The 41,683-nt window shown below is 55.0% G+C and carries 30 protein-coding genes and 1 CRISPR repeat array; of the genes, 3 read left to right on the forward strand and 27 right to left on the reverse strand.

Features of this window, described 5'->3' with window-relative positions; translation table 11 throughout:
- Nucleotides 1-502 precede the first annotated feature (502 nt).
- The 14 genes from A0U42_RS11285 to A0U42_RS11350 form a co-directional block, all read right to left on the reverse strand.
- Nucleotides 503-2,455 (reverse strand): TonB-dependent siderophore receptor, encoded by a 1,953-nt coding sequence (locus tag A0U42_RS11285; protein WP_065361063.1) that lies wholly within the window; start codon nucleotides 2,453-2,455, stop codon nucleotides 503-505.
- A gap of 175 nt (nucleotides 2,456-2,630) precedes the next feature.
- Nucleotides 2,631-3,593 (reverse strand): AraC family transcriptional regulator, encoded by a 963-nt coding sequence (locus A0U42_RS11290; RefSeq protein ID WP_049917261.1) that lies wholly within the window; start codon nucleotides 3,591-3,593, stop codon nucleotides 2,631-2,633.
- A gap of 10 nt (nucleotides 3,594-3,603) precedes the next feature.
- Nucleotides 3,604-4,419, reverse strand: a complete 816-nt coding sequence (locus A0U42_RS11295; protein WP_065361064.1) for a pyridoxamine 5'-phosphate oxidase family protein — start codon at nucleotides 4,417-4,419, stop codon at nucleotides 3,604-3,606.
- A 159-nt stretch (nucleotides 4,420-4,578) separates the two neighbouring features.
- On the reverse strand, nucleotides 4,579-6,129 hold the full coding sequence (hutW, locus tag A0U42_RS11300; RefSeq protein WP_065361065.1) for a heme anaerobic degradation radical SAM methyltransferase ChuW/HutW: 1,551 nt from the start codon (nucleotides 6,127-6,129) through the stop codon (nucleotides 4,579-4,581).
- Nucleotides 6,126-6,653: a flavodoxin family protein gene (locus tag A0U42_RS11305; protein WP_065361066.1), complete on the reverse strand. Its 528-nt coding sequence runs from the start codon at nucleotides 6,651-6,653 to the stop codon at nucleotides 6,126-6,128. Before A0U42_RS11305 ends, hutW begins: the two co-directional genes overlap by 4 nt.
- An 11-nt stretch (nucleotides 6,654-6,664) precedes the next feature.
- The gene (locus A0U42_RS11310) at nucleotides 6,665-7,483 is read right to left on the reverse strand and encodes an energy transducer TonB (protein ID WP_065361067.1); all 819 of its coding nucleotides are present in this window, start codon (nucleotides 7,481-7,483) and stop codon (nucleotides 6,665-6,667) included.
- A gap of 5 nt (nucleotides 7,484-7,488) precedes the next feature.
- On the reverse strand, nucleotides 7,489-7,893 hold the full coding sequence (locus A0U42_RS11315) for a biopolymer transporter ExbD (RefSeq protein ID WP_065361068.1): 405 nt from the start codon (nucleotides 7,891-7,893) through the stop codon (nucleotides 7,489-7,491).
- A gap of 12 nt (nucleotides 7,894-7,905) precedes the next feature.
- Nucleotides 7,906-8,517 carry a MotA/TolQ/ExbB proton channel family protein gene (locus tag A0U42_RS11320; protein WP_044503044.1) on the reverse strand — a complete coding sequence of 204 codons (612 nt, stop codon included), beginning with the start codon at nucleotides 8,515-8,517 and terminating at the stop codon, nucleotides 7,906-7,908.
- Nucleotides 8,518-8,676: 159 nt separating this feature from the next.
- Nucleotides 8,677-10,398, reverse strand: coding sequence for an ABC transporter ATP-binding protein (locus A0U42_RS11325; RefSeq protein ID WP_065361069.1), 1,722 nt, complete (start codon nucleotides 10,396-10,398; stop codon nucleotides 8,677-8,679).
- On the reverse strand, nucleotides 10,395-11,315 hold the full coding sequence (locus A0U42_RS11330; RefSeq protein ID WP_176698873.1) for a ChaN family lipoprotein: 921 nt from the start codon (nucleotides 11,313-11,315) through the stop codon (nucleotides 10,395-10,397). Before A0U42_RS11330 ends, A0U42_RS11325 begins: the two co-directional genes overlap by 4 nt.
- A gap of 10 nt (nucleotides 11,316-11,325) precedes the next feature.
- Nucleotides 11,326-13,356 carry a TonB-dependent siderophore receptor gene (locus A0U42_RS11335; RefSeq protein ID WP_065361071.1) on the reverse strand — a complete coding sequence of 677 codons (2,031 nt, stop codon included), beginning with the start codon at nucleotides 13,354-13,356 and terminating at the stop codon, nucleotides 11,326-11,328.
- A gap of 21 nt (nucleotides 13,357-13,377) precedes the next feature.
- Nucleotides 13,378-14,166: an ABC transporter ATP-binding protein gene (locus A0U42_RS11340; RefSeq protein ID WP_065361072.1), complete on the reverse strand. Its 789-nt coding sequence runs from the start codon at nucleotides 14,164-14,166 to the stop codon at nucleotides 13,378-13,380.
- Nucleotides 14,163-15,173, reverse strand: a complete 1,011-nt coding sequence (locus tag A0U42_RS11345) for an iron ABC transporter permease (RefSeq protein WP_065361073.1) — start codon at nucleotides 15,171-15,173, stop codon at nucleotides 14,163-14,165. Before A0U42_RS11345 ends, A0U42_RS11340 begins: the two co-directional genes overlap by 4 nt.
- Nucleotides 15,170-16,132: an ABC transporter substrate-binding protein gene (locus tag A0U42_RS11350; protein ID WP_065361074.1), complete on the reverse strand. Its 963-nt coding sequence runs from the start codon at nucleotides 16,130-16,132 to the stop codon at nucleotides 15,170-15,172. Before A0U42_RS11350 ends, A0U42_RS11345 begins: the two co-directional genes overlap by 4 nt.
- Nucleotides 16,133-16,574: 442 nt before the next feature.
- On the opposite strand from A0U42_RS11350, the gene A0U42_RS11355 reads away from it, so the two are divergent.
- On the forward strand, nucleotides 16,575-16,829 hold the full coding sequence (locus A0U42_RS11355; protein WP_065361075.1) for a hypothetical protein: 255 nt from the start codon (nucleotides 16,575-16,577) through the stop codon (nucleotides 16,827-16,829).
- Nucleotides 16,830-16,839: 10 nt separating this feature from the next.
- On the opposite strand, the gene A0U42_RS11360 is transcribed toward A0U42_RS11355, so the two are convergent.
- The 13 genes from A0U42_RS11360 to A0U42_RS11420 all read right to left on the reverse strand — a co-directional run bounded on the left by A0U42_RS11360 (nucleotide 16,840) and on the right by A0U42_RS11420 (nucleotide 39,668).
- Nucleotides 16,840-21,813: a TonB-dependent receptor domain-containing protein gene (locus tag A0U42_RS11360; RefSeq protein WP_141669528.1), complete on the reverse strand. Its 4,974-nt coding sequence runs from the start codon at nucleotides 21,811-21,813 to the stop codon at nucleotides 16,840-16,842.
- Nucleotides 21,814-22,117: 304 nt separating this feature from the next.
- Complete coding sequence (locus tag A0U42_RS11365) at nucleotides 22,118-22,630, reverse strand: nitroreductase family protein (protein ID WP_065361077.1); 513 nt, start codon at nucleotides 22,628-22,630, stop codon at nucleotides 22,118-22,120.
- Nucleotides 22,631-22,849: 219 nt separating this feature from the next.
- A CRISPR array of direct repeats spans nucleotides 22,850-23,755; the repeat unit is 36 nt; unit sequence GTTTCAGTCCCCTTACGGGGATTTTGGTAATGCGAC.
- A gap of 636 nt (nucleotides 23,756-24,391) precedes the next feature.
- A complete protein-coding gene (locus A0U42_RS11370) occupies nucleotides 24,392-25,174 on the reverse strand; it encodes a short-chain-enoyl-CoA hydratase (RefSeq protein WP_044503054.1) in 783 nt (260 codons plus the stop codon).
- A 201-nt stretch (nucleotides 25,175-25,375) separates the two neighbouring features.
- Complete coding sequence (locus tag A0U42_RS11375; protein WP_044503055.1) at nucleotides 25,376-26,230, reverse strand: 3-hydroxybutyryl-CoA dehydrogenase; 855 nt, start codon at nucleotides 26,228-26,230, stop codon at nucleotides 25,376-25,378.
- Nucleotides 26,231-26,629: 399 nt separating this feature from the next.
- On the reverse strand, nucleotides 26,630-28,147 hold the full coding sequence (locus A0U42_RS11380) for an FGGY-family carbohydrate kinase (RefSeq protein ID WP_065361078.1): 1,518 nt from the start codon (nucleotides 28,145-28,147) through the stop codon (nucleotides 26,630-26,632).
- A gap of 21 nt (nucleotides 28,148-28,168) precedes the next feature.
- Nucleotides 28,169-28,735, reverse strand: a complete 567-nt coding sequence (locus A0U42_RS11385) for a hypothetical protein (protein ID WP_044503057.1) — start codon at nucleotides 28,733-28,735, stop codon at nucleotides 28,169-28,171.
- A 16-nt stretch (nucleotides 28,736-28,751) separates the two neighbouring features.
- Nucleotides 28,752-29,075, reverse strand: a complete 324-nt coding sequence (locus tag A0U42_RS11390; RefSeq protein WP_044503058.1) for a YerC/YecD family TrpR-related protein — start codon at nucleotides 29,073-29,075, stop codon at nucleotides 28,752-28,754.
- 150 nt (nucleotides 29,076-29,225) lie between these two features.
- Nucleotides 29,226-32,864, reverse strand: coding sequence for a PolC-type DNA polymerase III (locus tag A0U42_RS11395; RefSeq protein WP_065361079.1), 3,639 nt, complete (start codon nucleotides 32,862-32,864; stop codon nucleotides 29,226-29,228).
- 32 nt (nucleotides 32,865-32,896) lie between these two features.
- A complete protein-coding gene (locus tag A0U42_RS11400; RefSeq protein ID WP_255304183.1) occupies nucleotides 32,897-34,450 on the reverse strand; it encodes a VanW family protein in 1,554 nt (517 codons plus the stop codon).
- Between the two features lie 8 nt (nucleotides 34,451-34,458).
- On the reverse strand, nucleotides 34,459-35,487 hold the full coding sequence (gene holA, locus A0U42_RS11405) for a DNA polymerase III subunit delta (RefSeq protein ID WP_065361080.1): 1,029 nt from the start codon (nucleotides 35,485-35,487) through the stop codon (nucleotides 34,459-34,461).
- On the reverse strand, nucleotides 35,484-37,577 hold the full coding sequence (locus A0U42_RS11410) for a ComEC/Rec2 family competence protein (protein ID WP_065361081.1): 2,094 nt from the start codon (nucleotides 37,575-37,577) through the stop codon (nucleotides 35,484-35,486). The genes holA and A0U42_RS11410 overlap by 4 nt, the downstream gene beginning before the upstream one ends.
- On the reverse strand, nucleotides 37,574-38,098 hold the full coding sequence (locus A0U42_RS11415) for a helix-hairpin-helix domain-containing protein (RefSeq protein ID WP_065361082.1): 525 nt from the start codon (nucleotides 38,096-38,098) through the stop codon (nucleotides 37,574-37,576). Before A0U42_RS11415 ends, A0U42_RS11410 begins: the two co-directional genes overlap by 4 nt.
- Before the next feature lie 115 nt (nucleotides 38,099-38,213).
- Nucleotides 38,214-39,668 carry a TrkH family potassium uptake protein gene (locus A0U42_RS11420; protein ID WP_065361083.1) on the reverse strand — a complete coding sequence of 485 codons (1,455 nt, stop codon included), beginning with the start codon at nucleotides 39,666-39,668 and terminating at the stop codon, nucleotides 38,214-38,216.
- Nucleotides 39,669-39,847: 179 nt separating this feature from the next.
- On the opposite strand from A0U42_RS11420, the gene A0U42_RS11425 reads away from it, so the two are divergent.
- Nucleotides 39,848-41,137, forward strand: a complete 1,290-nt coding sequence (locus A0U42_RS11425) for a M18 family aminopeptidase (RefSeq protein ID WP_065361084.1) — start codon at nucleotides 39,848-39,850, stop codon at nucleotides 41,135-41,137.
- A 120-nt stretch (nucleotides 41,138-41,257) separates the two neighbouring features.
- Nucleotides 41,258-41,638: a helix-turn-helix transcriptional regulator gene (locus tag A0U42_RS11430; protein ID WP_065361085.1), complete on the forward strand. Its 381-nt coding sequence runs from the start codon at nucleotides 41,258-41,260 to the stop codon at nucleotides 41,636-41,638.
- The last annotated feature ends 45 nt before the right edge of the window (nucleotides 41,639-41,683 follow it).

Below are 41,683 nucleotides of genomic sequence, written 5' to 3' on the forward strand. Positions count from 1 at the left end.
TATCAGCTAATCGAAGCAATGTTTCAGTCCCCTTACGGGGATTTTGGTAATGCGACTCTACCGTAACTATGGATTTCCATTGTTGGTTTGTTTCGTTTCAGTCCCCTTACGGGGATTTTGGTAATGCGACTCTGTCTCTCAGTACCCGCTCCCTGACTGGGCTCACAGGCGATTTTTTCAAACCTCGGGCTTTTTTCGCCTTTTTCAGGTACCCGGGTGAAAAATAAAAATCAGGCAGTGTCGCTTATCCGCTTGGTTATGCCGTTTTTCGCAGGTTTGAAAATTTTCAAACCTCCGGGGTTTTTGACCCTAAAATCGGTTTTCCAAAGCCGTCGCATTACTTTGACTTTTCTTTAGTATACGTTTTTCGACTTTTATTGTCAAACGAGTAGTCGCGTTAACTCCATACAAAAAAGCCATGCCCGAACGGCATTCGTCCGGAACATGGCTATATGGAAAAAGGGATTGGCTGACAGGTACTTACGAGGAAGAAGCAGGTGTATTAGAAGGTAATTTCAATGCCCGTCCGCCAAATGCGTCCGTCGAGGTAGATGGCGTCGATCTTTTTATTGAAGACGTTGTCGATGCCGGCGAAAAGGCGGGTCTTTTCATTGAATTTACGGTTGATGACGAAGTTGAAGGTTTGATAGTTGTAGGTTTTATGGGTGTCGCTTTCGTAGTAATTATGGACCCACTGTTCCCAAATCGTAGCATTCCAGCCGGTTTTCTTGTGGTCGTCATAGGTAAGCTGCCAGGTCGTGATGTTGTCGGCAATGCCGTCGACGCCGTGAGCTGATGCTTCTGCCGATGTCGATTTATTGCTGGCCGACGTCCAGTTGCTGGTCAATTTCGTATCCCAGCGGTCGGACAGTTTGCGGCCTAAGGTCAATTCGACGCCGTGGGTCTTGGTCGTGCCGTCGATGTTGTAATACTGGCTCCAGCCGCGGCGGCCGCTGCCGACGGTATGCGTCGATATCATGTTTTCAATATCGTTATGGAAGTAGGTCAGTTTGCCGAAGGTCTTGCCCCATTCCCCTTCATAGCTTATGTCCCAATTCTTCGATTCTTCGGGCTTCAGGTCGGGGTTGCCCAAGGTCAGGACACCCATATGGGTATAGTCCATGTAGAGTTCGCTGACGCTCGGCGCCTTGTAGCCTTCGCCCCAATTGACCTTGAAGCGGTTGTTGTCGTTGAGGAAGTACGTCGCCCCGATGTGGGGCGTCGTCTTGCTGCCAAACTGGCTGTGATGGTCGTAGCGGACGGCCGGGATGATGACCCATTTGTCGCCGATGAGCCATTCGTCCTGGATGTAGGCGGCGTAGGTGCTGACGTCCTTGCCGTCGCTTCCGTCGCTTCCGAAGTTGACGCCGTCGACGCTGTAGCGATTGTATTCCGTGCCGTACGTCAGGGTATGGTCGCCGTTGATCTTATGGCTATTCTTGCCTTCAATCCCCCAGATGCTGTAGTTATTCGTTTCGCCGTATTCTTTGGCCAAGGCCGTATAGGGCAGGAAGCGGAATTTATTCAGCTTGCTGTAGAAGGTGCGGATCATATAGTCGTCGTTCTCGGTCTTACCGGTCAGGCTCAGGCTGGCGTCGCGCCGTTCCGTTTCCAGCTTGGCGTCGGCCAGGCGAACGATGCCGCCCCAGGCGCCGAGGTTATATTCCTTATGGCTCCAGTCGCCGGTCAGCTTGTCTTTATAGTAACCGAGGTCGAGGTTGAGGTTCTTATTTTCGCCGAGTTCATAGGTACCGCTGAAGTTGTAGCTCTGCTTCGGCCCTTCGAGGTTCTTGACCGGAAGGCCCGATACTTGGTGTTCCGTCCACTGGCGGTCCTTGGAAAAATTCATATCGAAGGTGCCGCTGAACTTGCCCTGCTTCCCTAAATCGATGTGGTAGTAGTTGGATATGTTCGTCGTCCCGGTGGCAACGCCCATGGTAACCGACGGTTCGCCGGACGACTTCTTAGTAATGATGTTGATGACGCCGGACAGGGCATCGGAACCGTACTGGGCCGAGGCGGCACCGCGGACGATTTCGATACGCTCGATGGTGTGGACGTTCAGTCGGTCGAGGGCCAACAGGTTCTGTGTCGTCGACGTATCTTCAATGGCCGTCCGCTGGCCGTTGATCAGGATAAGGGCACTGTTGCTGGCCATGCCGCGCATGGAAATGCGGTGACCGAAGCCGGTGCTGGTATTCATGATCTGTATATTATCGGCCAACCGCAGGGCCGAATAGACGTCGGTGGCGCCTAATTTTTCAATGTCCTCGGCGGTAATGACTTCGACGGTCTGCGGCACGGTCTTGACCTCCGCTTCCGTCCGGGTCGCCGTAACGACGACATTCTTCGTCGTCACTCCTTGTTCCGTATCCTGCACATCTGCCGCATAGGCCGGCAGGGACAGGGCCATCAGTATGCCCCAAGTTACATAAGCAGCGCTTTTATGCCTCATCGTTTGATAAGTCCCCTCTTTCACTAGTAATTTTGAAAACATTTCTCGTTTAAAAGAGTACCATATCTCGTAGTCACATTCTACTCCATTCAGCCAAAAAGCACTCCATTACGACATTTTTTCACAAATCAAGGCCTTCCTCCGCCTGATCGAGCGCTTTCACCGGCCTGTGAACTCAGGCCTCCAATCGGTCCGAAAAGGCCTGCTGCTTTCGGTATTCCCGAGGCAGGCAACCGGCCGTCTTTTTGAAGGCCACGGCAAATTTACTGCTGTTTTCATAGCCCACGCAGTTGGCGACTTCGAGGACGCTCTTTTCAGTCTTTACCAAGAGTTCCATGGCTTTAGCCATGCGCAGTTCTTTCTGGTACTGATACATCGTCGTCCCGTAGACATCCTTGAAGCAGCGCTTCAGCGACGTCGGCGCCATGTTGTAGCGTTCGGCCATCGCCTCGATCGTGCAGTGGCAGCTCAAATCCGCCACCAATTCCTGGTGGACCGCCTTCACGGTTTCGACTTGGCGCCGCGTCAGGTACGGGCGGTCCAGGCGCATCTTGCCTTCAAAGGTGCTGAGGAAGAGAAAAATTTCTAAAATCTTCAGGCGGAAATATCGATGGCGGATGGCCGGCGGCACGTGGTAGAGTTCATAAAACAGATGCTTCATGGCCTCGTTTTCCTGAACGATGATGCCGAAATCGGAATCGCTGCAAAAGCGGTCGCACAGGGACATCAAAGAAAAGCTCTCCTGTTCCAGCAGGCGGTCCACGACGGATTGAGCCCGTTTTTCATCGACCAGGACCGACAAGCCGTGATAGTGGGATGACGGGAAATAAGCCATATGGCAGTAATCGCTGCAGCTGCGGCGGCCGACGGACATGTCGCCCTTGCCCATGTACAGGTATTCTCCGTTTTTAAATCGGCATTCGATGCGGCCTTCTTCGCAGTGATTGATGGCAAAGACGTCGGGCCGCAGGGGCGCATAGCAGGAAAATTCTTCCATATGGGCTTCGAGATAGCTGAGGGTAATGCCGGGGTAGACTTCCCAGTTGTTCATTTCGGCCGTCCCCGTTTCATTTTCTAAAGACAGGACCGTCAGCGGTCCGTCGTGGCGAACCATCTTGATCGTCGTCGTATAATCCATGATAACCTCCTTAAAGTATGCACCAAGTCTGGCGTAAAGGCTGCTTCCGTTTGGCAAAGCCGGACCAGACAAAGGTCATCCGCTGCGGCGTCAATTCGATGCCGTGGAGAACGACGGCCATGGCTGCCAGCCGTTTTTCGGAAATCCCCTTGGCCGCTGCCGCAGCTTGATAGGCCGGGGCATCGGGTTCTAACAGTCGTACGGAACCTTCGATTTGAAGGCCTCCCAAGTGGGCCGTATCGGTAAAAGCATCGAAGACCGTAAAGGCCGCCCGGGGATTTCGGTAGAGATGAATGAATTTTTCCCCGCCTTCACTGAAGAAATAGAGCTTTTGCCCGACGAAAACGTACTCGATGGGCGTAGCCCGCAAGGTGCCGTTGCTTCCAGTCGTCAGAACACCCGTATTATGATGGGCCAGAAAATCTTCCATGGCCTGCACAGCCTCTTCATCGGCAAAAGGCTCCGGCCACAGGGCCTTGAGGCGCCGAGCCGCTTCCATCGTATCTTCGAGAAAATTTTCACTAGAAACGAAAAAGGACGCCGCTAAAGACCGTCCCAGCCCTTCTTCGACAGCCGCCGGGCCTTCTCTGGTTTCAGTCTTGGCCGTAAGCAAAAGAACCAAGGCTTTCCCTGAAAGGGACTCCCGCCATTCGGGAAGGGACGAGAGCATGTCTCCCCTTTCCCCCATGACCAAGACAACCCGGCCGTAACGCTGCCACGACGGAGGCGATTCATAAGACGCGCAGGCCCCCATGCCGACCATGGAGCTGACCATAAGGGCTATTTTTCTGGTTGCCTCATCCTCATAGAGATAGAGTATATTCATTAGAGTCTCCTTTATAAATAATATTGACTCTCATTATAATTTTAATGGATAGCCGTAAACCTTGTCAAATATAAGTAAAAACTGCCGCCCGAAGCAAGGGAGTGGCTCCGGGCAGCAGTCGCTTCGGACCGGTGAAGGGCCGGCCCATCTATAGGGGAGTTACATAGAACCCATGCGCTTCATAACAGCGCTCAGTTCTTCCGGTGAAAGATGCTGCATCGCTTCTGCCATCTTTTTCATGGCTTCCATGCCGGGCTGAACGCCCTTCTCTTTCATTTTTTTCATCGCCGCCGCCATGGCCTCGGACTTGGCTGAATCTTGAGCAGCGACGGCAGCTAAGTTCATGACCGATTCTCCTGTCAGGAGATACTGCATGCATTCCAGCGTCGTCTGAGTCAGGTTGACCTGCCAGAACTGCCCGGCTTCGGTGAGCATATAGAGGGTGCCGTTGTCGGTCACCAGTCCCCTCGCCTGCCAAAGGTCGTAAAGCCACTTCAAATCACCTAGGCGGCTGTCCTTGGCGATGAGACCGTTCAAATCGAGATAGCCCTGTTCCATTTGGACCTGGACGAAGTCGATCAGCGGCCGCAGGGGCGACTGTTTCATGAGGGCCATGAAGGGCTTCTGCCCCTGGCGGACAAACATTTGATACGGCGAAATGGCCCGGTGAAGCATCGTTTCGTAGCCGTCGACGTGACCGCCGGCGCCGCTTCCGAAGGGAAACATGGCGGCACCGGACCGGGCCAGCACGTTATACAGGCTGCGCTCCCGGTTGGTACGGCTCCAGTGGCAGATATTGAGGCGCCGATAAGCCCGTTGTTCCAAATAGACTTTCGCCTCGTGGAACATCTGCGCTTGGACGGACGTTTCGGCCGCCCGTTCCAATCGACCTTCGGAAATAGCTTTATTCAAGTCGCTGCCGTCGAAGACGTTGAGCTGATATAAGTCGGCCCCGTCGGCGGCACATTCCGTCAAAAGGCGCAGGTCACGGAGCCAGACATCCATGGTCTGACCGGGCAGGCCGTACATCAGATCGATGACGATGACCGCCTGGTTATAAGCCCTTACGTCATCGAGTCGGCGAAGGACGGTCTCCTCGTCGTCGAGGCGGCCGACGGAGCGGCGGACAGCCGTATCAAAGGACTGGACGCCGAGAGACACGCGGTTGACGCCGTTTTCAAACCAAATATCCATCTTTTCCGGGACGACGTCGTGGATCCGCCCTTCCAAGGTCAGTTCGTAGTCATTGGCCAAGGGCAGGCAGCGGCGGATCGTTTTCAAAAGCAAGTCGGCATTGGCCGGCGACAGCGATGTCGGCGTGCCGCCGCCGATGAATACGGCATGGATCAAACCGTCCCGCAGGCGGGGGCTGTCGGCAGCTTGTTCCAGTTCGTCGACGAGACAGCGAACGTATTCGTCTTCGGCCTCCTGCTTGGTTCCGTTTTGAAAGAAACCGCAATACAAGCATTTTGTTTTGCAAAACGGAATGTGGATGTATGCCGTTTGGACGTCCCGCCCGGCAGGCCGACGGCTCATCACGTCCTGCCAGATCTGCTGCGACTCGGCCGGAGCGATGATCTTTCCGCTCAATCCGGCATGGACGACGCGCTTTCTCGGGAAGGCGTGCCCTAAGGGATCGCCGCCGGAGAGGCCAAACTGCAGGGCCTGCTCTTCCGGCGACAGACTGTCGTAATAAGCCTGTAAGCTCATTGCCCGCCTCCTTCCAGCCAGTGCAGGATATCGGCAGCAAAATCAAAGGCTCGCTGCAAGTCCTCTTCATCGGGGTGCTTGGCCGCTTCGGCATGGCGGGCATCCCGTTCCGGCGTCCGCCCGTGGGGATGGCCTTCGGGAAACTTTTTATACATCATTTCAATAATTTTCGGATCCACTGCACCCTGGCAGATGAAGGTCCCGACGACGTCCGTCCCTTCGGGCAGGAGCCGTGCCCCTTCGTCGAGGCTCTTTTGCGCGTGTTCCGACCGGGGATCTGCGCCGAGGGTTGCAAAGAGGGCGACCTTCGGATGGTGGAGTCCTTCGAGGAAGGTCCTGGCTTCGGCATTGGCCGTCCCCCGGTCTACCCAGTAGCCCATAAAGACCAGATCGTAGGTTTCGATGTCGGACGGCGCTTTCGCTGCGGGCAGGCACGGCGTCCCGGCCGGCAGGGCACTGGCAATAGCCTCAGCCACTTTTTTCGTATTTCCCGTACGGGATGAGTAAAGTACGATTATTTTCATAATGCTTCTCCTCACTGTAATTCAAAAGTAACGGGGACATTGACGGTAATGTCGCCCCCGGTCGGATTGGGATAAGGGCAGGCGGCATAGACGGCCTTTGTCGCCGCTTTTGCAAGTAACCCGTCACCGCTGGCCGAAACGCCGATGCAGTTACCGCTGCCGTCGAGGGTGACCGTCACGTAGACCGTCCCGGTCAGGCCGCGCTTCACAGCCATGGGCGGATAGGTCTTATTGGCATTGACGGCGGACCAAAAGCCGTCGGTATCAAAGGCGCCGGTACCCGTACCGTCACTGCCGCTGTCGCCGCTGCCCTGACCACTGCCGCTTCCTTCGCCGTAGCCTTCTCCGTCACCGATGCCGTCGCCGCTGCCGCTGCCCGAACCGGAACCGTATCCCGAGCCGGACCCGCTGCCTTCGCCGCTTCCCGTGCCGCTGCCGCTGCCGCTTCCTTCCCCGCCTGCCGCAGAGCCGCCGCCATCGAACGAAGCAGAATTTGTCGGAGACGGATTGGCCGCTGCGCTTTCTACCGGCGATATGGCCGATGGAGCTGCCAAGGCTGACGAAGCCTGTTCGACCTGAGCCCTTCGCTCGGCCACAGCCGCGTCGGACAACTTATCGGGAAAGAGATTGGCCGCTCCGCCGCCGCCACCGCCGGCATGACCGCTCCCGGCGCCGGTCAGTTCCGACGCATCGAGGTCGATGACGTACATTTTTTCTTCTTCATGGTGAGCGACGGAGCCGGCTAAAAAGCACATGAACAGGCCAAAGACCAGGGCGTGAATGACCAGGGATCCGCCATAAGCCTTTTTCCAAGAAATACGGCTGTCCATGGACCTCACCCTTTCTGCTTGGCCGCAATGGCCAGCCGCTTGACGCCGGCAGATTTCAGCATGTCCATGACGGCTACGACCTGGCCGTGAGCCGTGCCCTTATCGGCCTGGAGGACGACGGCGGCATTGGCATTATCGGCCATGTGCTGCTTCATCAAAGTCGACGCTTCGTCGATACTGACCGGCTTATTGTCGAGGGTAATATGGCCGTCCTTGTCGACGGTGACGATCAAAGGCATCTGCGCCGGGGCCGAAGCGCTCTGGGCCTGAGGAAGCTGGACGGAAAGGGCTTTTTGGGCGACGGTCTGCAAGCTGTTCATCATAAAAAATACGAGGAGGAAGAAGATGATGTCGATCATGGGGATGATCATGAACACAGGCTTCTTCTTCATTCTGACGTGAGAAAACATGACTTTCGCCTCCTATCCTGCTTTTTGGGCCTGCATGACGTCGAGGCAGACCCGTTCCGTATCGGTGACGATCGTGTCGAGCTGATGCGAGAAATAGGTATAGACGCAGAAGGCCAGGATGGCTACACAGAGGCCCGTTGCCGTAGCGACTAAGGCCTCGCCGACACCGCCGCTGATGGCCGAGGCACCGGCACCGTTATCGAGGACGCTGAAGGTACTGATCATGCCCGTAACCGTCCCCAAGAGCCCTAACAGGGGAGCGATGGTGACGATGGCACTGAGGTAGTCGAGATACCGCTGGAAGCCGATGGCTTCGACGTGCATCTGTTCATGAAAGGCCGTCTTCATCCGATTTTCGTCGCCGCCGTATTTCAGGCCGTTGGCGACGATGCGGCTCATGGCCGTCGGAAACTGCCGGCAGTAGGCATCGGCCCGATCCCATTCCCGGCTCTCGGCTGCCTCACTGACGCCGGCGCAGAACTCCTTGGACCCTTTGCGGTTCACCCGGTAGTAGCCAAAGCGTTCGATGGCGATGGCCAGGGTAAAAATAGACAGCAGCAAGAGAGGATACATGACCAGACCGCCGCTGTGAAACAACTGTAAGGCATACTGAAAAGCTTCCATTCTTTCACACGCTCCCTTTTATGAAATCAATTCTCATCTTTAAGCAGTGTCATTGTAACAGATTTTCCCCTCCCCTTTCTACTCCAAGGAGGTCAAAAAAGATCCGTTCAGACATTTACTTTAAAAATGGATCAAAGACTGATAAAATACCGCCTTTTTCTAGGCTTTTGAAGAAAACTGAGCCCGGTATAAGTCATAATAAGCCCCTTTTTTCGCCATCAGCGCTTCATGGGACCCTTCTTCGGCAATCCCTTCTCCGGTCAGGACCACGATGCGGTCGGCCTGGCGGATCGTCGCCAAGCGGTGAGCGATGATCAGCGTCGTCCGCTTCGCCGACAAGGCCGTCAAAGCCTGCTGGATCCGCAGTTCCGTTTCGTTATCGAGGGACGACGTGGCCTCGTCGAGGATCAGGACCGGCGGGTTCTTAAGGAACATGCGGGCAATGGCCAATCGCTGTTTTTGACCGCCCGACAAGAGGACGCCTCGTTCGCCGACGTAACTGTCATAGCCTTCGGGCAGGGCCTCGATAAAGGCGGCGGCATCGGCTTTTTTCGCCGCTTCCCGAAGGGCCTCATCAGGCGCCGTCTCATCGCCAAGGGCGATATTGTCTCGAATCGAGCGGGCAAAGAGAAAGACATCCTGCTGGACGATGCCCACGGCCTGCCGCAGCGACGCCAGGGTATAGTCGCGGATATCCCGGCCGTCGAGGACGATGGAACCGGCCGAAACGTCATAAAAACGAAGGATCAGATTGGCAAGGCTGCTCTTTCCGACGCCGGTAGCACCGACGATAGCCACCGTTTCCCCCGGCGCGACGGTCAAGTTAAAATCCTTCAAAATCATCGTATCGCTGCCGGGATACGAAAAGGACACGCGGCGAAATTCCAGACGCCCTTCAATTCCCTCAGCCTCGACGGCGCCGGGACGGTCGACGATTTCAGCCTGTTGGTCCATCAATTCTGCATAACGGCGAAATCCGGCCATACTGCGCTGATACCGTTCCGTCAGGACGGTGAGCTGCATGATAGGCCGGATAAAGAGCATGAGATACATCAAAAAGACGACTAAATCGGCGACGGCCATGGCTCCGTGAATGATAAAATAACTGCCGGCAGCAATGATGACCAAGTTGTTTACATTGGTAAAAAAGAGGATGGTACTCATCAAATAGGCTTCCAGGAGATTGGTCCGCTTCTGGGCCTGCCGCAGATTCCGGCTGGCCCCTTCAAAATGGCGGAAGATGCGGTTTTCACTGCCGAAGGCCTGAATGACCCGGATGGCACTGAAGCTTTCGGCACAGACCGTACTGAGGCTCCCCATTTTCTCCCGCGCACGGAAAAAGGTCTTCTTCATCCGTCGGTTGAGCCATATCGTATCGGCCGTCTTTAGGGCCAAAACGACGAGGACCAGACCGGCCAGCTGCCAATTGAGGCGGAACATGAAGAAGGCGCTGCCGGCCATGGTAATCGTGCAGACGAGGGCTAAGTTGGGCAGTTGAAAGACGAGATCGCCGATCTCTGAAATATCGCTGATGACCGTCGACACGAGCCGTCCCGTATGGACGCGGTCGAAGAAGGAAAAACTCAGCCCTTCCACATGGGAAAAGAGGTCACAGCGAAGGTCATGCTCGATGCGGGCGCCCATATTCCGGCCGCAGTAATAGACCAGAAAGGTCAGGAGCAGACAGAGGACGTAGAGCCCCAAAAGGCCGAGGGCTGACCGAATCAGGGCCTCTAAATCTCCGGACGGCAGGACGACGTCGAGGATATGGCGGACCACCATGGGAAAGAGGGTCTCCAAGACGGCCGATAAGACGGACCCGATGACGACGACGGCCAGGAGCCGGCCGTACGAGCGGTAGCAGGATAAAAAGCGCTTCATCCCCCATCGCCCGCCTCTGTTTCAGGTACAATGACGATATAGTCCCCCTCATCTTGGTACAGCCTTCCCGGCTGCACACCACCTGCCCCGGACGATTCCGCGAAAACAGCGGTAATGACCTGTATGTCGAGGTCCGGCCGCCGGCGGTGGAGCTGTTCGACAGAGCCCAAATAGCCGCCGCTGTGGACGGCCCCGGTCAGATGATAGACCAGATGAGCGGGGTGGTTCTTTTTATAAGCGGCCAGCCTGTCGGCCATGGCATTGTCCTTTAAGGACTGGGCGGCAAACAGCTTGGGGATCGTTTCTTCCGATACCGGCATGGCCCGCCCTTTTAAGGCCTTCATGATCTTCGTAAATTTTCGTTCATAGGCTAAAGAACTCGGATAAAGGGGCTCCGGCACATAAGGTTTCCATTCTGTCGGAATGGCGTCCAACGTCCCCGTCCGGGCATACGCTGCCGCAGCCGGCCTCGGGATTGAGGCGGCGACGACAGAAAGGTCATGCGTTTTGGCAAATTCAACGGCGGGCCGATAAGCCTCCTTATAGTTGGGCCAAGGCCGGCTCTGGGCTAAATAAGTTTCTTCAGGGGTCTCTCCTTTCAAATAGGCATCCAGCACGGGCTGGCTGTCCTGTTCAGCCATTTCCAACGAAAGGGCCAGATTGCGGCTTTTTCGCTCATAGAGAGCCTCAAAGAGTGCTGCTTCCAGTTCGTGAATGGCGGCGTTGTCATGAAATTCCCCAAAGAAGATGACGTCCGCCCCTTTCACCTGATCGGCTAACTCCGAGACTGACAGACTGCGGCCCGTCGCCGTTTCGACGATGTCCGGTGCCTTAGCAGCCCTTGTCAGGCCGGGCGCCGCCAAGAATACCGTCAGGGCCCAGAGGATGGCCGCTTTTCGTACAAAGGATGTCATCATAAGGTCCTCCTTACCACTTCCATTCAGCGCCGATCCGCCACATCCGGCCGTCGACATAGATGTCGTCGACTTTCTTGTCGAAGATATCGTCGACACCGCCGTAGACGGCAAAGCCGCCGCTCAGTTTCTTGCGGAAGGAGAAGTTCAGCGTATTATAGGTATAATCCTGTCCGTCAAAGCGGTAGTCGTTGCTGAACTGATCCCAGAGGACGGCGCTGAAACCCTTTTCTTTATGATCGTCGTATAAGAGCTGCAGCGTCGTCGTATGTCTGGCCCGATAATTGAGGCGTTCGCCCGTCGTACCGTTGGTCGCGTCGAGGTAGTTATGGGTCATCTTCACAGTCCAGCGGTCATTGAGGCGGCGCCCCACTTCGGCTTCGACGCCGTTGATATCGGCCTTGGCGATATTGATGTACTGATAGGTCATATAGCCGATGGGAGCTGTTTCGATTAAGTTGGTCACCTTATTGTGAAAATAGGTCAATTTCCCGAAATTGCGGCCTTTATCGTATTCTAAGCCGAAGTCGAAGCTCGTCGATTTTTCCGGTTCCAAATCGGGATTGCCGTAGATATTGACCGTCGTCGCTCCCATGGCCCGGTGCATTTCCATATAGAGTTCACTGATGGAAGGAGCCTTATACCCTTGGCCGTAATTCGATTTAAAGCGCCAGTTCTGATCGATGTTATACGTCAGGCCGATTTTAGGCGTCGTCTGACTGCCGAACTGGCTGTTGTGCTCAAAGCGCAGGGACGGGATGAGCAGCAGGCGGTCGTTGACCTGCCATAAGTCTTCTACATAGCCGGCATAGGAATTGACTTCGTGCCCGGCCACATCCTTATCAAGGCCGACCGACGAGCCGGAGAGGCGGGTCCCTTCGTATTTCAGTTTCCGATATTCGCCGCCAAAAGTCACGTTGTGATGGTCGCCGATATACATCGTATCCCGGACTTCGGTCACCCAGGTGCTGTAATCAGCCCGGTCCATATCGGCTCTGGGGTACATGCCGCCTAAGATCCGTTCCATCATGCCCGGAAAGAGAGGGCGGTCATTGTAGATGACAGAATTTTTCTTCAACTGATTGTAATACGTGCGGAACATGTAGTCATTGCGGCCGGTCTTCCCCGTGTATTCGACGCTGGCTGCCCGCTCCTGTTCATGGTAAAATTCCCGCTTATCCTGGGACGTCGGAAGCTTCATGGGCCCCATGGAATACCAGGCCGGGGCAAAATCGGACCGCAGGTCATCATTATGATACTCCAGGTCGACGCGCAGCTTGTTGTCGTTGCTGTTTTCAAAGTCATAGACGCCGGCCAGATGGTACATGCGGCGCATGCCGTACATGGCCCGGTCATAGCCTTCGGTCACGGTCCGCGTGCCGCGACCGGAGACGGTGCTGCTGTAGACGTAGCGGTTAAAGGGCCGCAGCCGGTCCCAGCGGGCGTCGAAGGACGTCGACCAGCGATGGTGTTTGCCAAAGTCGACATTGACGTATGACGCCGTATTTTCCGTACCGGTGACGACGCCTACAGTGCCGCCGGCCTTATCGGGGACCTTGGTGATGATATTGATGACGCCGCCCATGGCATCGGAGCCGTAGAGGGAGCTCGACGGGCCGCGGACGATTTCAATGCGCTCGATATCGCTCAAATCGAGGCGTTCCAGGGCATAGACGTTGGTCGTGACATCCGTATCTTCACCGGCATAGCGCTTGCCGTCGACGAGGATCAGCGAGTGGTTGGTGCTCATGCCGCGAATCATGACGGCGTTCCCCGTCATGCCCGCCCGGGCCAGGTTGACGTTATTGGCCAGCTGCAGGGCCGACCGGACATTCGCCGCTCCCATGCGCTGCAGATCTTCCTGCGTCCAGACTTCGACCGCCTGAGGCACGGTCTTCACTTCTTCTTCGGTCTTGGTCGCCGTGACGATGACGTCTTTTAATTGGACCGGTTCTTCATTTCCGACGGCAGCGCCTTCAATCGTTCCATATAAGGACGTCGTCATGAGTACGGCTAAGAGTGCCGCATAGTTACGATAATTCATCCCATTAACTCCTTCCAGCAGTCAGTGCGTCCCATAAGGCACACACAGGCGGTACGTTTCAGCACCTTCCTGTACTTCTGTAATAATAGCTTGTATGTCGTACAGCGGTTCAATGATGTCCCGCCGAAACACATCCTTAACCGGTCCGTCGACGACGATCCGTCCTTCTTTGACGGCAATCAGGCGATGGCTGTAGCGGGCGGCATGATTCAGGTCATGGAGGACCATGACTACCAACACGCCCGTCGTTTCATACAGGTCAGCGATGAGTTCCATTAAATCTAATTGATGGTGAATGTCTAAATAAGTCGTCGGCTCGTCGAGGAGCAGGACTTCCGGCTCCTTGGCCAAAGCCAGTGCCAGCCAGGCCCGCTGCCGTTCCCCGCCGGACAGGGCCGAAAGGCGTCGGTGCTGCAGCTTGGTCATCCCCGTCCCGGCCAGCGCCTTATCGGCAGCCTTACCATCTTCTTCGCGAAGACTGGAAAAGAGGCTCTGATAAGGCAGCCGTCCCAAGAGGACCAGGTCCCGCACGGTAAGGTCGCCGGGGGCCTGCATCGACTGGGGCATAAAAGAGATCATACGGGCCAGGGCATCCGTCGAAAAGCTGTTCATGTCGCGGCCGTTCAAGGTGACGACACCGGCCGACGGTAGGATCAGGCGGGCCATCGTCTTCAGCAGCGTCGACTTCCCCGACCCGTTGGGGCCGATGATGGAGATGATTTCTGCCTTGTCCAGTACCAGGTTCAAGTCCCGGGCAACGACCTTATTGTCGTATTGGATCTGAAGACCCTTAAGTTCAATAGGACTCATGGCGTACCCAGCCTCCGTCTCAATAAATACAGGAAAAACGGCGCCCCGATAAAGGACATGAAGATGCCGACGGGAACTTCCATGGGACTGAAGACCGTCCGGGCCGCAGCGTCTGCGCCGGCTACCAAGACGGCACCGAACACGGCCGAGCAAGGCAAAAGGGGCTCGAAGTCAGAACCGACGATGAGGCGCATCACGTGGGGCACGACCAGGCCGACGAAGCCCAAAAGGCCGGCTACGCTGACGGCAGACGCCGCCAACAGTGCGGCTAGGGCTACTAAGAGCGCCCGCGTCCGATGGACCTGAACGCCCAACGTCTGCGCTACGTCGTCGCCGAGCTGCAGGGCATTGAGGCGCCGATAGAGGCAGATTGTCCCCACCATGCCGATCAAACTATAAGGCAGGATCATGCGTACGCTCTGCCAGCCGGCACCGGCAAATCCGCCGGCCATCCAGGACACGGTTCCCTGGACCTTATCGGAAAAGAAAACGGACAAGGCCGTCATGCCGCCGCCAAAGAAGGCCGCTACGGCCACCCCGGCCAGTACCAGGCGCAGGGGATTGACGCCCCGCTCCCAGGCCAGGAAAAAGACGATGGCCGCCGCCCCTAAGGCCCCGGCAAAGGCCGCTAAAGGCACCCAAACGGTCAGCGTCGGCACCAGCATCATCAAGGCCATAGCCGCCAGGCCCGCTCCGGCCGAAATGCCGATAATGCCCGGATCGGCCAAGGGATTGCGAAGGACCCCTTGGAGGATGCAGCCCGACAAGGCCAGGTTGGCCCCGGCCAAGGCGGCGCAGATGCCGCGAGGCATGCGCAGGGTATAGATGATACGGTAATCTTCCGTCGTCCCCGGCGCCCGCAACGCCAGCCAAAGATCCGGTAAGGGAATCGATACGGCACCGACGACGACCGTTAAAATAAGGACGCCGACTAAGAGGACCAGGCCGGCTAAGAGGACCGTCAGCCGCCGGATTTCTCTTTTCCGGGTGACCTTATCCGCCATCATAGGGTTCCTCCCCCATACAGGCGGTCGGCCATGTATTCCATGGCATCGGCAATGCGGCTTCCCGGATTGACCGTAAACAGGGCCGTCGGCAGGGCATAGACCTTCCCTTGGCGCACAGCCCGGACCTGACTCCAAGAATCGCTGTCAGCCATGGATGACCGGAATCGGTCGGCCTCATCGGGACTCTGGCCCATGGAGATGATAAAGATGACCTGCGGATCTTGGCGCAGGACGTATTCCATGCTGAGGGGCACAAAGGGCTCGTGAGAACCGGCGCCCTCGGCAATATTGGTACCGTGGAGGCGTTTCAGCATATCACCGGAAAAGCTGGCTGCCGTCGCCATATTGTTGCTGTCCGGCGAACTGAAGAGGATCAGGGCCCGCGGGCTTTCCTTGCCGCCGGCGGCTGCCATGACGGCATCGGTCCGATCTTTGATATCGGCAGCCTTCTTCGCTGCCTCCGGTTCATGGCCGGTCAATTCGCCAAAGAACTCCAGCGTCCTCAGACTGTCTTCCAAGGAATCCAACGAATTGATGTACAGCGGGATGCCGTTTTGGGCCAGGGTTTGGCGAATCTGGTTGTGAAAAGGCACGTTGATGCCGACGACTAAATCCGGATGGAGCGATAAAATCGTCTCTAAATTGGGCCGATGAATGATGCCCACCGACGGGACGGCTGCCAGGGCCTCGGCCAGTTCCGGGGCCATAGAATCAGACGTCGGTTTGCCGACAATCGTATCCCGGCCGCCGGCGGCGTCATATAAATCAAGATTGGATACATTCAAAAAAACGACTCGCTGCGGGTGAACGGGAATCGTGACGGACTCTCCGGTTGCATCCACGACTTGACGAGTCGCTGTCGATGGTACCCCATCGGCGTCTGCCATCATGAACCAGGCCACGGCTGCCACGATGACAATGCCGCAAAAAATAAGACTGCTAATCAATACTTTACGCAAAAAAGGACCTCTCTTTCAAAGAAAACTACCAAAACAAGACATAAAACACGAATGCAGCCAAAGCCCATAAAGCTCCTAAAAAGGCGAAGCATTCGCCGGTCCCGTCGAACACGACTTCTCCCTGTATGCGATACATAGACAGGTCCTCCTTTCCCTAAAAATCCGGCGGGGATGGCGGCGTGTTCCCAAGGGGATCTCCTATATAAAAGTCTTTGTTATCGATATCGATTTTCAATATATTTTGTAATAAAATCATAACATATTACAATTATAACGACCACTCCAATCAGTCAGGAAATGATCCGTTCCGACATTTATTTTGTAACCGCCTGTCTGAACAGCCTTTCCCGCTATTCTCATTATCATTTTATTTGACATATTGAGAATGGAGGTATATCATGTTAATACATCGAATCTTATACCCTTTTAGGAGGCGTCCCCTATGAAACATACCCTCTATCTTTTCTCGTATCTCGTCATGCTGCCCTTAGCCGCTGCCGTCTTTGTCATCGCCCTTTTCACCGGCTGTGTGACCGTTGAATCCTTACTGAAAGCCTTGCTCTGGCTGACCCACAGCACGATGACGACGGAAACCAGAAACCTGGCCGTCGTCATCGCCGCTATGTCTCTTGCCCTGTGTTCAGCGTCGTGGGTACTGGCCCACACGGCCTGTCAACTGCGCCATTATTGGTCCTAAGGCAAGGGATTTAAAATTTATAGGTCAGCTGCAGGCGGGCATAATCGCCTAAGGTAAACTGTTCCGCCCCGTAGAGCGTATCGCGGCTGTGAATGCCCTTGGCATCGAAGGTATAGAAGGCTTCGACGAGGAAATTTTTAGCCGGTACATAGCCGGCACCGACGGTAAAGCTGCGAATGCCGTCGAGATAGCGGTCCGGCAGGCTTTCAGTACCGTTGCCGCCGAAGAAGGAGCCGTGCTGGAAGTATTTGTAGTCGGCAAAGGCATTCCAGCTGCCCCGTATGTCCGTATCGCTGCGGCCGACGTCGAGGCGCACCGTCCAGAAGTGAGGCGTTCCGCCCTTATCCCGGCCAAGAAGGGTAAAGTCTGCTGTGCCCCGCTGATGATCGTACCGGGACTGACCGTTCAGGAAGCGGCCGAATTCCGTGCGGTTCTGGCCGTAGTCGGCAGACAGGCGCAGGTTCTGTCCGATCTGCCAGCGGGCCCCGATGCCGACGACGTCGGCAAAACGGTCAAAGATATCGACATCATTGCCGTGGTTATTTTCCGAGAACCACGGCTGTTTGTCCTGCCTGAAAGAATGGAAGTACCAAGCCTGAAGGCCGAAATCAGCACCGAATTGTTTCTTGACCTGTACGAAAGCCGCCCGATCGAGAGGGGCAATGACGTCGCGCCGGAGGATCGTCCCTTCCGTAAGAATGGGCCGACCGATGGCTTTTTCCAAAGCCGCCCGGGGCTGCTTGCTGGCCGAATCGGCACTGCGGACGAGATCTTCCAGGGCTTTCAGGTATTCCGACAGCAGTCTGGGGATTTTCAGCCCGTAATTCGGGTCGTTTCCATTAAAGTCGGCACTGCCGTAATTTTCCTTGTACAGTTCATCGATGAGATGGTCCAGCGTCGAGTCGAACCGGTACTGTGAATACCAACCCTCTCCGTCTTGACCGGAATCTTTCCAATCGAGGCTGCCGATGCCTTCGATGCCGTCATAGACATAATCACCGGCCCTATCGCTGCGGCTCACATTACGCCACATGCCGCTGCCGTCCAAGGGACGGTAGGTCGTCCCCATTTCATCGTCCTTGCCGTAATAGCCCCAAGCTTCTTTGGCCGTATGCTCGGCAATGGCTTCATAGCCCCGATGCAGTTCTGCTTCCCGGGAAGTGAGGAAGGCCCGGCCGTCACCGAGAGCCCTGTCGTCACTGAGGCTGATGGAAAAGTGTTTATTCATTTCCTGTTTATAGGCCTTTTCTTCCGGCGAGTCGAAGTCGCTGATGTAGCTGTTATAGTAGACATCGGCCGCCTTATAGACGACGGCTCCCGTGTCTTTATGCTTCAAGCGGTACAATACCTTGCCGTGAATCGGCACGTTGAGGGTAATGCCGGCCTGAGCCGCTTCTTTGCCGTAGGCTGTGTTCACGATGTGCTGGAGACGACGGATTACCTCGCCCTGTTCCTTCGTGTCGGCCCCGTTTTTCACGGCATCCCGCAGCTGCTGGTAGAAGTAGACCTTGTCGTTTTTCCCCTTATAGGACTTATTGTAAATATCATTGGGGCTGCCTTCGTCGTAGACCGTTCCTTCCCGGTCCGGATCGGTCGTTCCCGGCTTCAAGGGGTTGGCGCCGGCCATCTTGGCCAGATCATAAGGCCAATCGTCGCGATTGAGACCGATCAATTCCGATACCGTCGGCGGCCGATAGAAGACGGCGTGCGTCGAATGGGTATAGGCCGAATCGGAGATACCCGTACTGTGCTTAAAGGACCCGTATCCCAGGCGGACCTGGGTATCCTTTCCGGTCCAAACGGCGCGGACGCCGTCGAATTCTTTCCCGAACCAATATCCGGTGACCCCCATGGGTTCCGTCAGGCGGCCGATGGAGAAGTCCCATTGCCGGACGCGGTGCGTCAAGTCCGCTTCTTCGACGCGCTGATGTTGGAGGCCTTCTGACAAGGGCACGGTCTCTGCCGTATCGACGGTTGCCGCCCCGGAGGCGCTGCCCAAGAGGCGCAGGTTGGTATCGTCTCCGAGGCGGGCATCGACGCCCAAACGCAGGCGCTGGCTAAAGCCGTGTTCTCCCCGGTCGTACATGTTGCGGTCTGCCGTATCGATGTACGTATCGGCCCTAAAGGGCGGCAGTTGGCGGTCCTGTCCCTTATGGGAATCCCACCGCAGGCGGTAGTCACCGATGATGTCCCAGCCTTCTCCCTTAGACTCGTCAAAGGGGCGGGCGATGAAGTCGTTCATGCGAACCGGCGTTTTGGCAGCCCCTGCCCCTTCAGCAGCGGGAGCCTTCTTCCCTTCGAGGATGTCCCGGGCATCGCGGCCCAGTTTAAAGTTGACGCCAAAGCGGTAGACCCGCTGCTGCGTCGCCCGGTCGTCGTCACGGTGGTTGAACAAGTTGTTGATGCCGAAGTAGACCAAGGAATCTTTATTGATCTTTTTCTGCACCATGAGGTTCCAAATGCCGAAGGTCTTCTTCTGGTACCGGGGCTTGCGGTACACGGCCCCTTCTCCCTGCAGGATATCGGGCCAGTAGTTCGACGAATCGGAAAGGGAATTGCTGTCCAGCATGTGGATGTAGTAATTGCCCCATAAGGACCCTCGCCAGCCGCTTGCCGGATCGTCATAGTCAAGGCCGATATCGACCTTATGGACCGGCTTGTCGAGGAGGCGGTGCGGCATATCGGAGTCGCTCTTATTGATGGCGTGGAGCCAGGTATACCCCAGTTTAGCCGTCCAATGACGGCCCAGTTTCTGCTTCACTTCCGCTTCCAATCCCGTAATTTCAGCGCGGCCGATATTCTTAAAGCTGTAAATCAAATCGGGGGCCCGCATCCATTTGGCCGAGAAGCCCAAATCAGGGGCAAAATCCATGTAGCGGCCGGTAAAATAGACGGTCATGTAATCTTTGATGCGGTTGTGGAAGAAGCCCAATCGGGCCGATGTATTGTCATTTTCCCCTTCGATGCCGATGTCGAAGTTAACCGACGTTTCCGGCTTCAAGTCGGGATTGCCGACCCAGTACCAGCCCATGCGGGCCACGCCGATGCCGACGGGACTGCTGCCGTACATTTCCCAGTTATACCAGAGTTCACCCATGCCCGGTTCGGTATAGCCCGTTCCGATATTGGCTTTAAAGCGCCGGTGTTCGTTGCCGCCGACATTGTGGGTCAGCCCCAAATTTCCCGAAAGATGGCTGCCAAAGAGGCTGCTGTCGTCCAGCCGGAGAATAGGGGTCACGATGGTCCTGTCGTTGACCTGCCACGTATCCTGAATGAAAAAATTACGCCGATTAATCGTGCCTCGGCCCGTCGTGATCCGGTTGTTGCGGCGGCGGTACTCTTCGAGAAAATGGCGGCCGTTAAAGACCGGCGCCTTTTCCTGTATCTTGGGATCCGTCGCCATGCCCCACTCAAAATACTTGCCGACGATGTTCGATGCGCCGGCCAACTGCGGGTTCTGGTCGCGCAGCTGCTGTTCAAATGTCCAGTAGTCCTTCCACTTGTCGTCGGTCATGGACGAGTCATTGTACCAGCGGCTCGGCTCCTTATCCTTCAGCTTATGCCGTTCGTAATCGGTGTAGGTAATGAGGGGCAGCGTCGACGGATCGTTGCGGTCGGCGCCGTAGTATTCATAATTTTGGTCCCATTGAGGCAGGCTGGTGCCGTTATCATAAAAGGCATAGTCGTGGATGTGGGACCAGACAGGAACGCTCGTATCCCCGTCGTTCCGCATATAGGCATCGATGCCTTCGACGAGGAGGCTCTTATCGTAATCCCAGGGATCGATGTAGCGCGTCGACGTCCGGGGCGAGCTCTTGAGACGGCTCCCTTCGCCGGTCTCTTTGATAAAGCCGACGCCGTAACTGAGGAGATGGCGGTCATTGATCTGCGTGTTGGCCGAGGCCTTGAGACTGCGCTGGCGGTGGTCGACGTCGTCGACGTATTTCAGCTCATTCTTGCCCTCGTAAGACGACCGTCCATAGTAATTGATGAGGGAAATATCGTCTTCCTTCATGCGGGAATAATTCGTTTCTACACTCCAGTCGGTCCTGCCGGCCCGTCCCGTCCAGCCCAAATTATACGTATTGCGGTCAGCCCGCCGCTTAAAAATCTGTTGGGGCTCCATATCGCTGTCGGTGTGCTTGACGTGGCGAAGGAGGTCTTCCGTATAACGTTCGACGTTCCAATGGAGGCTGTTATTTTCATTGATGTCATACGTGCCGACCATACCGATCGTATCGGCCGTCCCGTGGTAGCGCAGGGCGTTTGGCTCAAAATTGGCCATATCCTTATTTTCGATGATCCACGTCCGCCGCGGCTTCTCATTGGCGTATACGGGCATGATGTCCCGCTTGCTGCCGTAAACGCCTAAACGGAGTTTTCCGATCTGGCCGGAGTCGGCGCGGAGAAAAAGATTGGTGTAAGGGGCTAACCCCTTATCGCCTTTGGCACGCATACTTTCGGCATTGACCTGAAGCTGAGGCGTCGCCGACGCTTTCTTGGTAATGATGTTAATGACGCCGCCAATGGCATCGGAACCGTACTTGGCACTGGCAGCCCCTTGGATGACCTCGATGTGATCGACATTTTCCGTCCCCAACCGCATGACTTCATCCATGGCGCCGGAATACTTGGCCAAATCACCCATTACGGGCTGTCCGTCGATGAGGATCAGCGTATGACGCGGCTCGGCACCGCGGATCGACACGCCGGTCCGCCCCATGGCATCGACGGTCTTAGACACACCGGTCTGGTTGAAAATGACGTCTTCCACCGATTTGGCCTGTTTTTCTTCAATTTCCTTGGCCGTAATGATTTGAACCTGCTGGGACTCCCACTTGGCATTTTCCTCGGCCTGCGACGATTGGACGACGACCTGCTTCGTCGTTACGGACTGACTGCCGTCTGCTGCATCTGCCGCCATCGTCAGCGGCGCCGACAGCCATAGGATAATAGCCCACGTCAGGGCCTTCTTCTGTTTCATACAACCTTCTTTCCCGACATATGTTTCCATACCGCAGTTATTTGTTGAAAATAATTTTCATATATGTCGAGATTGTAACAGTAAAAGGGCTTTATCGTCTACTCCGTTAGGTTGAAAAAAGCTCCGTTCAGACATTTATTTTTAACATAACACGAATTTATATCAAAATAAAACTATTTGATTTTTATACTATCCCTCGTAATCAGCCTGAGGCGTCAATCTGAACAAGGTGGCAAAGAAAGATCGCCAATACGAAAAAGCCCGCTCTCTTAGGAGAACGGGCTCTTGTTGTAAAGACAATATTTTATAAATGGGAAATAAGGTCTTCTGCTTTTTTCGATTGGAAATGCCAGGCGGCGGGCTTTGCTTCCGGAGCGGGATAACCGATCTGCATGAGGGCGACGATTTCGGCGTCCTTCATTTCGGGGAACAATTTTTTCTGCTCTTCTGTCTCAAAGTCGCTGACCCAGGCGGCACCGAGACCTATGTTTTCAGCGGCCAGCCAGACCTGCATAGCAGCAATGCTGGCATCGACGACGCCGTGATTTTGTCCGTCACTCTGTCGGACCCAGGCTTCGCCCGGTACATAACCGACGGCAATCGTCAAGGGCGCCCGAAAATGGTATTTCGTAATGGCCTTGATCTGTTCGAGTTTTTCCTTCGATTCGATGACCCAGGCCCGAATGGGCTGATAGTTTACGGCGCTCGGCGCCAGCATGATGGCTTCCTTCAATTTTTCAACGAGGGCCGGTTCTACTTTTTTATCCAAAAATTTGCGGACCGAATAACGATCTCTCATCAATTGTTCAAATTCCATGGTCAAGTCTCCTTTTCGCATAAGGTCTCCCCGTCATCGGGTTATCCTCATTATACTTACCGGTATAAAATTTACAAGTACGCACATTTTTGGTACCTAAAAAATAACTTCCACGACAAAAGCCGATACCAGACATCTCAGATAGATGACGGTATCGGCTTTTCTCATGCAAGATTCAGTTTTCAGTCCCCCTATAGCATTACCTCCTTTTTCTAAAAGGAGTCCAATTAAATCCGGGGATTTTGGTAATGCGACATTGTACACGATTAATGTCGGAAAAAGACGTGGGTAGTTTCAGTCCCCTTACGGGGATTTTGGTAATGCGACAAACCAATTCTATTGTCGTCTAATGCCAATTACTTTTCGTTTCAGTCCCCTTACGGGGATTTTGGTAATGCGACTATTATTTTCACAGCGCGTTGCGCAGAAAGGAGGGTCGTTTCAGTCCCCTTACGGGGATTTTGGTAATGCGACACCCGTATCTCTATCTTTTATTCATGTTCTTACTACTGTTTCAGTCCCCTTACGGGGATTTTGGTAATGCGACAGAGTGGTCCTGCGATAACGACCATCGTCTTCTCGTTTCAGTCCCCTTACGGGGATTTTGGTAATGCGACTTCTTTCGTTTTCAATTTCATTAAATCCTTTTTCGTGTTTCAGTCCCCTTACGGGGATTTTGGTAATGCGACATTTTTCGAAGCACGCTTCGAACTTCGGAACGAGTTCGTTTCAGTCCCCTTACGGGGATTTTGGTAATGCGACGGGACGGCGTCCGCCGCCTGGAAACCGTGTTACAGTTTCAGTCCCCTTACGGGGATTTTGGTAATGCGACAAGCACCGGAAAAAATAAAAGCACTGGAAATTAACCGAGTTTCAGTCCCCTTACGGGGATTTTGGTAATGCGACATGTATATAGTTCTTCATTGGCCAACAATACAAGGTTTCAGTCCCCTTACGGGGATTTTGGTAATGCGACGCCGAATATTATGTTCCCACCTAACGTGTCCTGTTGGTGTTTCAGTCCCCTTACGGGGATTTTGGTAATGCGACCAAAGGTAGTGGTACAGCCATGCAAGTTCCGCGAGAAATGTTTCAGTCCCCTTACGGGGATTTTGGTAATGCGACTCTGTCTCTCAGTTCCCGCTCCCTGACTGGGCTCACAGGCGATTTTTTCAAACCTCGGGCTTTTTTGGCCTTTTTCGCTGACCCGGGTGAAAAATAAAAATCAGGCAGTGCCGCTTATCCGCTTGGTTATGCCGTTTTTCGCAGGTTTGAAAATTTTCAAACCTACGGGGTTTTTGGCCCCAAAATCGGTTTTCCAAAGCCGTCGCATTACTTTGACTTATCTCAAGTATACGTTTTTCGACTTTTATTGTCAAACGAATTTCGGAAAAGGGCTCATCTTCGAATGTCCTCGCAAATGCCTCTCATCGGGCACAGGAGCGCCTTCTCCCTCTTAGCCATCTAGTTTTATATGAGTCGACCGTAGATGGCCTTTTAACTCGTTTCTGCAGGGTTTCTGCATAAAACAAGATTTCAGTCCCCTTACGGGGATTCGGGTGATGCGACGTTATGACAGTCCAGTTGAGAGTCTACTGTTATGTACAGTTTCAGTCCCCTTCCGGGGAAATTGTTAACTCAGATCTAGTCGTCACATCACTTTGGCTTTTCTTTAGTATACGTTTTTCATCTTGGTTATGAAAAAAGGACGTCCCATGACAAATCACGAGACGTCCCTTTATTCGGAGTCAAACGATGATATTATTTGCCTTCAAAGGTCGGTTTACGTTTTTCTACGAAAGCAGCCATGCCTTCCTTCTGGTCGTTCGTGGAGAAGCAGAGACCGAAGACTTCAGCTTCGTAAGCGATGCCGGTTACGACGTCGCAGTTGATGCCGCGGTTGATGGCAGCTTTGGAGAGCTGTACAGCGACGGGAGCGTTCTTGGCGATTTTGCCTGCCAATTTGAGGACAGCCGGCATTAATTCTTCCTGAGGAACGACTTTGTTTACGAGGCCGATAGCTTTTGCATCTTCAGCACCGATCATGCCGCCGGTGTAGATGAGTTCTTTAGCCTGGCCGCGGCCGACAACACGAGTCAGACGCTGGGTGCCGCCGAAGCCCGGGGTAATGCCGAGGCCGACTTCAGGCTGGCCGAATTTTGCGTTTTCCGATGCATAGCGGATGTCGCAAGCGCAGGAAAGTTCGCAGCCGCCGCCGAGGCAGAAGCCGTTGATAGCAGCGATGACAGGCTGAGGCATGTTTTCGATTTCCGTGAAGACGTTCTGACCGAACTGGCCCCATTCGCGGCCTTCTGCCGGAGTCTTGGTAGCCATTTCTTTGATGTCTGCTCCGGCAACGAAGGATTTTTCACCGGCACCGGTGATGACGACGACTTTAACGGCTTTGTCGACAGCGATCTTTTCGATAGCGTCTTTTAATTCCGTAACCGTGTCGAGGTTCAAAGCGTTCAGGGCTTTCGGACGATTGATGGTAATCGTTGCGATACCATTTTCTACTGCACAAAGAATGTTCTGGTAATCCATGAGATAAACCTCCTAAAACAACTGATATAGAGAATAGTATAGAATGAGTATAGAAAACGACGGGTCTTTTCCATGATGGAATCCAACAGGCCGGACCGCCCCCGGGATGCTGGTGAGATACGCCGTTTTATGACCGTAAATCTTTAAAAATAATACGGGGTGTGATAGTCACGCCCCGTATTCAATTAGCACAATGCTAACTTATTTCGCGTAGTCGTAGAAGCCTTTGCCAGTCTTACGGCCGAGGTAACCAGCCTGGACGTATTTCTTGAGCAGCGGGCACGGACGATATTTGGGATCGCCGAAGCCTTCGTAAAGAACTTCCATAACGTGGAGAACAACGTCGTTACCGATAAGGTCGCAGAGAGCCAGAGGTCCCATGGGATGGTTGAAGCCGAGTTTGCAGACGTTATCGATGTCTTCTTTGGAAGCAACGCCTTCCATCAAAGCCTGGATAGCTTCGTTGAGCATCGGAATGACGATACGGTTGCCGGCGAAGCCCGGGAAGTCGTTAACTTTAACCGGAGTTTTGCCGAGGTCTTTCGACAACTGTTCGATCTTAGCGTAGGTTTCGTCAGAAGTTGCGATGCCGTTGATGAGTTCGAGCAATTTCATGACCGGAGCCGGGTTGAAGAAGTGCATGCCGATAACTTTGTCCGGGCGTTTCGTAGCTGCGCCGATCTGAGTGATAGCCAAGGACGACGTGTTGGAAGCGAGGATCGTGTGTTCCGGGCAGAGTTCGTCGAGTTCTTTGAAGATAGCCGATTTGATCTTCAAGTCTTCGATAGCAGCTTCGACGACGAGGTCGATGTCGCTCATATTTTCAGCCGTACGGGTAACGAAACCGGAAATGCGAGCCATGGTTGCGTCTTTGTCAGCCTGGGTCATTTTTTCTTTAGCAACTAATTTGGTCAGAGATTTGTCGATTTTGGCCTGGCCGCCGGCGATAAATTCGTCTTTAATATCGTTCAGGACAACGTCCCAGCCGTGCGTAGCGAAAACCTGTGCAATGCCGGAACCCATCGTACCAGCGCCAATAACCATTACTTTACTCATGTTTAACTCCTCCTTCGTCGCGTGATTTTTTTCACTAGATTAGTTTAAAAAAAAGTCACACGCCTCATAAATAAGATTCACTGCTTACATTGATAGTATACCACACACACCAAAAAAATCCACTAAAAAACGGCACTTTTTTCATTTTTTCACATTTATTACATGCATTTTATGCAAGTCGTTTTAAGTCAAGTTACTTATTATCATTCTTTAATATAATTATGTCATGGAAATACGTTACGTTATGAACTTATGTTATAAAAGTTACGTTGTTTTTTCACAAAGTGCATGGAGTTCTATAGCCATAAGGAATCGAAAGTGCCGGAGACAGGCCTTTCAGCGTGCACCAAGTAAAAAAAAGTGCCGCAGCAGGCAAAACCTGTACGGCACTTAAGGTGCTTAGTCTCCCCCATTGAGGGCTTTTAAGAGGGCTCCCCGTTTTTCATAGGAAGCGCGATACATTTTGGTATTTTCTTCGTCGGGAACGTAGGTGGCCTTGACTTCCAACTGGCGTTCGAGGGCTTTTTTCAGGTCCTTGATATCGCCGGCCGCGTAGGCTGCGACGATGCAGTTGGTCGGTACGGCTCCGCCGGCGACTTTCAAGGTGACGACCGTCGTATCGAGCATGTCGGCCTTGATTTGGTTCCACAGTTCGTCCCGGCTGCCGCCTTCGGTAATGGTCAGGTGCTTCAATCCGATGCCGGCTGCCCGGTATTGGTCGGTGACTTCCATGTAGTCATAGCCGATGCCTTCGAGGACGCAGCGCCACATGGCTCCCTGGTCGGAATCGAGGGTAAGGCCCGTAAAGGTCCCGCGGACGTTGGGATAGGCGCTGTCGCCACCGGTTAGGTAGGGCAGGAACATGGCCCCTTCGCAGCCCGGTTTATGGCGCTTGGCCAGTTCGTCGAGGGTACTGTAGTAGTCGTCCCCTTCTTCTCGGGCGATGCTGTCTTTGAACCAGCGAAGGGCCAAGCCGCCCGTGCGGACCATGCCCCAGTAGAAGTACGTTCCCGGCAGGGTCCCGGAGTTAAAGATGAGGTTGCTTCCGGGGACCGACAGTTCCGGCATGATGCCGTCCGTTGCGGCGCAGAACATGGCGCAGGTCCCGGCGACGTCGACGGCGTTGCCCGCTTCCAAGATGCCGCTGCCCATCATGGATTCCATCGTATCGCCGGCACCGGCGCAGATGGGAATGCCTGCGGGAAAGCCCGTTTCCATGGCGTCTTCTTCACAGAGATGACCGATGATGTCCCAGGGCTTTACGATGCGCGGCATGGCCGATTCGGGAATGCCCAGGATGTCGAGTTGTTCCTTGGACCATTCTTTTTTGACGACGTCGTAACCGAGGCCCCAGCCGGACATGGTGCCCCAGTCGATGAAGGCGTCCTTGGCCGTAAGGCCTGCCAGGTGCATTAAGACGTAGGGGCAGTTGTGGACGAATTTGACGCCCTTTTCCTTCCAGGCCGGGATGTTTTTCATGAACCAGCGGGCGAACATGGCCGGGAACATCATGTTCGGTTCGGCGTTGCCCGTTTCCCGTCCCCAAATGTCGAGCTTCTTTGCTTTCAGGGCTTCGACGTCGTCGCGGGTGCGGCTGTCGAGGTAGTTGACGTACGGCGTAATGGCCTTGCCGTATTCGTCGATGCCGGCGATGCCGCAGATGATGCCGTCGCCCATGATGGCCCGGACTTTGCTGACGTCCCAGCCCTTTTCTTCCATCTGGCGGCTGCACGAGGCCATGCACTGTTTGATGAGGCGGTAATATTCATCGACATCCATCTGGACCCAGCCGGGCTTAGGATATGTCAGATGGGTCTTGGCCGTATCCATGGCCAGGCAGTGCTGTTCATCGTCGTAAACGGCTACTTTGACGCTCTGTGTACCGGCGTCGAATCCGATATAATACTTATCACTCATTGAGACCACAATCCTTTCTTATCAGCCGTGGCAGTCCTTGACCAGGCCGCCGATGCGTCCGACCAGGCCCGTCGTCGACTGGTTGGGCTTGGGCAGGCGCTTGAGGCCGGTCAGGGCTTCGACGTAACAGAAATACTCATCCATCGCCGTTTCGATGGCGTCGAGGGTCTGTCCGTCGATGTGTTCAATGAGGGCCAAATCGTGCTGTTCATAGCGGTTGATGTAGCCGTAAAGCGAGGTAAAGGTACCGGTATGCTTGGTATACGAACAGAAGAAACAGTATTCGATGACGGCGTCGCATTTTTTCAGCGTCTGCTGATCCGCTGCGCCGGAAAATTCCGGTCGGTCCTGGATGATGGTCTTGATCCAGTTGTTGATAACGCCTTCAAAAAAAGTAAATAACGACAACAATGCCGCCCGATAGTACCGGCGGGATAAAAAGATGCCTTTCTTCGTTTCCTTTTCTTGCTGCATGACAGCCCGTTGTTTAAATGTACAGTAATCCTTCCACAGTTCTTCATAGATCGAAGCCTGCAGTATATCCATATCACCGTTCTTGAAGATGGTGACGTCAATCTTGGCCTTCATGAAATCGGCTGTCCTCCTACTTGGATAATTTTAAAAAATCTGGTTCTTTCTCGGCCATGCGGCTGAGGATCTTTTCGTACCCGCCGCTGCCATATACGAGACAGCGCTTGATACGGCTGATGGTCGCCGTGCTGGCGCCGGTCTTTTGGACGATATCTTCGTAAATGTCGCCGGCTTTGAGCATGCGGGCCACTTCGAGCCGGGCTGAAATGGCTTTCATTTCCTGAATGGTGCAGATGTCTTCGAAAAATTCATAGCATTCATCGACGCTCTTGAGTTCCAGTATGGCCCGAAACAGTTGGTCGTGCAGGTGATCCCGTAGTTTTTCATTCACTGCCACGATATATCCCTTCCTTCCCTTTCAGATTTTGTCTTGCTGAGGCCGTTCCTTTAGTCGGCTAAATACAAGAATTATTATACGGCAATAACGGCAATCTGTCGAGAGAAAAAGCCCCTCCGAAGGGAGAGGCTCTGACTCCTGTATAGTCTTTTACATGGCAAAGAGGTCGATCTGTTCGTCTTCCGGAAGGTCGCCTAAGCAGCCGTCTGCACTCATGGTGTCGATGAGGGACTGGGAAACCTTGCCGCGGATCTTAAGGTCGGCTTTGGAACTGAAGGGAGCGATGGCCCGTTCGGCCACGATCTGTTCGGCCACACTTTCGCCCAAACCGTCGATGGCCGTAAAGGGCGGCAGGATCTTGCCGTCGCAGATGGTGAATTTCGTCGCTGCCGAGCGGTTGATGTCGACGTTCAGGAAGGAGAATCCGCGAAGGCTCATTTCCTTGGCCAGTTCCAGGGCCGAATAGAGGTCCTGTTCGATCTTGGAGGCACTCTTGCCCTTGGCGGCGATTTCCTTCATGGCCCGTTCCTGCCCTTCGAGGCCGTGGATCATGGCCGACAGTTTGAAGGCCTTGGCCCGGATGGTGAAGTAAGCGCAGTAGTAGGCCAGGGGCTGGTTGATCTTATACCAGGCGATGCGGAAGGCCATCATGACGTAGGCTACGGCGTGGGCCCTCGGGAAGAGGTAGCCGATTTTCTGGCACGATTCGATGAACCACTGAGGAATGTGCCCTTCTTTTAGTTCGCCTTCGTAGTCTGTCGTCTTTTGGCCCAATTTGTTGGGCTTATCGATGCCCTTGCCCTTACGGACGTTTTCCATGACCTTGAAACTGGTCTTGGGTTTGATGCCGTGTTCGATGAGATAGTTCATGATGTCGTCACGGGTCGAGACGGCTTCCTTCAGGGGGACCGTCCCCGACGTGATGAGGTCCTGGGCGTTGTTCAGCCAGACGTCGGTACCGTGGGAGAAACCGGAAATACGGACCAGTTCCGAGAAGGTCTTGGGCTTGGTATCGACCAGCATCTGGCGGACGAAGTTGGTCCCGAATTCCGGGATTCCCAGGCTTCCGACTTTGGAACCCAGTTCTTCCGGCGTTACGCCGAGAGCCTTGGTCGAGCTGAAGAGGCTCATCGTGGCCGGGTCGTCGAAGGGAATGGTCGTGGCCTTGATATGGGTCATGTCTTCTAACATGCGGATGACCGTCGGATCATCGTGGCCGAGGATGTCGAGCTTGACCAGACGGCCTTCGATGGAATGGTAATCGAAGTGGGTCGTAATGATGCCGCTTTCTTTCTTATTGGCCGGGTACTGGACGGGGGTAAAGTGATGGACGTCCATATCGCGGGGGATAACCATGACGCCGCCCGGATGCTGGCCCGTCGTATTCTTGATGCCCGTGCAGCCCGACACGAGGCTGTTGATGTAGGCTTCGTTGACGTGGATGCCCTTCTTCTCGGCCCATTTCATGACGTAGCCGTAGGCCGTCTTATCCTTGACGGCACCGATGGTACCGGCGCGGAAGACGTTGTCTTTCCCGAAGAGTTCTTCCGTATATTTATGAGCCTTGGGATGGTATTCGCCGGAGAAATTGAGGTCGATATCGGGGACCTTGTCGCCGTCGAAACCGAGGAAGATGGCAAACGGAATGTTGTGACCGTTCTTTAAGAGCGGTTCGCCGCATTCGGGGCAGGTCTTATCGGGCAGGTCGAAGCCGCCGCCGTATTCGCCCTTCGTGTAGAAGTGGCTCCAATGGCACTTGGGGCAGACGTAATGCGGAGGAAGTGGGTTGACTTCGGTAATGCCGGACATGGTGGCTACGAAGGACGAGCCGACAGAGCCTCGGGAACCTACGAGGTAGCCGTCGTCGTTGGAGTGTTTTACCAGTTTATGGGCGATGTAATAGAGGACGCCGAAGCCGTGGCCCAGGATGGATGTAAATTCTTCTTCGAGCCGGTCTTCGACGATCTTCGGCAAAGGCGTGCCGTAGATTTCATGGGCCTTTTCGTAACACATGTGTTTCAAGGCTTCCGACGAGCCTGCGATCTGCGGGAAGTACAGCGTTTCCTTCGGGATCGGCCGGCAGTCGTCGATCATGTCGTTGATCTTATTGGGGTTGGTAATGACCACTTCTCTGGCCCGGTCTTCGCCGAGGTAGGAAAATTCTTCCAGCATTTCGTCCGTCGTACGCAGGTAGAGGTCGGGCTGGAATTCGGCATCTTTGAAGCCCTTGCCGGTCATGAGGATTTCCCGGTAGATCTTGTCTTCGGGATTCATGAAGTGGGCATCGCAGGTGGCGACGGTCAGTTTCCCTAATTCGTCACCGATTTTTAAGATCGTCCGGTTGATGTCGCGCAGCCCTTCTTCATCGGCCACATAGCCTTCGCGGACTAAGAAGCCGTTGTTGGTCAGGGGCTGGATTTCCAGGTAATCGTAGTAATCGGCGATCTTCTTTAATTCTTCGTAAGGAAGCCGCTTCTGGACCATGGAGCGGACCAGTTCGCCCGCTTCACAAGCCGAGCCCAGGACGAGGCCTTCGCGGTATTCGTCGAGGACGGCCCGGGGAATGCGCGGACGGCCGCGGTAGATGTATTTCAGGTGAGAAATGCTGACTAATTTGTACAGGTTGCGGATGCCCGTCTGGTTCTTGGCCAGGATGATGATGTGGTACGACTGGTCGATTTTGTCATCGAAGAGGTAGCCTTCCATGCCGTAGATGACCTTGACGCCGTTGCTCTTATCCGTCGAAATTTCCTGCAGGAGCGGGAAGGACTGGACGACGCCGTGGTCGGTGACGGCAATGGCCGGATGATGCCATTTCTTGACGGTCTTAATGAGCTGTTTGACCGTGATCAGGGCGTCCATATCGCTCATGACCGTATGGAGATGGAGTTCGACACGGGGCGTCGGGTTATGGTCTTCCCGTTCGACGGTTCCGCCGTCGGCTTCCATCATGTCATAGGCCATGAAGACGTAGTCGTTCTGGTAGTTGTCGTATTGGATATTGCCGTGGATGCGGACGTAGGCGCCGGGCTGCAGTTTTGTCTTGAGGCAGTCGTATTCTTCCGGCGTCAGGGTATTCTTGCGGCGGAATTTGCCGCTGCCGCCCTGGTTGCTGACGTCGAGGAACTTTTTGGCCGAAATGCCGTTGGTGCTGTCGGCCATCTGGAAGGTCAAGAGGATGCGCTTGGACTTCAATTCCCGGAACTCGACTTTGACGACCTTGCCCTGAAGGACGACGTCGTTCTGCTCTTCGCCGAGGACGTCGTTGATGGGGACCGGCTGGCCGCCAAAAGCCCGGCCCATCCAGACCCGGCTGTCGCCGCCGGTCTTAGTGCCGCCATTCCCCTTCTCGCCCTTGCTGACGCTGCACGACGAGACGGAAGCGCACTGGCAGGCTTTTTTATAGTCTTCATCCTGATATAATTCTTCGTCGACGTCGTAGAGGGATTCGTACGAATCTTCGTGAGGAATGCCGTAGCCCTCGAGGTCATCCGTCGAAATGTCGGCAATCTGCCGCAGGGGATCGTTTTCCGGGATGGAAAGGGGCATGTCGCCGCCGTGGAAGACAGACGTCACCTGGTGTTCGACGGACACGTTGCCGTCGAGACCCAGTTTCCGGCAGACCCGGTCGCGGAGGAGGTCCATATCGCCCGGCGCATAGGCCGACTCGGTCTTGACCTTCCACCAATGGCTTTCCAGGTCAGCTGCAATGGAGGCGACGGCGACGGTCTGACCGCCGTCGACGGGAATCAATATATCATTTTTAGGAACAATATGCCAAACTTTCATCGATTATCCTTTCTTTCAGGCACGATAGCAGGCTACTCTTCGTCCGAATAGTCCTCTTCATCGTAAGCGTCTTCGTCATCGCCGGCTGGAGCTGCTGCCGGGACGTTGAATTCCATCATGTCGTGGGGCGCGTTGAGGAGCGGGTCCTGGGGTTCGAGATCGGCCGTGCTGACGACTTCTTCACTGTCTCCGTCAGGCGTCAAAACGATGGCGTCATTGGGATCGTAATGCGACGTGATGAGGTCGATATGACGGTCGCCGTCGCTGTAGGTCACGGTCCGGCGGATGGTGATGTCGTGGCCGTCGTAACCAAACTGCTTCAGCGTGTCGTCAGTGACGCTGTCATCGTGCTTCTTTATGATCTTGTGCGGTAAATTCTGGAGATGGGTCGTTTCAAAGGTGACCGTGCTGGTATCGGCGTGGTTGCCTAAGATATACGTCGTCACCGTGTTGGCCCCGACGACGGTATAGACGGCGACGGGGTGCTGGAAGGGGTTGGTAAAGGCAAAATCAAGGCCGTCATCGGCAACGGTAGCATCCATACCGACCGGTACGTAGGCTGCCGGGGCGAAATGCGGTTCCCGGCTGGCGATGAAGAGGCCCGCCCGAAGAGCTGCGTTGAACAAGGTCGTGCTGACCTGGCAGACGCCGCCGCCGACGGATTGTTCCAGTCTGTTTTCAAAATAGGACGGGGCCTGTTTGTAGCCCTTATCGGCCGTTCGCGTGCCGACGTATTTATTGAATGAAAAGTCCTGTTGGCTGGCGACGAAGGCATGATTCAGCCGTTCCTGGGCCAATTTGATATTCGTATTGCGATCCGGATTGCTGTTGTCGAAATGGGTCGTGTAATAAGACAGGACCGTATCGATGTCCTTTAAGTCATCGCTCTTGATATCGGCCTGCTGCCGACTGTCAACGGGGACGTCGATATCGCCGGTCTGGCCCTTATGCAGGCTGTCGGCAATGGAATCCTTGAGGCCTGCCGTATTGATGACGATGCGGTCTTTTTCCGGTTCGACGGCGACGGTCTTATTGTCTTCCTTGACATAGGCAAAGGCATTTTCCGGATCCTTGTCGTGTTTGTCGTGGAGATCGCTCAGGGCCTTGTCGAGTTTTTCTTCATCGACGGCAATGGCCAAGGGGATGTCCTTGCCATACATCAAGGTCGTCGCCACGTCAGCCACGCGCTCCCAAGGCATGCCCTGCCGTCCGATGAGGTGGAGTTCATCGTCGATGTACTGGCGGTCGAGCTTGGCCCCGAGGTCATCGAGGTTCAGCGTCGTATCGACGCCGTCCGCTGCCAGATGGAGCTTGCGCCCTTCGATATCTTTGGCATGGATGTCGAGGTAATTGGCAATATCTTCATCGGTCATGCCCTGGACTGAATGACCGTCGAGGGTCACCATCTGTTCGGCCCTCGTCTGGGCGGCAAAGAATCCGCCGAAGCCCAAGATGCACAGGGCTGCGACGACACCGCCTATTTTTTTCCATGACCGAGACTTCGGAGCCGGCAGCCCATGTTTTTCACGATACCGGCGGCGGTATTCCTTCATTCTCTCTTTTCGTTCCTTTTCTGCTTCCGTCACGCTCTAACCTACCTTTTCAGACTACAATAAAGACAAATAAGGGCTCCCATATCGGCCGGCGACGCCTTCCCGCTGCGGATATGGAGCTGTAAGGTAAAAATATTGCAAATACAACGTTCTAACTCTTCTATTGTCCAATAAGATGCGACTTTTTGCAAGTGATATATGACATATTTCGCACTTCGCCCCTTATTGATCGCCGTCAGGACCTGTTCACGCTGGGTCTTTCCGGCATGGGCCTTCAACAGTTCTTTATACGACAAGAGGAGCCGCAGTCGCGACAGCATGTATCCCGTGTTCTTCAAAAAGGCATCTTGCTTGCTGAACAGCCCTTCAACAAAGGGCAGTGTCTTTTCCCCATTGCGGCGGAGGAAGGCATCCATGAAGGTGAAGAGGTTCTTTTCCATGGTGCCGGCAAAGAGATCGGCCAAGTCGTCCGGTCCGATGCTCTGTTTCCCAGCGGGCAGGGTGATGCACAATTTATCGAGTTCGGAAAAGACGTAGAGCAGAGAAATGCTGCCCCAGGTCTGGAACAGGTCCTGCAAAAAGACGACGCCGTCGCGGCTGAGGCTCTTGCCCTGTTCCTTCAGATACGCCGTCACGTAAGGCATGACATTTTTTTCGCTCACGGCTTCGGCAGCGACGACCCGGGCCATGGGCTTCAAGGCCTTAAAGAAAGCGCTTCCCGTATCGACGTTGCCCTTGCTGTAAAACAAGAGGCTGTTGCCGTCGTCGAGGCGTCCCGCTTCGTCGAGGAACCACTGTTCTTCTTTGCTCACTTTGCTCCGCGACCGGCCGCCCCGTTTTAAGGGCAGAAAGGGACAGTCGTACCAGACGGTGATCATGCCGCTGCTAAAGAGGCTCGTCCCCTGAAAGGATTCGACGACCGTCGCCGCCGCCGCATCTTTTTGAAAGGTCTGCACTTCAGCGTCGCCGCCGGACCGTTTCCGAGCCGCTTCAAAAAACTGTCTCCGCCCCTCTTCCATGAGGTAGGCTTCGGACCCGTAGATGATCATTATATTTTTAGCATTATTCATAGATGTTCCTCAACAAAAGTAGACAGGTGCCACCTTCCACGCCGACGGGCCAGGCGCAGTTGTCCGTCCCGAGACGGAAGGTAGGCAGGAACGCCGAAACTGTCGGCCGCCTCGCTCCACTCGGAAAAGGCTCCGTCCCCGCGGCGTCCTTCATAGACGACGGTGGCCATGGCCGAGGCCGGAAAGGCCTTTCCGTCCCAACCGTCAAGAGATCGGAACTCCCAAAGGAGGGCCTCGTCGGAAAAGGACTTGGGCACGGCTCGTGCACCGCCATAGGGAATATCCCCTGTCCCCGGGCCTTTTAGGAAGGTGAATTCTTTTTGAAACAAGGCTTCTGTGTAAGCCCTTTCCTCCCCTTCGACGACGCACCGGCGAAGGGTGAAGATGCCGTTGGCCCGAAGGGCCGGGATGACGACGACAGCCGCCTGGTCGGGATGGGAGAATCTCGATTTATTATACCATAAATCGGCCGATCTATCTTCATAAATAATGGCCGTCGCCTGATCGCGGCCGGCATCGAAAATCAGCACGCCCGGCCCGGACGGCCGCACCATGAAGCTTATGACCAACGAGATAAGGAGTGGCAGGAACAACGTCTTTCGAAGGGGCTTAAAAAAGATGACGGCCACCAAAAGATACCAGGCCATCCAGGCCCAAAGCGACGGCTGTCCGGCCCACAGGCGGCTCCCCGGAAGGGCGGCGATAAAGGCATTGCCCTTGAGTGCCAGGGCCAGAAAGGGCTTCAATCCCCAGAGGATCAAGTCGGCCCCGGGGCCATACACTAAGGACAGGACGGAAGCGCCCAGACCGAGGACCATGACCCCATCGAGGACCGGCGCCACGACGGCGTTGGCCAAGAGCGAATAGACGGGAAAGGAAAAGAAGGCCGAAAAGAGGATGGGCACGACGAGGACCTGAGCGGCCAGGGACACGGACAGGCAGTTTCGCAAAAATTCCGGCAAAAACGAAAGGCCGGTCGCAATCCGTTTATAGAACAGCACGATGCCCGCCGACGCACTGCACGACAGGCGAAAACTCAAATCGAAGAAGAGATAGGGGCTGTACAGCAGCATGGCCGCAACGGCCAGAGCCAGGGCGTGGCCTGCCGTATAGTCCCGGCGTGCCGTCAGGCTGAAGGCACTGAGGGATCCCATGATGGACGCCCGGACGACAGGCGACGTAAAATCAGCCAAGGCGCTGTAAAGGAGGAGAAAGGCTGCCGATAAGAGAAAGAGCGGTGTCCCCCGAAGGCCGAAAGCCCGGCCGATGATCTGCAGGACGGCTAAGAGCAGGGCCACGTGCGAGCCGGACACGGAGAGGATATGAATGAGACCTGTCGTGCTGAAGGACTCGATAAGTCCCGGCGGCAGTTCATCGTAGTGGCCGCCAAAGAGGAGGCTCGACAAGACCGGCCCATAATCCGCCCCGAGGACGGCATCATATCGCCGGGTTAAGGCCTTTCGCAAGTCCTGCAAAAAAGCCCGTATGCCCGTCGGTTCTGACAGGCGTCGGACGTCTCTTCCCTCTTTGGCAAAAAGGCGCAGCCACACGTTCTTTTCCCGATCGCGGCGGCGGGCATCGTACATGCCGTCGTTTTTATAATACGTCAGTGGCCGGCTCTGACCGGTGATCTGAAGGGTTTCTCCGACAGCCGGCCCGTCGGGGACGGTCACATAGGCCTTGCCGGCACCGGGGTATACCCGAGGCTCATCGCCGTAGGCATAGGAGGCAACGTCCAGGACGTAGCGCCCCATCGGTCCCGCTTCGCTCGTAAAGGTGCCTCTTTTTTCAGAGACCGTCCCTATGGCGACGAGGTTAGCTCCGGCGGCCTGATGGGGCAAGGCGTCGTAGCTGTCGGAAGCCAGTTGAAGCCGGCCGGCACCGAGGCAAAAAAAGACGGGGATCAGGAAGAAGAAAAAGGCCTTTCGCCCATGCCGGGCGCCCAGTCCCATTCCCAAGAGGGCTAAAAGAAAAAAGGCCCCCCACCAAGGAAGGGGCAGCGAAAGGCGGTCGGCAGCAGCAATGCCGGCACTCAGGGCCAGCACCAAAGAGAGGCTGAGCCAAATCAGCCGCAGGGCCGGAAGGGTCATAAGCCGACCTGATCCTTTAATTTTTGGAATTTAGCCGGTCCGATTCCCTTGACCTTCTGCAATTCGTCGATGCTGGTAAAGGCGCCGTGCTCCCGACGGTAAGCGATGATATTGTCGGCCATGGAAGGTCCGATACCGGGCAGGGTCATGAGCTTTTCGGCATCAGCCTGATTTAAAGACACCTTGCCCTCGTCGATCGGTGCCGGCGGTACGCCGTTCCAGTCATAAGGGATGTGGACATGCATGCCGTCCGCCGCCCTAGCAGCCAGGTTCACAGCTGCCGTATCGGCATAGGCCGCCATCCCCCCTGCCGTCTCTAGGGCTTCGCCGACGGTCTGTTCCCCATCGAGGGCATAAAGTCCCGGCCTATGTACGGCACCGGTGACGTAGATAAAGGCCTTGTCGGGCAAGACCTCTTCGACGACCGGCACCGGTTCGGCCACGACCGGAAAGAGATGTTCACTGAATTGACTCACAGCCAAAAAAGCGGCTAAGGCGCCAAAAATGACGATTTTCTTCATGGTTCGTCCCTCCTCGATGGTAAGCTATACCTACAGTTTGCCTTATGAGGACGAGACGGAGGGAAAGTTTAATCGATTTTTAACCGAAAATCCCCTGTTTCACGAAAGATTTATATTACCAGCTGCCCTTCGACTTCCAGAAATTCTTCTGGAGCATGACCAAGAGGGTGAACATTTCAAGGCGCCCTAAGAGCATGGACAGGCAGAGGATGGACTTTGAAAAGAGGGACAGTTCGGCATAGGTCGACGTCGCCCCGGTGATGCCGAAGGCCGGGCCGATGCAGCCCATGGTCGAGACGCTGATGCCGATGGCGTCGAAGACGTCGATACCGTCAAAGGTCAGGAGCAGGGCCCAGAGGGCGATGAACATGACGTAGAGGAAGCAGAACTGAGCCACGCGGACGACCGTATCGTCGCCGATGCGGTGGCCGTTGATGGTCATGCCCAGGACCTGATTGGGATGGAGCTTCGTTTTCGCCGCATGCCAAATGTACTGGGCCATGATGACGACGCGCGACACCTTAAGGCCGGCCGCCGTCGAGCCGGCACAGCCGCCGGAAATCATGAACATCAGCAAAATGCCCTTAGAAAAAGTCGGCCAGCGGTCGAAATCGGCCGAGACGAAGCCCGTCGTAGCGATAGATGCCGCCTGGAAGGACGAGTAGCGAAGGGCCGTCGAAGGGCCGATGCCGAAGGCACTCATGAGGTTGAGGCCGATGAGAATCGTCGCCGCCGCTACGATCAAGAGATAGACCCGAAATTCCATATTGTCCCAAAGGACGCTCCACCCTTTTTGCCAGGCCCGGTAATACAAGGCGTAGTTACCGCCGGTGAGGATCATGAAAAAGGTCATCCAGCCTTCGACGGCCGGGCTTTCAAAGTGGGCCGCACTGGCATTATACGTCGAAAAGCCGCCGGCCGAGACCGTCGACAAGGCGTGGTTGACGGCGCCGAGAAAGTCCATGCCGCAGAGGAAGAAGATGACGAAGGCCGTCGCCGTAAAGGCCATGTAGATGCGAAAGAGGACCTTGGTCATGTCGTGCAGCCTGGGCAGGACGCGCTCTCTCGTAGGACCCGTCGATTCGGCGTTGTACATGTAAAAGACCGCCGACTGACCGGCTTCGGGCAAGAGGGCGATGAAGATGACGATGATACCGAGGCCGCCGAGCCAGTGGGTCATGCTGCGCCACAGAAGCAGGCTCTGGGGCAGGATTTCAAGGTCCGTAATGACCGTCGCCCCGGTCCCGGTAAAGCCGGACACGCTTTCAAAGAGGCCGTCGAAATACGACAGGTAGCCGCCGAGGCAGTACGGAAGCATACCCAAAAACGTAGCCAGCATCCAGCCGATTCCCGTAATGGCAATGCCTTCGCGCATGGTCAGTTTCTGCGTCCGCACGCGGCCGTAGTTCAGGCAGGCCCAGCCGACGAGTCCGCAGAGAATGATGCTGCCCACAAAAGGCAGCCAGCTCGATTCCCCCATGATGACCGCCATGGCCAGGGGCAAAAACAGGACGCCGCCCTGGGCCAAGGCTATTTTTCCTAAAAATCGAGAAATGACGCGTAAATCCATAAGATCCCCTTCATGAAAATTAATTTTTCTCTATTATACCATGAGGGCTTGAGAAAACAAAAAGCCGGCTGCCGCTGTGATTTCCCGCCGCCCAAGCACTCCCTTCCGGAAGCGCAAGTGGCCGACCTATGATATAATAACAGGATCACAAAATTTATCCCCAAGAAAGGATGATCGTCATGTCCCATGACTCTATCGATACCTTACTCACCTTCATCGCCCAAAGCCTGTCGCCGTACCACACGGCCGCCGCTTCGCGGGACCTTCTCGACAAGGCCGGTTTTACGGCCCTTATGCCGGACGCCGCACCCTGGCAGCTCGAAGCCGACGGCGCCTACTACGTTCCCGTCTACGGATCGGGCCTCATCGCCTTCCGGACCGGCCGCAACATCCGCCGCCACCTGCGCCTCAGTGCGGCCCACACTGATTTTCCCTGCCTGCGCATCAAGCAGCGTCCGGAAATCCGCGAAAAGGGCTATCTTAAAGTCAACGCCGAAACGTACGGCGGCCTCCTGCGCGAATCGTGGCTCGACCGCCCCCTGTCCCTGGCCGGTGCCGTCGCCATCGAAACGGAGGACCCTTTCCGGCCCAACCTGCGCCTCATCGACCTCAAAAGGCCGGTCCTGACCATTCCCCGCCTGGCCATCCACATGAACCGCAAGGCCAATCAGGGCATCGAGCTCAATCCCCAAAAGGACCTCCTGCCGGTCATGGGCCTCGACGAAAAAGAGGTAACGCAGCACTTCTTCCTCGACTTCTTGTCAGAAACGTGCCGCTGCCTGCCCGAAGCGATCCTGTCGTACGAACTGACGGTCTATCCGACAGAACCGGGCTGCCGCCTCGGCTGGCACGATGAATTCGTCTCGTCGCCCCGATTGGACAACCTGACGTCGGTCCTGGCCTCCCTATCGGGCCTGGTAAACGCCGCCGACGCCGACGGTTTGAACGTCGTCGCCCTCTTTGACAACGAAGAAGTGGGCAGCCATACGAAACAAGGCGCCGATTCCGTCATCCTCTCCCGGCTCCTCTCCCGCATCTATCACGCCTTCGCGCTCACCGACGACGACCTGTCGGCCGACCTTTCAAAAGGCTTCATGCTGTCCGTCGACGTCGCCCATGCCATCCATCCCAACGTACCGGAAAAATGCGATATCACCAACCAGCCCCAAATGGGCCGCGGCGTAGCCCTCAAGATTGCCGCCAGCCAGTCCTATGCCGGAGACGCCGAAGCCGTCGCTGTCCTGAAAGGCTTATGCCGCCGGGCCGACATCCCCTATCAGATCTTCATGAACCGCTCCGACCTTCCCGGCGGCTCGACCTTGGGCTCCCTCTTATCGGCCAACCTCCCCATCCGGACCATGGACATCGGCATTCCCATTACGGCCATGCATTCATGCCGTGAATTGATGGGCGCCGCCGACCAACAGGCCCTGACCGACCTCATTACGACCTTCTTCAGCCATTCCTAATATCCCGATTTTTTTTATTCTGTATCGCAGATGCCGCCATTGACACATTTTGTTTTACATCTTATAATGAAAAGTGTATATTACAGCATACTGTATAGTATACAGAAAGAGTGGATATGAATGACTCTAGGACAAGAAATTAAGTACTATCGCAAGAAAAACGGCTTAACCCAGACGGCTTTCGGCGACCTCTTCGGTATGTCAAAGCAAGCCGTCTACTCTTGGGAAACAGGTCTTTATTCACCAGATATTTCAGTATTGCTGAAAATGGCTGGTTTTTTCCAAATTCCCATCTGTGTCCTTGTCGGCCGCCCCGGCATGTACTGCCAAAAGAGCGATGACACCCGCAGCAACTGCGACTACTGTGCGCCCATTACGGACGAAGACTGTCTCGTCATCCGGGCCCTTCACGCCTTGCCACCGGAAAAACAGCAAGCCGTCAAGACACTCCTCAATATCAAACCGAAAAAGAACGGAAACTCCGAATCAGGAGACAACTGACAATGCGGTATTGATATATAAAAAATGGCTCTTTGTCAAATGTTG

The organism is Megasphaera sp. DISK 18, from assembly GCF_001682955.1.
Lineage (GTDB): Bacteria > Bacillota > Negativicutes > Veillonellales > Megasphaeraceae > Megasphaera > Megasphaera massiliensis.

What these genes read in the sequence shown, in the direction of transcription:
- A0U42_RS11395 (WP_065361079.1), bottom strand. Translation starts at nt 32,864, where the DNA reads ATGAAAGTTTGGCATATTGTTCCTAAAAATGATATATTGATTCCCGTC.
- A0U42_RS11375 (WP_044503055.1), bottom strand. Translation starts at nt 26,230, where the DNA reads ATGAGTAAAGTAATGGTTATTGGCGCTGGTACGATGGGTTCCGGCATT.
- A0U42_RS11420 (WP_065361083.1), bottom strand. Translation starts at nt 39,668, where the DNA reads ATGGATTTACGCGTCATTTCTCGATTTTTAGGAAAAATAGCCTTGGCC.
- A0U42_RS11340 (WP_065361072.1), bottom strand. Translation starts at nt 14,166, where the DNA reads ATGAGTCCTATTGAACTTAAGGGTCTTCAGATCCAATACGACAATAAG.
- A0U42_RS11310 (WP_065361067.1), bottom strand. Translation starts at nt 7,483, where the DNA reads ATGGACAGCCGTATTTCTTGGAAAAAGGCTTATGGCGGATCCCTGGTC.
- A0U42_RS11315 (WP_065361068.1), bottom strand. Translation starts at nt 7,893, where the DNA reads ATGTTTTCTCACGTCAGAATGAAGAAGAAGCCTGTGTTCATGATCATC.
- A0U42_RS11385 (WP_044503057.1), bottom strand. Translation starts at nt 28,735, where the DNA reads ATGAAGGCCAAGATTGACGTCACCATCTTCAAGAACGGTGATATGGAT.
- holA (WP_065361080.1), bottom strand. Translation starts at nt 35,487, where the DNA reads ATGAATAATGCTAAAAATATAATGATCATCTACGGGTCCGAAGCCTAC.
- A0U42_RS11330 (WP_176698873.1), bottom strand. Translation starts at nt 11,315, where the DNA reads ATGATGACATCCTTTGTACGAAAAGCGGCCATCCTCTGGGCCCTGACG.
- A0U42_RS11430 (WP_065361085.1), top strand. Translation starts at nt 41,258, where the DNA reads ATGACTCTAGGACAAGAAATTAAGTACTATCGCAAGAAAAACGGCTTA.
- A0U42_RS11410 (WP_065361081.1), bottom strand. Translation starts at nt 37,577, where the DNA reads ATGACCCTTCCGGCCCTGCGGCTGATTTGGCTCAGCCTCTCTTTGGTG.
- A0U42_RS11335 (WP_065361071.1), bottom strand. Translation starts at nt 13,356, where the DNA reads ATGAATTATCGTAACTATGCGGCACTCTTAGCCGTACTCATGACGACG.
- A0U42_RS11360 (WP_141669528.1), bottom strand. Translation starts at nt 21,813, where the DNA reads ATGAAACAGAAGAAGGCCCTGACGTGGGCTATTATCCTATGGCTGTCG.
- A0U42_RS11355 (WP_065361075.1), top strand. Translation starts at nt 16,575, where the DNA reads ATGAAACATACCCTCTATCTTTTCTCGTATCTCGTCATGCTGCCCTTA.
- A0U42_RS11290 (WP_049917261.1), bottom strand. Translation starts at nt 3,593, where the DNA reads ATGGATTATACGACGACGATCAAGATGGTTCGCCACGACGGACCGCTG.
- A0U42_RS11305 (WP_065361066.1), bottom strand. Translation starts at nt 6,653, where the DNA reads ATGAAAATAATCGTACTTTACTCATCCCGTACGGGAAATACGAAAAAA.
- A0U42_RS11365 (WP_065361077.1), bottom strand. Translation starts at nt 22,630, where the DNA reads ATGGAATTTGAACAATTGATGAGAGATCGTTATTCGGTCCGCAAATTT.
- A0U42_RS11425 (WP_065361084.1), top strand. Translation starts at nt 39,848, where the DNA reads ATGTCCCATGACTCTATCGATACCTTACTCACCTTCATCGCCCAAAGC.
- A0U42_RS11285 (WP_065361063.1), bottom strand. Translation starts at nt 2,455, where the DNA reads ATGAGGCATAAAAGCGCTGCTTATGTAACTTGGGGCATACTGATGGCC.
- A0U42_RS11415 (WP_065361082.1), bottom strand. Translation starts at nt 38,098, where the DNA reads ATGAAGAAAATCGTCATTTTTGGCGCCTTAGCCGCTTTTTTGGCTGTG.
- A0U42_RS11370 (WP_044503054.1), bottom strand. Translation starts at nt 25,174, where the DNA reads ATGGATTACCAGAACATTCTTTGTGCAGTAGAAAATGGTATCGCAACG.
- A0U42_RS11320 (WP_044503044.1), bottom strand. Translation starts at nt 8,517, where the DNA reads ATGGAAGCTTTTCAGTATGCCTTACAGTTGTTTCACAGCGGCGGTCTG.
- A0U42_RS11295 (WP_065361064.1), bottom strand. Translation starts at nt 4,419, where the DNA reads ATGAATATACTCTATCTCTATGAGGATGAGGCAACCAGAAAAATAGCC.
- hutW (WP_065361065.1), bottom strand. Translation starts at nt 6,129, where the DNA reads ATGAGCTTACAGGCTTATTACGACAGTCTGTCGCCGGAAGAGCAGGCC.
- A0U42_RS11325 (WP_065361069.1), bottom strand. Translation starts at nt 10,398, where the DNA reads ATGAAGCGCTTTTTATCCTGCTACCGCTCGTACGGCCGGCTCCTGGCC.
- A0U42_RS11380 (WP_065361078.1), bottom strand. Translation starts at nt 28,147, where the DNA reads ATGAGTGATAAGTATTATATCGGATTCGACGCCGGTACACAGAGCGTC.
- A0U42_RS11345 (WP_065361073.1), bottom strand. Translation starts at nt 15,173, where the DNA reads ATGATGGCGGATAAGGTCACCCGGAAAAGAGAAATCCGGCGGCTGACG.